Genomic DNA, 57671 nt, shown 5'->3' on the forward strand with positions numbered 1-57671 from the left:
CATAGAGATGGGGGCGGGATCAAGTGCGGATTCCACCCGGCCCAGTTTACCGACCGTGAGGGCCACTTCAGGAATATTGGTGAGTAGCATATCCAGTTGCCCCACCACCTTGCGGTTATACGCCATGCCGGAATGAGGCATGGACGTGGGCATCAGTAAAAAGCTTCCTTCGTCTAAAGAGGGCATAAACTCCTTACCAATACCCGGAAAGGCATGGGCCAGACCTGACCAGACGCGGGTGGTTTGTATTTCTATACCGGTCTTATCAAAACCTTTGGCCACAAATCCAAACACGGTGTTAAAGCCTAGCCAGATGTTAAGGCCGAATAGGATAAGCATAGCCGGAATGATCAGGAAAGTTGTTTTATGCCGTAGACACCAGGATAAAATAGGGCGGTAGTAATAGGCTAACAGACTAAAGCCCGTCAAGATGATCCCAACCAAAAAACCAACAAAGAGGATATTGATCCCCAAACTCTCACCGGCCCCGAGGGGAAGCCAATATTCTGCCAGTAGCCAGATTACCCCCAGTACCACCACAATAAGTTCCGCTTTGGTGATGATCCAGGAATACAAATGCTGTGACCTGTTAGACTTTTCGTACCAGCTCTTCAGGAAGAATACGCTTCCAAACAGGATGAGCATGATGCCCGCCCACCATTGCGTAAAGAATAGCGCAATCGCACCCATTACCATCAGTCCAATATTGACCAGGGTAAGAAGTCTCTGATTCTTTATTCTAAAGCCGAAAAACCAGTGCGCCAGGGTGGGTAAAATAAACAGCGATACCAGCAGGGCGGCGACCAAAGCAAAGGTCTTGGTAAAGGCCAGGGGGCCAAAAAGCTTTCCTTCAGCGGCCTGCATGGTAAAGACTGGTACAAAACTGACAATGGTGGTAGATACCGCCGTAAGGATAGCGGAAGAGACTTCGGCTGAACCCTGATAGATTGTTTGAATGAGCTTTTGCTCCGGGGGGGCTTCGTCTAGATGTTTAATGATGTTTTCCGAGAGGATAATCCCCAAGTCTATCATCGTCCCGATAGCAATGGCGATCCCGGACAGAGCTACAATATTGGCATCTACGCCAAAGTAGCGCATGGCAATAAAGACCATCAGGACGGTAATAGGCAGGATGCTCGCGATAAGCAAAGAAGCGCGCAGGTTGAAAACCATAATCACCACTACCAATATTGAGATGAGAATTTGCAATGAAATGGCTTCTTCCAAGGTGCCCAGTGTCTCGTAGATCAATTGGGATCGGTCGTAGAACGGGACGATGGTCAGTTGGCTAACCGTACCGTTAGCGAGTGTTTTCTTGGGAAGGCCGGGGGCAATTTCTGCGATTTTATCTTTGACGTTGTTAATAACCTGTAAGGGGTTGGCGCCGTAGCGGGCTACCACGACACCGCCAACGACTTCCGCTCCGTCTTTATCCAACAGCCCTCTTCGGGTAGCCGGCCCGAGCGTAACGATGCCAATATCCTGGATACGGACGGGTACATTGGCATTGACCGCCACTACGGCCTTTTCAATATCCTCTATGGTCTTGATGTAGCCCAGTCCCCGCACCAGATATTCCGCCTGATTAATTTCAATGGTTTTAGCCCCCACATCTTTGTTAGACTGCCTTACTGCCGTCATTACGCGGTGCAAGGGGATGTCGTAAGCTTTGAGCGCGTCAGGATTCACATCAATTTGGTATTCCTGGACAAAACCGCCAATGGAAGCCACTTCGGAAACGCCTTCCGTGGCGTTCAGGCCGTACTTTACGTAGAAATCCTGCACGGTGCGGATCTCGTGCAAATCCCATCCCCCGGTGGGGTTACCGTTTTCATCCCGCCCTTCCAGGGTGTACCAAAAAACTTGTCCCAGCGCGGTAGCATCCGGGCCCAGGGTCGGCTGAACACCATCAGGCAGTAGCCCGGCTGGGATAGAATTGAGTTTCTCCAGGATGCGAGAACGGCTCCAGTAAAATTCAATGTCTTCGTTAAAGATGATGTAGATGCTGGAAAAGCCAAAAATAGACGAGCTGCGGATAGACTTAACCCCGGGAATACCGAGTAGATAGGTGGTTAAGGGATAGGATATTTGATCTTCAATGTCTTGCGGAGACCGGCCTTGCCAATTCGTAAAGACAATCTGCTGGTTTTCGCCAATATCGGGAATAGCATCCACCGGCACGGGGTCAGAGGGTAAAACGCCTGTCTCCCATCCAAAGGGGGCGGTCACCACACCCCAAGCAATAAACCCTAGCAGGATAAGAACAGTGATGAGCTTATTTTCTAAAAAGAATTTAATGGTACGGTTCAACATGCATTCAACGTTTGATGATAAATCACGAAGGGTGGTGGCATGGCTCGGTAAAGCACACACGGGTTCAATCCAGTCACGACAGCGTGACCAGATTTAACGTATCATCAAATTATCAAATGCGAAATACCTGATACAGGACAGAAATATCCTGCTCAATCAGCGGGGGGGAATAGTCGGCGTACCGAGAGGTTAAGGTTTTCGTGGGAAAAGCGATCTCAAGGAAAGAGACAGCGAAAGCGGCAACAAACGCCAGGTTAAGACTCGGTTGAACAACCGTGGGTTCGTAATCGCCGTCTACATCCAGGGACTGGTATTCGTTTTCACAGCACGGTGTTTTCGTGAGCTGTAGCTCGTGGGTCAGTTCAGACGGGCAGAATTGCTTGTCCACAGTAGCCGTATCCACGTTGTCCATTTCAGCCATATCCATGGTGGCCATCCCACAATCCAATGGATCATGACCGTACATGAGTTTAGATTCCACCGCCATTCCACCACAATAATGTATGGCGATAGCAAAGCCCATATTGCTAAAAAGCATCAATAGGGCAAGCGATATGGCGATGATTTTTCTCACTAATATGAAATAACGAAAATTCTTGAGATTTGTTAGTACTACTTCAGAAAAGACAAGAGTGCAGCGTTGTGCTGCACTCTTTCAAACAGTAGATTTACTTTATCAATTCGGCCTGAAAACCAGCTTTACTAACGGCTTTTTCAACATCATCAGCCTGTAGTTTATCGGTTTTTACGGTTAAAATGCGATCATCATGTTCGAGATCAACCTCCCATGTTTGAATGTCTTTTTCCTCGTTCAAAATAGGGGTTACTTTAGATAAGCATCCAGTGCAATTGATATTTGATTTGAATTTTAACGTACTCATTTTTCTAGTATTTACTTGGTTGAACATGGTTTAAAGTTTTGCCGCCTTTAGTCTTAGGCTATTGGCTACCACCGAGACCGAACTAAACGCCATCGCGGCTCCGGCAATCATGGGATCAAGGAGAAAGCCATTCATAAAATACAAGGCTCCGGCAGCGATAGGAATACCGATCACATTGTAGATAAAGGCCCAAAACAGGTTTTGCTTGATGCCTCTGACCGTTTTCCTGGATAGTTGTAACGCTTTCGGAATGGCTTGTAAGTCCGAGGTGATGAGAGTCATTTTTGCCACATCCATCGTAATGTCTGAGCCTTTACCCATCGCGATGCTAACATCGGCCTGGGCTAAGGCATGGGAGTCATTAATCCCATCACCGACCATCGCCACGACTTTGCCTTGCGACTGCAAGTCTTCCACAAACGCGGCTTTGTCAGATGGCATCACTTCGGCTTGGAAATGTGCTATGCCAACCTGATCGGCAACCGCTTTTGCCGTTTGCTCATTATCTCCGGTGAGCATGTAGACTTCAATACCTCGGCTTTGCAGGGTTTTGATAGCCTCTGCCGAGCTTTCCTTAATCTCATCGGCAATGGCCAATAGAGCCAGAACGTGGGTATCGTTGGCAAAAAAGATCACGGTCTTGCCCTGGCTTCTCCATTCGCTGGATTGCTTTTCTAAAGAGGCAGAGAAGATAATCCCTTTGCTATGCAGCAAGCGTTGATTTCCAATATAAAAATATTCGCCATCACGAGATTGAGCCTCAGCCCCCATACCGGTGATACTCTGGAAACCGGTAACGGCCTCTGCCTGTAATCCTTCCTCTTTCAACCGGGCTACGACCGCTTCCGCCAACGGATGTTCGGATTGGGATTCAATGGCTAACAGCACCTGTTTGTAATAGTTATTCCCATCTTCCCAATACCAATCGGTCACCGTAGGTTTTCCTTTGGTGATGGTGCCGGTTTTGTCCAGGACAATAGCGTTGGTTTTGTGGCCCAGCTCCAGACTTTCCGCATCTTTGATCAGAATATTGTTCTCGGCCCCTTTGCCGATGCCAACCATTATCGCCGTGGGAGTTGCTAGTCCCAGCGCGCAAGGACAGGCGATAACCAAGACCGCCACTGAGGTAAGTAAAGCATGAGTAAAGGCATCATCACCGCCTACCAGCATCCAGGTAATGAATGTTGTGATGGCGATAACCATGACGATAGGCACAAAAACGCCAGCAATCTTATCCACCAGCTTTTGCACCGGGGCTTTGCTCCCCTGCGCTTCCTGTACCATCTTAATAATTTGGGATAGTAAGGTTTCGCCACCGACTTTCTTGGCAACGAACTGAAAACTTCCTTTTTGATTGACCGTTCCGGCAAAGACCTGATCGCCTTTGGTTTTTTCTACCGGCACCGGTTCGCCGGTAATCATGCTTTCGTCTACAAACGAACTCCCTTCGGATACTTCCCCATCCACCGGTATTTTCTCGCCTGGTCTAACAACAATCGTAAACCCTTTTTGCACCGAAGCGATTGGCATTTCCATCTCTTGACCGTTTTGGATGACCTTAAGCGTCTTGGTCTGCAATCCCATTAGCTTTTTGATAGCCGATGAGGTATTGGACTTAGCGCGTTCTTCCAGTAGTTTGCCCAGCGATATAAACGTGATAATCACGGTAGCCGCTTCGTAGTAGACATGAGGATGAATGCCTCTGGCGTGCCAAAAATCAGGAAAGAGTGTGTTAAAAACACTGAAGATAAAAGCGATTCCGGTACTGAGGGCAACCAACGTATCCATACTGGCTTTGCCGTGTCGGGCTTGCTTGAAGGCATTGATGTAAAAGCTTCGTCCAAACCAGAACAGGATCGGTACGCTCAGCACCATTGAAATCCATCTTCCCGGAATCCAGTCCATGTAAAACATGCCCAGTATAAAAACTGGGAGTGTTAGGACGGCTGCCCAGATGGTTCGCTGCTTGATGCTTTGGTAATGTTGTCTTTGCAGGTTTTCTTGCGCTTCTGCCGGGTCTTCGGCATCTACAATCAAATCGTAGCCAACAGCCTGCAAGGCATTTTGCAAATCAGTCGGGGCGAGGGCTTGATCATATTCCACCAACACGGATGAAGAAGCAAAATTCACACTGGCATTGGATACGCCCTCAGTATGGGTCAAAATAGACTCCACACTGGATGCACAAGCGGCACACGTCATTCCGGTGACTGGAAATGACTGCTTTGCGATCTTCGTTTTTTTCTTGGGAATTAATATATCGGTAGTCTCCATTGTTTTTCTATTTTTAGGATACTACAAAGCTCGGAAATCCGCTATGTAAAACTGTTACACAATTTTGGGTAAGAGTTATATGATTCTGGCTAGATGGAATCTAGGGGCTTACGGTCGCTTCTAAGTTTTTTAAAGTGGCTGGGAGACATGCCGGTTTCTTTTTTGAATTGCACGGAAAGATGGGCTACACTGCTGTAGCCGAGCTGGTAAGCAATCTGGGAGAGGGCCATTTCGTTGTAAAAGAGCAGCTCTTTTACTTTCTCAATTTTTTGCTTGAGGATAAATTTTTCAATGGTAATCCCTTCCACCGATGAAAAGAGCTTGCTGAGCGAGCTGTATTCCTGATGAAGATGATCACTTATCAGGGTAGAAAAGTTCACTTCTAAGGGGGCTTCACGATGGTGGATTTGCTGAATGATGAGCGATTTGATCTGGCTGATCTGTTTTGATTTTTTATCCTCTAAAAGCTCAAAGCCTCTATCCTCAAGCATAGTGGCCAATTGGGCTTGTTGCTCTTGGGTAAGATCGACTTTCAGTGTGGCCTCTCCCAACTCAATACTGGTTAATGGCAATTCAAGCTGCTCAAATACCTGGCTGACCGCCTCAACGCAGCGGGGGCAGACCATGTTTTTTATATTAAATGTTTTGTTCATTGATCTTAAAACTCAACTTCTTGCACAAAAGTAGTAAATGATTCATGTGACCAATTATTGATAGGTTTCATACCTTTTGCCGCTATGAAACGATAATATAATTAGTATCTGGTCAAATTTCTACTATGCAAATTTAACATCATGTGTTAAATTTGCATAGTTATGATTCAGCGCCGATTAGAAGATAAGATAAGAAGTGCCCTCAAACGAAGTCCCTCGGTCGCTTTAATGGGGCCTCGGCAGGTAGGGAAAACGACCCTGGCATTCAGTATTTCGGAAGCTATGCCATCGGTCTACCTTGATCTGGAAGACCGCCTTGATTTGGAAAAGGTGAGGGATATAGCCCTGTTTCATGCTGAAAACAGCGATAAGCTCATCATCCTGGATGAGATTCAGCGATTGCCGGAAGTGTTTGCTCCTCTGCGGGGTATTATCGATAAAGAACGGCGCAAAGGGAATAAAGCGGGACAGTTTCTGTTTCTGGGATCGGCTTCTATCGATTTACTTCAACAGTCCAGTGAATCACTGGCTGGCCGAATAGCTTATATCGAACTCTATCCCGTTGACTTGCACGAATACACAAAAGCTGAAGGCGGCGGACAGGATGCCTTGAATAGGCTATGGCTACGCGGCGGCTTCCCGGAAAGTCTACTCGCCGAAACAGAACAAGATAGTCTGGATTGGCGAAAAGATTTTATCCGTACCTATCTGGAACGCGACATACCACAACTAGGGCCGAGAATTCCGGCAGAAACGCTGGAACGGTTCTGGACGATGCTCGCCCACAACCAGGGCACCGTACTGAATGCTTCGCATCTGGGGCGTAATCTGGATGTTGCCAGTGTCACCATTGGCCGTTACTTAGACCTGATGGTGGATTTACTGTTAGTTCGCCGTCTGAAACCCTGGACACGTAATGTAGGGAAACGTCTGGTTCGCTCTCCCAAAATTTATGTCCGTGATAGTGGCTTGACCCATGCCCTGCTCAACATCATTACCATGAATGATCTGCTGGGTCATCCGGTAGTCGGGGGCAGTTGGGAAGGGTTCGTGATTGAAAACCTGATGGCGGTTGCCCCATCCAGTATGAATCCTTTTTACTATCGTACTTCCGGTGGTACTGAAATAGATTTGGTATTGGAATTTGGGGTGAATGAACGATGGGCAGTAGAGATCAAGCGCAGCTCCTCTCCTTCGGTATCCAAAGGGTTTCACATAGCGTGTGGGGATATACAAGCCACTAAAAAATACGTGGTCTATTCCGGCCAGGACACGTTTTCAATGACCGGGGATGTAAAAGCCATATCCTTGTTTGGTTTAATGGAAGAAGTGAAAAAACAGGGATAATGCTATTCGCTTTGAGAACCTGTTAGAGCCTTGCGTTACTCAAGGCGTCTGCCAAATGCTGAACGAGGAGCTAAACATGGCTTTTCTCTTTTTGATCAAGATAGGAGAGTGAGGCTTTTTCACCAAATTTCCAAAACACCAAAGGCGTGACGATAAGGTTTAAAAGGGTGGAACTAAATAGCCCTGAGAATATAACGGTTGCTACAGGACTGAGGATTTCTTTTCCTGTCTCTCCAGAGGCTAGCACAAGTGGCGTAAGGGCCAGCAAAGCTGTTAAGGCAGTCATCAATACGGGCACAAGCCGTTCCTGCGTTCCGCGTTTCAGCATGGTAAGATCAAAGCCCTCATTTTCATATTTCATAAGGTGGAGATAATGCGAGATCATCATGATACCGTTACGTGATGCGATACCAGTCAGCGTGATAAAGCCGACCATTGTTGCAATCGAAAACACACCACCTGTCAGATAAATCCCGATGACTGCCCCAATAAAAGATAAAGGAATAGCGAGCATCACCTGTAGGGTTAGACTTATAGATCGGAAATGTGTATAAAGCGCGAGAAACATGCCAAGCAGCGAGAAGATACTTAATATTAGAATGTTACGCTGAGCCGAGGCTTGGCTTTCAAACTGTCCGCCATAGCTGATGTAATAACCGGGCGCGAGTTCCAGCTCTTTATCTAAAACATTCTGTATGTCTTCTACCACACTCACTACATCGCGGCCTTGCGTATTGGCCTGTACGACCATGCGGCGATTAACGCTTTCACGGTTAATCAGATTTGGCCCTTTAGCTTCTTCAATATCGGCGACTAGCTGTAAAGGAACGATATTACCGCGCAGTGTTTCAAAGGGGATTTTACCAATGGCTTCTTTATCATCCCTTGCTTCATCATTTAGACGCAACATTACATCAAACAGACGGTTGCCATCAATAATATTGGTGACGGTTTGCCCTTGCATGGCAAGTTCCGCATGCTGCGCGGCCTTACCAATCATCACGCCATGTTGGCGTGCTTTATCACGATCAAAATTAACGTGGATTTGCGGGATCAAAAGCTGTTGCTCCATTTGCAGGTCGGCAATGCCTTCAATGTCTTTGACTAGGTTTTGCACTTCGGCAGCTTTGGCTCTCAATATGGTCAGATCATCGCCAAAGATTTTAATTGCAATCTGCGCCCGAATACCGGAGGTGATAAAATCGATACGATGCGAAATCGGCTGACCAATATTGATAATTACGCCAGGGATTGAACCAAGCTTATCGCGAATATCGGCAACGATTTCTTCCTTATGCCTTTCTGAAGGTTTGAGTGTCACTTCTAACTCTGTTGAGTTCACCCCAAGCGCGTGTTCATCCTCTTCGGCACGTCCTGTTCTGCGGCCTGTATGGGCTACTTCGGGAATATTGTGCATGAGATTTTCTGCTAAAATACCAAGGCGGTTACTCTCTTCTAAAGATGTTCCCGGCGGCAAGGTGACATTGATTGTAAAGCTTCCTTCGTTAAATTCAGGCAGGAACTCGCGCCCAAAGGTCGGTACCAACATAAGCGCCCCTAAAAACATCACGCCGACAAGGATAAAGACAGTTTTGGGACGTGGTAGAGCCAGATTTAAAATTTTGGCATGGCCCGTCTTTAATTGCCGTATCAGCCAGCCGTCCTTTTCGTCCGCCATGCGTTTCATGGTCGGCAAGAGATAAGAGCACAAAGCTGTCGTTACTGTTAGCGATACAATCATAGAGGCAATAATGGCCGTAATGTAAGAAACGCCTAAAGGTAAAAATACACGTCCTTCTAGCCCTGACATTGCAAACAAGGGCATAAAGACCATAATCACAATGATTGTTGAAAAGATGATAGAGTTTCTAACTTCTTTGGAAGCATTGAATATAACTTGGGTACTCGATAGAGGAGAGCCTTTTTTTCTATTTTCCCTTAATCTTCTGAAAGAGTTTTCTACATCAACAATTGCATCATCAACCAACTCACCGATTGCTACGGCAAGGCCACCAAGTGTCATCGTGTTGATGCTCATGCCGAACCATTTGAAGATGATTAGAGCTACGACAACAGATAAAGGAATTGCGACGAGTGTGATCGCGGTTGTCCTGAAATTCAATAAAAACAGGAACAGGATAATAGCCACTAAAATAGAGCCATCACGCAAAGCCTCTATAATATTGTGAATGGCATTTTCGATGAAGTCAGCCTGCTTGAAAATTTCAGGATTAAGAACAATACCCTTTGGTAGCGTCTTTTCAATCGAGGCAAGCTCTTGCTCAATACTCTTGGTTAAACCAATCGTATCGGTCCCTGGCTGTTTTGAAACAGCCAACAATACACCGGGCTTGCCATTAATTGAAGCATCCCCGCGTTTGGATATTGGCCCGGCCAGTTTAACTTCGGCAATATCAGCCAGTGTTAGAGCAGGTTTATCTGGCGAAACCTCCTTCGCGATAACGGTTTTTTCAAGATCATCAAGTGATTGGATGCGTCCTAAATTCCGGATAGAGTGTTCTTTATATGATTCTAATAAAAACCCGCCTGTTGTATTTACATTGGCATTTTCCAATGCCTCTCGCACCTGATGCAGGGTAACATTGTGGTTAAGCATCTTTTGTGGATCAACCAGCACATGATATTGTTTTAGGTCACCACCGATCGCCGTAATCTTGGATACACCACTAATGCCTAAAAGCCTTTGCTTTACGTCCCACTCTGCAATCGTGCGAAGGTCAAGCGAGTTTATATCGGGGTTTTCGGATGTGATGCCGATAAACATCACTTCGCCCATAATTGAAGATACCGGGCCCATAATAGACTGCACATCTTCGGGTAGGCTCCCCGCAACCTGGTTTAGTTTTTCTGCGACAATTTGACGGGCGAGATAAATCTCCATATCCCAATCAAACTCGACATAAACAATCGAGAACCCGATAGAAGAGGAAGAACGCACTCGTACTACACCGCTGGCTCCATTCATAGCGGCCTCTATCGGGAAGGTCACTAATGTTTCTACCTCTTCAGGCGCGAGACCTTCGGCTTCACTGATTATCGTTACGGTGGGGCGGTTCAGATCTGGAAATACGTCCACTGGCAGGGAGCGCATGACCTGAAAACCGTATACCAGCATCAGCCCAGCCACAGTAATCACCAGAAGGCGGTAATTCAGGGCAAAACGAATAATCTTATCAAACATATCTCATTTCTCCCCTAATGGTCGTGGCTGCTATGATCATCATGGCTTTCATGATCGTGCGCTTCGTTTTCATGATCATGGCCTGCATGACTATCCCCTTCATGATTTTGGCCATCGTGATGATCATGACCGTCATCGTGAGAATGCTCCTTTTGCTCATCATGCGGTGTTTCTTCGTGACCATTATCATCATGGTCTTGAATGCTGCCGACTGAGATATATTGAAGTTGGTAATTGCCGTTTGTTACTACTCGTTCGTTTGGAAACAGGCCGCTTTTAATTTCGATATGATGGCCTGTCTTTGCACCAAGCGTTACATCACGCTTTTCAACTTCCTGCCCTTTGATTACATAGACGAAATACGAGCCCAGTTCACCCAGAACAGAGCGTTTTGACACAGCTAGAACAGGTTTGTCATTACCAGTAAAAATTTCCATGGTCCCTTGCAGACCGGACTGAATATCACTGCTTGGCGTATCAACTAAAGCGTAGACAGAAAATGTACGGCTTTCGGGGTCGATGACGCGGTTAATCCGCTGTATTTTTCCCTCTATATGACGGTCAGGATTTACATCAAGGTGCACTTCAACCTTTTGGTCAACGGCGATAGAAGCAATATCAGGTGTTTCATAAGCCACACCACGCACCAACATTTGTGTCGCATCGCCGATTTCAAGAATATCGCCGCCTGCTTCTACGATTTCACCAACGCCTGCATAAAGATTGAGAATAAACCCATCCATAGGCGCAGATAAAACAACATTGCTATTACCAACGCTAACCGGCTCAAGTGTGACAAGTCTTTGTCCCGTTTTGACCTCCTGTCCCACTTTCACGGCGATATCCAAAATTTTACCGCCAAAACGCGGCGAGATGCGGGTTCGTTTTTCAGGTAATAATTCAGTAAAAGCCAGCATATCAACGGTCTGTGTAATTGGCAGAAACTCTACCTTTGCCGATTCTATGCCCAGATTACTCATTTGCTGATCGCTCAACTCAAAATAAGGGACCGGGCCTACACTGCCTGCAAAGGCGCTTTCACCGTGATCATGCCCTGGGCCAGCATTCGCAGGACTGATAAGCATTAAAAAAGAGAGGGTCAGTATAAGTCTTTTCATGGTCTTAATTCCTTTATATCGGTAAGGCTCTGTCCAATCAGGCTTTCCAGCTCGATTTGCGCCTCAATAGAGTTCAGATATGTTTGTAGAGCTTCATTCTGCACGCCAACGATCCGTTCACGCATTTGGAACAAATCGAGAATAGACGCTTGCCCGTTTTCAAATTTTTTATCCGTAATGGATTGCACTTCGTCCCATGAGGGAACAATTTGAGTACGATAGGTCGAAGCCGATATTTGCGTGGCTTTGGCCTGTTTAAAAGATGCGGCTAGTACACTGGCAAAGTTTTGTTCATTCAATGCATTGAGGTTGCTTTGCGCTAACCGGCGTTCTGCCCTCGCCCGTGAAAGTTCGGCATTATTGCGGTCCCAAATCGGAATGGCGATAGTCACACCAAACAAAATTGCTGTACTGTCTTCGTCAAAATCCCGTTCAATAACGGCGCGAGGAGCAAATTCAGGAAGCGCATCCTGCCTTGCCACGTTATATCGTCTTTCTGCCAGAGCTTTGCGACTTTCCAAAAGACGACGGGTACTGCCTTCTTTACCTGCTAATTCTGTTAAAGATAACAGATCGGGAATTTCCGGGCTTTTAGGGCGACTGACCTCAAAGTTGCGTTGATCCATTCCGGCCATACGGAGTAGGTTTGCCGCACCGTTTGTTTTTCTGGCCTGAACACCACGAAGCTGCTCTTCCAGTCTCAAGGCTTCGGCTTTAAACACTTTTGCATCAGCGGCATCAACACGCCCATCCTGCGCAGCACGTTCAATCAATTTTTGTTTTTTGCGGGCATAGTTTGCATTTTCAGAAAGAATCTTTTCCTGCTCTTGCAATGCCCAATAGGAGGCGTACCCACGCGTGATCGAATGGATGAGCTCCAGCATTTGTGCTTTTTGCTCAATGTTGGCTGTGCGCCTCAACGCATCGGCATATGATCTGCGTGATCCAAAGTTTGAGGGTCGTAACGGTTGTTCAATTTCAATCCCGATTGAGCGTGAGGCACTATCTTCAATCGCTGTTGTATTAATTTCAGCCGAAGGGTTGGAGGGTGTTTCTATAGTAAAAGCTTCGGCCTTCGCATCAGCTAAATTATTTAATATGCGAGCCGTTTCGGGACTGTTTTGAAGGGCCTGCTCAATCACTGTTTCCAGTGATAGTATTTCTGCTTTTACCGCTTGAACAGGTGCAAAAAGGGTAAATAGCAAAAGAACAAATGTGTATTTCATTGTCAATTTCCGTCTTTAAATGTTCATAGAAAAACGCAGCCCTTATTAAGGGCTTACATAAAATGCAGACGCAACTCGTCTGCGAACATTAAAGACGGGGTGGGCGTTTTAAACCGTAAGGCTCGGTAGAATAATAGTTGTCTGTCGATGCGATGAAATTTTGTTTAGTCACACGAAGTGGTACTTTCGTCTGTATCTCTGGGGTTGCCATCGAATGCGAGTGAATACAGCAACAATCATCACAATGATTTTGATCCTGCTCTGAATGACAAGGTTTATCATCTGTATGATCATCTTGTTGTAGTTGAAGATGGGCATATGCCTGGTTCGGCGTGGTGGCATGAGCCATATCAATAAAGCCCCCCGCCGTAAGAGCAAATAACAGTACGATTAAGGTCAAAACACGCATAATATTAGCATAGGCTCATATTGCTTATCTGTAAATGACGAATTTTGTACGAAGTCTGCTCTTGAAACAGTTTAGGTTGGGTAAGCAGTGACTATATACCTTAAAACTTAATACATTCTTTTTGCTAAAACCTAAGTGCTATATACCGGGGCGAAGTGTTGCTGAGAGAAGATATACAGGATATTGAGGGGAAGGGGATCTTTAAACAGGCAATTTCAAAAAACGGAAACTAAGCAAGCGCTTCTATCGTTGAGCAGTGGTAGATAAACACTTTACATCTTTGCGCGTCTTTTCTCTCGTATGGTCTTTTTATGTACTGCTGCTAGCCTCAGTCCCTTGCAGCGATGAACCCGTATCCGACGTGGCTACCGACCAGACTGTTGTAGCAGCTAGCCAATCCGATGCGCATCCGCACGGACACGATAGCGAAGATTTTTGTACTCCGTTTTGTCAGTGTCATTGCTGCCATTCCCACGTAGTATTCTTTGCCGCCTTTGGGTCGCTGGATCGTCCTGAGCCAGTAACTCCATCATTTATAAACTATACTCCTCAGGCCGAACAGTCCTACGCCTTCTCTCTATTTCAGCCTCCACAAGGGTAGATTAGCTCACTGTTTTTTGCCTCTTTTCCCCTTTATCCGGGAGAGGTATGTCATTTTTTATTGGCTGATCTAATCCATTTATATGATTAATAAAATCATTGCCTTCTCGATACACAACAAGTTTATCGTAGGGCTGCTGGTGCTCGCTTTGATCGGTACCGGCCTCTATTCCATGTACACGGTTAACCTGGGGTCGGTACCGGACATTACCAACAACCAAGTGCAGGTGATTACTGTCTCCCAGAACCTATCGACCGAAGATATGGAGCAATTTGTGACCTACCCGGTCGAGCTGGCAATGGGCAACTTGCCGGGCGTCGAAGAAATTCGCTCTATTTCCCGTTTTGGCTTGTCAGTGGTCACCATCGTTTTTGCTGACGATATGGGTACCTACCTGCCTCGCCAACTGGTGCAGGAACAGCTCAACGAGTTACGAGAAACTATTCCCGAGGCATTTGGCATCCCCTCTCTGGGGCCGATCTCTACCGGTTTAGGGCAAATCTACGAGTATACTCTTCAGCCTAAAGCGGGCTACGATACGGTCTATTCACCTATGGAGCTACGCACTATTCAGGACTGGATCGTCAAGCGACAGCTTACGCTGCTGGACGGGGTGGTAGAAGTCAACTCCTTCGGGGGTTACATTAAGCAGTACGAGGTAGCGATCATCCCCGAACGGCTCAACGCGATGGACATCAGTATTTCAGAGGTGTACGAAGCCTTAGAGCGCAACAACGTCAATACGGGCGGAGCTTATCTGGAGAACGACCGGATGGCTACCTTCATCCGGGGCGAAGGGCTTATTCGCTCACTAGACGACATTCGGAAGATTGTGATTAAAAACGAACAAGGCCTTCCAATCACCATTGGCGATATTGCCGAGCGGGTGGACTTCGGCCATCAGATACGCTACGGGGCCTTTACCCAAGATGGCGAGGAAGCGGTCGGCGGGATCATCATGATGCTGAAGGGGGCTAATCCCAACGCGGTGATTCAGGACGTAAAGGAACGAATGGCCGAGGTAGAAAAATCGCTGCCTAAAGGACTGGAAATTACTTCCTTCATTGACCGTAGTGCCTTGATCGGCCGCACCACCGATACGGTACAGCAAAACCTGCTAGAAGGAGCACTGATCGTCATCTTTGCCCTGGTCATCCTGCTAGGTAGTTTGCGGGGCGGCATCATCACGGCTACCACCATTCCATTGTCGCTGCTGTTTGCCTTTATCCTGATGAAGCAGTTCGGCGTGTGGGCCAACCTGATGAGCTTAGGGGCTATTGACTTCGGTATCATCATCGACGGGGCGGTTATCATCATCGAGGGTACGGTATACGAAATTCAGAAACGCATCCGAGCCGGACAAGCAAAGTTTACCCAAGCCCAAATGGACGAGGTGGCCTACGAGGCAGGTAGCACCATGATGAACTCGGCCTTCTTCGGGCAAATCATCATCCTGATTGTGTTTGCCCCTATTCTGTTTTTGACCGGCGTAGAGGGTAAGATGTTCCGCCCGATGGCCTTTACCTTCGGCTTTGCTATGCTAGGAGCCATTGTGTTGTGTCTGACCTACGTTCCTATGATGTCGGCTCTACTGATGCGCCCGATCACCAATCAGAAGAACTGGTTTGGGCGATTAGAACGCGGGTTGGAACGGTTCAGTGATCGGCTCATCGGCGGACTGCAACGCGCTTACCAACCTCTGCTACAAGGGGCCTTACGGTTCAAAATGGTAGTACTGGGCGTAGCCCTATTATTGTTGGTCGGAGCCGGGTTCCTCTTTTCACGGATGGGCGGTGAGTTTGTGCCCCAGCTCGACGAGGGTGACCTGGCAATGCAAGCCTTGATCCGACCGGGTAGTTCGCTCACTCAATCACTAGAAGTTTCCAAAGCGATTGAGACCCTTTTGCTGGATAACTTTCCAGAAGTGAAGACAGTAACTGCTCGCATTGGGGTGGCCGATATTCCGACTGATCCTATGCCGATGGACATTGCCGATATGTATATCATTCTAGAAAAGGATCGCGATCAGTGGGTAAGCGCCGACACTAAAGAAGAACTGATTGACCAGATTAAGGATACACTTAATAAGGAGCTGACCGGGGTCAATCTAGTCTTTACCCAACCGGTAGAGCTGCGCTTCAACGAATTGCTGGAAGGGGTTCGCGAAGACATAGCTGTCAAGCTTTACGGCGAAGACCTGGAGGTCTTATCCAGCAAAGTAGAAGAAATGGCTGAGATCATCCGCACTGTTCCCGGTGCCGGGGATGTCAGCCCGGAACGTATTACGGGACTGCCCCAGATGACAGTGCTCTACAACCGCGATAAGCTCGCCCAGTATGGCTTGGATATTCAAAAGCTCAACGAGTACATCAGCTCAGCCTTCGCGGGGGGCGTGGCCGGAGTGGTGTTCGAGGGCGAAAAGCGCTTCGATCTGGTCGTGCGGCTTGACGAATCCCACCGCCAGGATATTGATGACCTACGCACCTTGTACGTTGACCTCTCGGATGGCACCCAGATTCCGATTAAAGAAGTAGCGGATATCCTCTACGTACCCGGGCCCATGCAGATTTCGCGTGATGACACCTACCGTCGTACCTACGTAGGCGTGAACGCTCGAGGGCGTGATGTGGAGTCAGTGGTAAATGACATCCAGCAACGGCTGGATGAAGAACTAGATCTGCCGCCGGGCTACTACATTACCTACGGCGGTGAGTTTGAGAACCTGCGGCGAGCCAAACAGCGACTTTCGTTGGTAGTCCCTATCGCTTTGTTTCTAATCTTCGTGCTGCTCTACTTTGCCCTGGAGTCCTTCTGGCAGTCACTGATGATCTACGTAGCCATTCCACTTGCCACCATCGGAGGTGTGCTGGCCCTATGGCTGCGCGACATGCCGTTCAGCATCTCGGCGGGCGTGGGCTTTATCGTGCTGTTCGGCGTGGCAGTGCTTAACGGCTTGGTTTTGATCAACCGCTTCAATTCTCTCAAGGAAGAAGGAGTAACCAGCATCCGTGAGCGCATCATGACGGGCACTAAGGAGAGAATCCGGCCCATTATGCTTACGGCTACAACCGATATCTTTGGTTTCCTACCAATGGCCTTTTCTTCGTCGGCTGGAGCCGAAGTGCAGCGTCCCCTGGCTACCGTGGTGATTGGCGGGATGCTCAGTGCGACCCTGCTGACGCTGGTGGTTCTACCTGCACTCTATTCTCTACTGGAACACTGGCGGGCTAACCGTATGGATAAAAGCCCCGAGGAACCTAAAAAACTGGCCTCAACACATTTTATCGTACTGCTTATTCTGAGCGGAGGACTTTTAAGCTTTTCTAGCCCAGCATGCGCGCAGTCAGACAGTTTGCCTACGATTAATCTGGAACAGGCGCAAGCACGGGCGGTGACAAACTATCCCCGGCTACAAGCAGATCGGCTGGAAATTGAAAATCAGCAGATGCTCAAAAAGACCGCCTGGAACTTGGGCAACACTCAGGTATTTACCGGGCGGGAAGAAGTCGATGCGAACTTGGATATAGGCAATGGGGTGCAAACAGTAGTGGGGGTACAGCAGCAACAAGTTGCTATCTTCGGGATTGCTCCCCGATTGCGGCTCCAACAGCAACGGGTCACCTTGGCCGAAGAATCGCTCGAGTTGTCTACCGCCGAAGTGGTGCGAGCAGTAAGCCAGGCGTGGGGCCAAGCCTACACTACGCAGCGGATTTACCGGGTATACGACAGCTTGGAAGCGGTCTTCGATGACATCGTGCGGGCGGCTAAAATCCGATTGGAAGTAGAAGAAACTTCTCGGCTCGCCTACCTGGCTACTGCCAATCAGGCCAACGAAGTGCAGATTCAACGAGAACAGGCCTATCGCGATTACCGGGCAGCCCTGCAACGGCTCAACCGCTGGTTGGTCAGCGATACATTATTTACCGTAGCCGACGTATCAGTCGACATACTGGATGAGCCACTACGTCAACGAACCGATTCACTCACTGACCACCCTTTGCTGGATGTTTACCAACAACAGCTTCGGGTAGCTGACGCTACGGTTCACGAGCGACGGGCGCAGTTCTATCCGCAACTCCAGGGACAGTACGGCTGGCAGCGCGTCGATGGACAGAGCGGATTTTATACGTACCAACTTGGCGTGCGGGTACCGCTGTTCTTCGGTCCCGAGCTGGGCCGCACCCAGTCTGCCCAAGTGGAGCGCGCCATCGCTGAGCAACATTTGCGGCAAACCCTACAGGACATTCACGCCGCCTACCACGAAGCACAGCAGCAGTATCTGAAGTGGCGCAACTCCTGGAACTACTATCAGGAAAACGCCCTGCCGCTAGCGCAAGAGCAACGCACTGGGTCGGTGCTAGCCTACCGGGAAGGGGCTATCGACTACGTGACCTTTCTACAAAATATCCGGGACGCCATTCGTATTGAAGTAGATGCCTGGCAGGCCTTCGGTAACTATCTGAACCGCCGCTACCAACTCACCTATTATCTGAACTCATCCAATTAACGCAATACAATCATGAATAAGCATCGTATATTCGTAGCAATTCTCGGGCTGATCGGCTTATTGTTCGTAGGCTGTGACAGTGAATCTGCCGAGCATCAGGAAGGTCAAGGGCTCCATTCTGAGACCAAAGAGACCGAGCATGACGAAGGGGAAATTTCCAGAGTCGTTCATTTATCTGATCGTAAGTTTCGTAGTCTGGCTATCAAGATAGATACAATTCCTATCCGTCCGCTGACCGGTGTAGTGAAAGCTAACGGACGATTGGAAGTACCGCCCCAGCACGAAGCCACCGTGACAGCCATCCTGGGAGCCAATATCTCATCCATCCGGGTGATTGAGGGTGATAAAGTGAGTAAGGGGCAGGTGCTGGCATATATCGCTCATCCAGACCTCGTTCAGCTTCAAACCAACTATCTGAAGGCTTACCGACAAGCGCAGTTTCTAGAGAAAGAATACCAGCGGCAAAAGCGGCTCTATGAAGCAGAAGTCGGAGCTGGCAAAACCTTTCAGCAGACCGAGGCCGACTACCTATCTATACGGGATGAGGTGAAGGGTTACGAAGCTCAGTTGCGGCAGCTTTCGCTCAACGTTAGAAAGATTCAGAACGGCGATATCTACGACTACGTACCAGTGGTCAGCTCGATCAAAGGCTATGTAGAAAAGGTGAAAGTCCAGGTAGGGCAGTACGTTGACCCCCAGACCGAAATGTTTGCGATTGTAAACACCGAGCACGTCCATGCCGACCTGATGGTCTTTGAAGAGGATGTGTACAAAGTGAAAGAGGGCCAGCAAGTGTTTTTTACCGTAGCTTCGGTGCCGGGCAATACGCTGCGGGCAGAAATCTATTCGGTAGGTAAACAGTTTGAGCAGAACCCGCGGGCGGTGCACGTGCATGCTGAGATCAAACAGAAAGAAGACTACCTTATTCCGGGTATGTATATTATGGGTAAGATTCATACGGAAAGCAAGGCAGTGCTGGCCCTGCCGCAGGAAGCCATCGTCGAAGAAGCGGGTAACCCTTACCTCTTTTTAGCGAAAGCGCATCAGGAAGATGGGCAAACAGAATGGGAGTTTACTCCCGTGGAAATCCGTACCGGAACTGTTGACGAAGACTGGGTAGAGGTGAATTTGTTGGAGCCACTGCCCTCCGGGGCGCAGGTAGCCTGGAACAACGCCTATTACCTGGTTGCCGAAATGAACAAAGGCGAAACTTCGCATGGTCACTAAACAACACTAGGCACAACATGAACAAATCGACCTTTAGAATTACGAAGATGGACTGCCCTTCTGAGGAGCAGATGATCCGGATGAAGCTAGCCCCCTACGAGCAGGTCAAGCAGCTTTCGTTTGATATTCCCAACCGAATCTTGGCAGTATACCATACGGGGGATATAAAAAGCATTCACCGGGCCATTGGTGAACTCCAGCTCAACGACCGCTTGGAAAGTACCGAAGAAGCGGAACTACCGGTGGCAACAGATGACTCCCGCCAGCGAAAGATACTCTGGTGGGTGCTCGGGATTAATTTCGGATTCTTTGCGGTGGAAATGACTACCGGTTGGATTTCACGCTCTATGGGCTTGATAGCTGATTCGCTGGATATGCTGGCAGATTCTATTGTCTACGGATTAAGCCTCTTTGCGGTTGGAGCGGCCATTTCCCGAAAGAAGAAAGTAGCACGTATCAGCGGCTATTTTCAAATGGGATTAGCTCTGTTAGGCTTTTTAGAGGTCTTACGAAGGTTTTTTAGCGATAGTGAAACGCCTCTGTTTGAATGGATGATCATTATTTCGGCGTTGGCACTCATCGGCAATTTGGTTTCACTTTGGCTCATCAATAAAGCCAAAAGTGAGGAAGCTCACATGCAGGCTAGTGCTATCTTTACCTCTAATGATATCGTTGTTAACGGGGGAGTGATTGTCGCTGGGGTATTGGTCTATCTGTTAAACAACAAATGGCCTGATCTGGTGATCGGCGGAATTGTCTTCACCTTTGTGGCGCGAGGGGCTATCAGAATACTAAAACTTTCCCAATAAAAACAAAACTAAATTTATGGCACACAATCATTCACACGCACACAATCAATCAAGTAAGAACCTGAAAATTGCTTTTTTCCTCAATCTAGGCTTCACTATTCTGGAGTTCATCGGCGGTTTGTACGTCAATAGCATCGCTATTGTATCGGACGCAGTGCATGACTTGGGTGACAGCCTGTCGCTGGGTACTTCCTGGTACCTAAACCACAAATCCAAGCAGGGAGCCACCGATAAGTTCTCTTTCGGCTACACTCGCTTTTCGCTCTTGGGTGCTTTGATCAATAGCTTGGTACTGATTGGCGGATCGGTCTACGTTATCTACGAAGCAGTAGGCAGGATTTTGGAGCCGGAGCACTCAGATGCCCAGGGCATGATTATCTTTGCGATTGTTGGCGTGCTGATTAATGGCTACGCCGCCTGGAAAATGAGCGGTGGAAAATCACTCAACGAGAAGGTTGTCTCTTGGCATCTGTTAGAAGATGTATTGGGCTGGGTAGCCGTGTTGGTGGTCGCCATTGTGCTAAGCTTTCAGGATAATCACTACTTAGACCCAGCCCTGTCGCTGTTCATTACAGCATACATCCTGTGGAACGTGATAAAGCGATTGCGCGAAACGTTGTTCATCTTTTTGCAGGGCGTGCCGGATGACGTGAGCTTGTCGGAAATAGAAAACAAGTTGCGGGCTATTGATCACGTGGACTCCATTCATCATACCCACGTATGGTCGCTGGATGGGGAACATCACGTGCTTACCTCGCATTTAAAATTGAAGAACATTGACAACTTCAAACAGATACTGGCAGTAAAGCAGCAAGCTAAAGAACTGCTGAAGGAATATCCGTTTTCTCATCACACGCTGGAAACGGAACTGGATCAAGAGACTTGCCGACTTGCTCAGTCTAATGAGTAAGGAAATAACCTCAAGTAGTCAGAACGTGCAGTTGCCCTAGTAGGGTGTTGTTGTTCTATACCAGAACGATTCGTACATCTTTATGGTATCAGCATCGGGTTCGCTGGTGGATCGGCTTCAACTAGAGCAGTTGTAACCGGAAACCGGCCCTGGTCCCGGATACCCCGTACGTTATCATTGATTTGGTGACGGATCAGATAGCGGAAGGCCAGACGCTTGACTAAAGACATTTTCTGCTGGTGCTTACTGTAGAACGAGTCCGGCTCGCTAAACAGACCAAAATCCTGATTGATCCCCAAACGTTGAATAAACGTATCGTTGTTCTGCCAATCAATCGCTGGGTTTTGTAAGTCTTCCGTATAAGCACCAAATCCGCAAAAAGTAGTACACCCTTCAAACTTACTTTGTAACTGCGTTAAATACGCTCGGTCCAGAATGACCCCTTCCAGATAAAACCATCGTTCATCGTGCCAGACTTCTACCCAACTGTGCAAAATATTCTGTGGTGCCAGTTTGTACCACAGACCACTGATGGCCCCCTTTTGTAACGCTTTATTAATGGTAAAGCCATGAAAGCGGCAAGGAACATCCACCGCCCGCAGTAAAGCCATCAGTAGCGTAGACTTGGTATTACACTGACCGTACCCGTCGGCTAGTATCCGGGTAGCTGAAATGTCATCGGCTGCATTGTAGCCAAACAGTATTTCATCACGTACAAAAAGATAGATACTGCGGATTTTATCTTCGGTAGAAAGATATCGCCACCCTCTTTGATCCACTAATTGTTGAATCTGCGGGTGAGGGTAGTTCAATAAAGCCGTTTCTTTCAGATATTGTTTCATGTCTACTACAGGTTTAATACTTAGTTAGCAAAGATAGCTAGGGTAGCAGCCTCAATCTTGAATAAAACGGCTATTGTTAAAAAGCTGGGTAGGCGACAAGCCAAAGGTTTCTTTAAATGTTCGGCTCAAGTGAGCACTATCTGAGAAGCCATGCTCATGCGCTAGCTCGGTCAGCGACTTTGCTGGTGAATAGGTCTGAAAAACTTGTACGAGTTTGTTCCATAACTGAAGCCGCCGAAATGTGATGCCGGTTTCCGCTTGGAATAGGTGCCGGAATCGTTCGGGTGATAGAAAGACGTGCGAGGCCGCTTCAGCGAGCGGCACCACTTTATCGGCATTGGCTTCCAGAAAGTCTAACGCATCGAGGATTCTCGAATCGGTGTGATGAGAAGCAGTCAAACAGGTCTGGACAAACGATTGGATAAGCTGGGTATAGGCCAAATAAAACGCCTCTGCCGGTAATTGTCCGGTGAACCACTGCTGACCGAGGGACTGTAGGAGACTTGTCAATTCTTCAGGTAAACGGTCAATGTCACTCGATAAAAAGTGATGGTGAAAAAAGTGGCCGGTGCGGCTGGCAGGGTTGAGCAGGATAATCAACATAGGTGACCGGCTAACCAATCGATGCTCTATCATAGGTTTAATGGCAATGCCGCTGGTTAGTAACAGCAAACCGTTTTGGCCGTATAGCGTCAGCGGTTCCTGTAGCGAAACAGAGCATTGTAGGGCGTAGTGCCGATGGGCAAGGTTATCAGAAAGGTATCCAACGAAGAACCCAGCTCTGTCTTTCAGTAAAATCTTATTGAAAGATGTGCTACTCATTATTAATTTCTTACAATGGGATTTAAATGAAGAGCCGGAAGATTATCACTTACCCCCATACAACAGTAGACCACTTCACAAGTATGGCTCGACATCTAAATTTGGGCTCATACAATTTTCTATTATAAGTATTTTTCTAGGCAGACTTTACACTAATCTATAAGCAAAATTTTTATCACCATGAAACGTAGGTTCAATTCCTGTTTTACTATAAAAATATTAAGAGTATAGTTTGTGCAAGTGTTTTTAATGGTTACATCTTTTATTTGGTTACTACCTTCACTAATGCGATGTTCACGGATTTTTCACAGAAAATGTCTTTTAGAAGATTGAAACCCGTGAATTATTAGGAAAATATGCTTATATCAAGAAGTGATAACTATTTATAATCAAAGATATAGGTTGTAGTCATTCCTATTGTTTCCTACCTGGCAGCGAAGAGGTCAGCGGTTCGATCCCGCTAGGGTCCACCATTAAAATCAATCACTTAGCAGATTTTGGAAAAGCATTCATCAGCCAGGTTCACGGATTTTTCACAGTAGCACCCGGTAACAGATCTGCTTTCTGTCCTTCTTCACTGGCAACTGTATGAGTATAGCGAATAACGGACTTGATATCTTGCCATCGTCCAGTACCTAACATTTGACGTGGATTAAGCCCGGCATAGCGCATCATCCAGGTAGCATAGGTGTGAGAGCCAAGTTTATGAGTAGAAAGGTACTCTAGCTCTTCTTTAGGCTGATCGGGATGATTATGATTATGGTGCTGTATATCGCGGTTGATGCGCTCTACTGTTCGTCGTATGGCTCTGTTGACAGCATCTTTGGCACGATACATAGAAAAAACCCGACCTTGCCGATGAGGTAATTCTAGCAAAGCGTTCATCACAATATCAGGTAAATGTACACTGCGGCTTACCCCTGTTTTTGTGGTCTTGATAAAGGCTGTCTTTTTCTCAAGATCAATATCTTTCCAGTTCAAGCTTAGCACTTCGGTAATCCGGCAGCCAGTATAGGGTAAGAAGGTTGTGATAATCCGAAGATTGTCATTGCAGTATGGCCAGAAGGTTTCAAAATACGCCGGGGTTGCCCATTTCGGCGGAACCGGTTTGATTTTCAGTTTCTTAAAGCGTTTGTATTCACAAAGACCATGCTCGGCAGCCTTATGCATGACTGCCGAAATAGGGTCATACCATAGCCGGTTGATAGATGAGTTCTTGTGGTTTTTAAATGTAGCTCTTGCTCCCTTATCAACGGCAGTCTGGTCAATGTCTCGTAGCTTCCATCGCCCGAAATAGTCAAAGGCAGCTTTCAGAAACTTCTTTTCTCCGTCATGGGTCAAATAGACTTCAATGGCATCGGCGAATGTAGATACCTGCTTTCTTCCGTGAAGAAAACAGTCCCAGATTTCCGTTTCCCGTTTGTGAGCGACGTGTTCGGCTACTTTTCGTTCAGAAGTTCCCGTACTTTCATAAACGTCTTGTCCACGGACGGTACCGCGCATGTACCAGTTCGTTGATTTTTTGATTTTGATAAGTTTGAGGGACATTTCATCATCTCCACTAAGGTTTCTATATCGTTACGAGTGAGAAGAATGGTCGCGCCATCCTTCCGGTGAGGTGCGCCAAGCTGGTGAATGAGCTTGCGTACTTTAAGCTCCGGGTGTTTAAGCTTGACCCATTTGGGGTTGATCATTTTGGCGGCTTGCACTTCGTCATAAAGCATTGGGTCGGGCATTCTTGGTTTTCCTCGAAGCAGTATCAATCCCTGATCACAGTATGATTCTACCGGATAATATTCAGATAGTCGACTGATATTCGATGAAAAAATAGTTATGACCAGAGCGTGGTAATAAAAATGGAACGAGCGGCTTTAGAGCTCAATTATGGTCTTCATAGCCTAGTGCTTGCCTGAGTTCCATGAAGGTCACGCCGGTGGCATCTAGTAACTGCCGTAGGCTGTTATGGCAGTCTTTGGTGAATAGATAGGTTTGATAAGCCGTTTGGCGGTCGGATATGCGATATCGCTCCATCATGAAGCTACTGGGGCTTGCACAACTGAACCTAGCATCCAGGTAGATTCTGGTCTTCTGATAGAGGAACATCAACAGTTCTTCAATGGATGGCGTATGATCGTAGCGACAGGGATATTCGGGAATAACGGTTGAGTTTCCAGTGCTATGTTCACGTATAGTGACTTTCAGGTATTTCAGCGGCTGCGTAGGCTGGGCAATTGACAATCTTTCGGTACGAATGCTAAAAATAAGTTCATTCCAATTCGGGGTGTGGGCAGTATACACATTGCTCTCCTTCGGATAGGTTTGTTTCTCACAAAGAACCCCGCATTCGTTTGTCGCTAAACTTTCCGAATGTGGGGTTTATAGTTCCTCTATCAAGTATGGGATGATATTCCTATTTTGTCAATATATTCCTTTTTTCATTATTGCCGCTGGGCTTATTGTTAGGCTGGTTTAGTTCATCGTAAGGCCAACTTCTTCTATCTTTATCGTCTAAATTATTTGCGGCGGCGTATTGACGATAACGCTCTGTCCAGAGATCAATAATCTCTTGCTCCTCTGGGGTATGTTGATGATCTTTGGGAAAGCGTTCAATTTGCATGTAGATTTGCTCTTCTATATTAGGCATTGTTCCTTCCTCTGCATGTAATAGGCCGTAAATCCAAGTCCATATATCATGGTACTTGTACTGCCTATCGTGGTATTCACATCCTTTATCATGGTGTTCCCAGCGCTTATAGTAATAGCGTTTTTGCTTTGATTGACACATGAGGGTATTTCTGGTTTAGATTGATGTTCTATTTACAGGCTACTGAGACTATGATGACCCTAATCCATATCATAGCTAGGACCTTTCTCTTTGGGATTTTCAGGCTTCTTCTCAGCATCCGGTCGTCGGGATTGATCTTGCATGTTTTTATGCTTTTCCGACCAACGGGCAATTTCTTTATCAAGCTCCTGTTCGTACTGTTGTTTGCCGTCCTTAAGACCCTGTACATAATCTTGAGAACTATCCAGTTTATCAATGACTGTATCGGCTAGTTCGTTGGCGTAACGGCTAAACAGATAGCCATTATTGAAGCCTTTAATATAATCCTTCGTTGCTTCCATCGTTAAAAAGTGTTTTGTGCGTTTCTATCTAAGTGAGCAAGAATAGAATCTCGGTCGTAGAGAATGATTTTCTTTTGGGGCTGGCTGTAGCGGATTTTTCCTTCGTCTCTGAGTTTTTGCAGGGTCGTTTTGGACTTAACCTTAAGCAAGTCCATCGCATCTTCGGTACTGAGCCACTTATCTTGTTGGATTTGCTCGTTGTCCTGTATCCGCTTGACGACTTCTTCCACCAGCGCATAAAACGCCTTTGTTTCCAGACAAATGACTTCCATAAGGTATAGGTTTCAGCCCAAAAATGTGAAATCCAATAGAGAATTGAAAGTCTGGGAAGCAATCAACGGGTAGAAATTCCAACTTCTTTGAACTGTTGTCTTATAGAACGAACGAGGCCTATCTTTTCTTTTCCCACAGAGCAAAGAAAAGATAATGCAATAACTTTTCTTTGATGGCTACTTTTGTCATCTACTAACAACCTTTGAAATCAAAACCCCTTATTCAGAAGTACGATTTCAGTGAATTCTTTGCTGAAAATTTGTTCGTATGTAAACCATCATCTACCCCTAAACAGAAACCCTCATTTTTTGGAAGGCAGAGAGTTTGTAACCATCTCTTATCCAACAACTTGCTATTCTTCACTAAGCAAATTTTAAGCTCATCCTGTCCAAATATAAACGATCCTTAACATCTGAACATAACAGGGGTGCCACATGAAGCAGGCTATTGCCTATTATCGGGTATCCACTACGCGGCAGGGTCGTAGTGGCTTAGGACTGGAAGCACAGCAAAGCGCGGTGAGAAATTACTGTGCACTCCATGAATACGCTTTGATAACGGAAGTCAAAGAAGTCAAATCTACTCGTAAACATCGGATAGGTTTGTTTGAAGCCTTAGACCTCTGCCGACAGCATCGGGCTACTTTAATCGTTGCTCGGCTGGATAGGTTAGGGCGGGATGTAGAACAAATTGCAGGGATTGTTAAATCCAAAGTGGATATTATCGTAACCGATAACCCCCATGCAAACCGCTTTACAATTCACATTCTAGCAGCAGTAGCCGAAGAGCAACGGCAACGCATTAGTGAGGCTACGAAGGCTGCTTTACAAGCGGCTAAAGAGCGCGGTGTTGAGTTGGGTAAAAACGGCAAACTCCTTTCTGTTACCAACCGGAAGGCGGCTCAGGATTTTGCTCATCAGCTCTCGCCGGTGCTGAGGCGATTGCAACGCCGTGGCATTACCTCGGTGCGAGCTATCTCAAAAGAGCTAAATAGGAAAGGGATACCAACCTTTCATGAGGGGGGCAAGTGGCATCCCAGCACGGTGCATACACTAATGAACCGACTAAAGTAAACGAATACGAAGTCTACATAATTTATAACTAATCCATACGACGATGACTGATTTTAATCACGACCTCCAGTTTGATGATACCGCTATCCTGGAAGATACATTAGGCGAAGGCTCGTTAAGTCTTACGGCTGTGACCGGTAATTGCGACTGCTCAGGCTATACCTCTATTCAAGAAGATGAAGAGATTGATACCCCAGAAAGCACCAGAACTCCTGCTTAAGCAAATTGATGAGAAGTACGGGTATGCAGTCAACTGTTCATATCCGAATTCATTTCGGCTTCTGAACCGCTCCCAATATGAAATACTCCACGCGATTAACAACCGCGACGATCTGGAAACTCTATCTCGCCGGTTCGGCATTTCTTCGGAAGAACTAAAAAAGTTTTTGGTGCTGCTGGGTAAGACTGATCTTGTAAGGTTCGATGATGAATTCAGTGTACCACAGCGACCAGAAGAGCCTAAATCGCTGAACTTTTGGATTCACACGACCGATGCCTGTAATCTCGGATGTAGCTATTGTTATATCTCTACACTGAACACCCGTAAGGGCATGTCGGATGAAGTACGGCGGCAACTTCTGTTGAAGCTTACTGAGACCGTAAGAAAGAGGGGTATCAAGCATATCAAACTTCGCCTGGCTGGTGGCGAACCTCTCAGTCAGTTCAAGGTTTGGAAGTCTTTTATTCCTGAAGCAAAAGTCAGTTTGACGGACTTAGGATGCAAGCTGGATGTAGCGTTTATTACCAATCTCACTATCCTTAGTGATGATATTCTGAAATTCTCAAAAGAGTATAGCATTGGCTATGGCATCTCGTTGGATGGTGTGGAAGATACGCATGATGCCACCCGATCCTTCCGCTCAGGAAGAGGCTCATTTCAAGTAGTTGACGCGAATCTGCGAAAGCTCTTGGCAGAAAACATTCCGGTTTCAGTCAATACCGTTATTAGCAACCATATTCTGGCCGGACTGCCGGAACTCACCCGATATCTTATCGCCTTGGATGTTCCTTTTCGCTACTCCATTGTCAAGGGCGAATCTATCCAGGCGGACTTACTGGAACAGTATCTGTTGGAATCCTACACCATCATGGAAAAGGCGATAGCCTCTGGTTGGCAATTTGCCAAGCGATACCAGTTTTGTGACTTAAAACCCAATGAACTAGGGTTTCAAACTTGCACTTCCGGCTTTTCCGGTGGGGCTATCTACGTAGATGGTTCGTTAAAGTATTGCCACGTGCATTTTGGACAAGACGATCATCCAGGCTCCTCAATATTCAATGACGAACTGGATTTGGTGGATATGATTGAGCAAGGTGAGCATCATGAAGAGGCTAAGTCCGAGGATTGCCGGACTTGCCGTTACCGCTCGGTTTGCACGAGTGGATGCCCCGTCTATCGGGTGGATGGGAAAGATCCACAATGCAGCCTGTATTACCGGGTGATCCCAATGTACTATGAACTCCAGGCAAAAGAGCGATTGCACCTCTTGCAAAAACATGGGATGGTATAGCTTATACACATCAATTTCTTTTGTTAGGATGGGAACGCTTTGGCACTCGCAATCTCCCTGATGGCTTTGCTTGCCACTGTTTATCAGTTGCACCTTCAACGGCGGCATAACGAAAATTCGCTCAAACCCTTAGCCCAGATTACCCTTACGGATAGAGGCAAACTATTAGCTGTCCACATTGAAAACAACGGGGTTGGACCTTTGATCGTGGAGAAGCTGACCTTTACGAGGGATGGTAAGCATTACACCAACATAGAGGACTGCTTGAACCTCGACCCTCGCTCCTATCAGCACATACCGGTTACAGAAGATGTAAAGCAGGTTATTTTGCCTGGCTCTCACGAAGAAGTCTTCTCCATGCAATTCGGGGAAGATACTACAGACAAAGAAATGAATAGTGTACGCAAACAGCTTGCGGCTCTCAAGCTAAAAGTAGATGGCCGAGATATCTACGATAATAAGATCTCCGTTGAGCGTGATTTGCAATGGTTTGTCCGACACAATATCGCCTAACTATTAGAAGATACTGAAAAATTCAATGCGTTGGTTTCTACCATTTTGCAATCATAACCATAGCCTCACCGATTAGATTGACCTCTTTTCCTCCCAGTTTATTGTACTCAATAACATCACACTTGTTCTCGTTAAACTTTGGATAACAACTGTGTCCATCACACTTTATAATATCTGTGAGAAACTGGCCTAGTCCTCTAAAGACAGAAGACTTTATTTTATTTTTTCTCTCGTCATTGACGGGGTTATTAATGTCGGAAACTTCTTCTTCTGACATATAATCCAAATGGTATGTTGATTCATCCACGAAATTAATTTCAAGAGAATCAAGTAATAAAGGAGTATCAAATAAGTACCCTCTCTGGTCATAATTTAAGGACATGTTAGATATATCATAGCTATCATCATAAAAGAATATTTTGAAACTATTTTTAGGGTTGCTGAAAAACAGGTTATATTTCATTCTCAAAACTCCAAATAAACTAGTCAAAAGACTTGTACATTTTTTTCATAATATTGTCAAGGGGATGTTTACTAGATTTCTGGAATCAATTGAGTCAACATGCTTTCTGCTTATCTGTGAAACCATCATTCATTGAGATGCAGCCAAGGGCCACTCCATAATGCTTTGCCAAAGCAACGTCATGTTTACAATCTTCAAATTGCTTTCTACCGCTTGCGCTTAGTTGGAAGTTATATGCCTCCAATATATGTGCCTTAATAATCAATAATGCTATGTAGTGAGTAAGGAAATGGCAGGCAAAAGTACTTGATCAGCTTTACAGTTTGACTTTTTAGAAATTTCTAAAATATCTATATGGCATTTCTAAAAAAAAATATGACTATTTTAGAGGTCTCAGAATGGCCATCAACCTTTATTTCAAATGAGCACCCATTCACAAATGCATATTCCTTTAAAGGCTTACCGAGTATTATACGATAAGCTAATAAAGAAATTCACTAAAGACGAACTAACTGACGAAGAACGTAAACGATATGCCAATTGCGCACCTTACAATGTATGGTCGGCAGTGGATAATGAAGGAAAAAGCAAATTCAAAAAGGTTTTCGGTCACGATAGATACGAGAACTACTTGTATGGCAAGCTTAGCTCAGATGAAGAAAAAAGGCCTTATGTGTCTTTTAAAGTTGAGACCTTAATTAAAGCACTGGAATATCTTGGTCTAAGAATCCCCAGTGACCTCAAAGGGGCTGACATATCACTACCCAAAATGAAAGCTGAAGCCCTTTTTCAACTATTTCTAGAGAAATACTACCCTAATTTCTTAGAAGAAAAATCTTATAAGAATACCAGTGCCACTAAATCAATGGCAGATGTTGTATCTTCAAAAACAGAAATAGTTGCAATAAAGCGGCTCATTAATGAATTCTATGGTTCTATCTCACAAGGAGAATATAAAGATGCTTGGGATTTGCTAGCTCCAAGCTATCAGAAGCGAAAATGGAGGGAAGATTTTGAAAGATTTGAAATCGGCTATACCAATACGGTTTCCATATACAATATTCATGTGTTTGATGTCACAAATAAAGTAGATGATTTGTCATGTAAAGTTTACTATAAAGATGAAATTATGACTCATACATCATATGATCTAACTAGGCTTAATAAGATTACAATTTCACAGATAGATGACTTCGTAAAGCAGATCAAACATTTACAAGATGTGGCCGTAACAAAAGAATGGAAGGAATTTGAGAGAATTGAGTTATATAAATTCTTTGAACCTGCGGTGAGTGAATATATATGGTATAAATGTGGTATAGAGCCAGAGCAAATAAAAGAGCTGTTAGATCGTGATGAAAACATAACCGTATCTCGCCTTTGCCGTGTTTCCTGCACAAGTATCGATGGCAATTGGTTGATTAAAGGAATTGAACCGCTCAGGAACTATGCAATTAGATAAATAAATTTCATAACTACTCTTACTGGGGCAGCTCCCTTTCAGAGCTATACTCATAACTATGAAGGCAACTATTTCTAAACACTCAGTCACTCATAATTAGCTCATCGTACTCATCAATTACGCTGTTCTCAAAAGAGTCCAGATAGGTTTGCGTAATCTCTTCGGTAGCATGACCCATACTTTCCTGAATAACGGCCGTTGGTACGCCTTTGCGCTTTCCGGTTGTGGCGTAAGTGTGGCGAGCAGTATAAATGGTAAACGGGCTAATATCACATAGTGCTGCTATTTTTTTCAGCCGTCCGTTAAGCCGCTTACGCCGGTCTCGTATAATGTCGGTATAGCGTTCAGGAGCATCTGTTGGCTTTAGAATGGGAAAGATGAAATCATTTGGATTGAGGGTTTCACTAAGATAAGAGAGTAGTAATTCTTTTAAGGCTGGACTGATTTTGATACTGAAAGGTTTGCCGGTTTTCTGGCGCACGTAGTGTATGCGCTCAAAGTCTCCGCGAATGTTAGCAACTTTCAGTAAGGCCATATCCATCCAGTTCATGCCACGCATAAAGAAGCTAGCCATGAACATATTGCGGGCATGAAACAGAGGGGAACCCTGCTCCAGGGCAATATCACGTAAGGCTTTGAATTCTGCCTCAGTTAGTGAGATACGAACCGGCGTTTGGCCTTTAATCTTATACTGGGCAAAAGGATACGCCTCCTTTGAGACGATTCCGGATTTGATGGCCTTATTATAAGCACTGCGAAGCGTGCGTAGGTATACGCTGAGCGATCCTGCACTTGAGCCATTGGCGAAATGCCAGTTTTCAAAACGGGTCAGGAATGCATAGTTGACGGCCTCAAAGGGTAAGTCTTTTCCCTTTCTGAATGATTGCAGGCGATTGAGGGCCTGGGCGTAGACATTAGCATTACCTGTCCTACGGGCTTTTTTAAGGTCGGCTATCAGATGCTCCAAAAAGACAAAAACAGTTTGCTTCTCTGTCTTTTTGCCGCCTGTAAGAGTTACTTTCAGATCAGCCATACTCATATATAAGAGCTTACCTTCATCATCCAGTCGGGCAATGACATCATAGGCGGTTGTCCTCTTTTTATGCAGAGCGTTATTGAAACGAGTAGTATTCTCGACCACTTGCGACGATTTCTTGAGCTTCTCGTTTTTACTGTCCCAGTCCTTTTCAAGTAGGCTATAGCCGAGACTGACATTGATACTTTTACGGTTATGGAGGACACGCATAACCAATGGATAGGTTCCGTCTTTACGGGCACGACGGGTATCCAGCAGAAGTTTGATGTTTGTTGCCATAAGAAAATTTGCAAGCTATTTGCAAGCAAATATAGGTATTTTCTGGCTTAATCTGAAATCATCGAAAACATAAATTGCTGATAATCAGATATATAAAACCATATTAGATCATATGAATACAGGAATTTACCTGCTTTGGGAGCAGGGGGTCGCAGGTTCGAATCCTGCCGCCCCGACTCTTTACTAATCAAAAGTCATCGAAACCCTCTAAATTGTATGTTTAGGGGTTTTTCTTTCCCCCCCTTTAAATCGCACATTATTTTCCAATTCTTAGTGGACACCACGCGAGTGAACCATTCGGCGACCTTTTTTCTACTTTTAGGAAGATCGCCGAATTGCTTGTAAATTACTGCAAAACAGCATTTTACAAGCAACTCGTTTTGTTAGTTTTTGTGAAAGAACAAGACCGTGTTTGTAATCAAAATCATCTAAAAACCAACAAAATGCAAAACAAGGATACCTTCAGTACTGCTTTCCTGTTGAGAGCGGCTAAAATGAAAAATGATTTGGAGTCGGGTACACTGAAGAGTTACTTTACTACCCAAAGCTACGGCGAGCAGTTTTTAGCCGAGTGGCTTCGGAAAAAGGATATTTACCTGCCTTAGCTTTCTCATCAGTTCATGACCGAACTGAAAATGTATCTGCAGACGTACTAGCCGAAAGACCATCGGAAACCGATGGGCGACAATCCGGTGATGAAGCATCTGGAACGACTGTGAAAAATGGTAAGCTTAGCTTGACTTTAGCCTTTTTACTCTCGAATGGTCAAAGATGTCTACTTTAGATAAATTTATAATATTCTGAATTACAGCGATTTGTAATATTTTACCTAGCGTGTTGTCTACCACCCGCATAAGTCGGATTAATTTTCAACCTCCCTTCTGCACATTGAGGTTGAAAAATAACCTGAGAAGAGCATAGCCCATGAACGCAAGCCCTCTCTGTACCCGCATAGAGCTATAGTCCATAGTAAGAATTATTCCCAAAAGGCTAAAGTCGAGCTTAGAGGCTGTTTTAAAACACCTCTTAAAAACGCGCCTGCGTGATATAGTACAAGAATCTTTCATTAGCACAAGAATATCCCAGACCGAAGTAAGCTTACCAACGACCTTTATAGTACGAAAAAGCAAGTACCACCGAAAACCTCTGACCTACTCAACCAAGTGGCCTATGAATCACCCACAGCTTATCTCTGTGATTAAGCAGTTTAGCCAGGCACTACGCCACGAGCTGCCACCCGATTTTGGTGAGGAGTTACCCTCTGATACCGACTTACATACTCCCGAAGCCTTTGCCCGAACACTGTCAGAAAATGGCACTCCGTTGCGTTTGGTTTTTACTACCAACACAGCAGGTAGCTATCAAGCGCTTGTCGACAGGCTTAGTTTTCCGGTGCTGGTGTTTTTTGCTGAAGAGGCAACTGTAACTCCGGCGATTATCCAGCCTGGTAAGGATTTACAGCCAAAGGCTGATCTAGTACGCCCCGACGGAACCCAGCAGCCCGTGGCGATTGATACCTTGGCCGAAAACATTTATACCACTGCCAAAGAGCAAGTGTTGTTTGTGGCAGCTTTTCCGTTTCGAAGTATGGTGGGGGAAGCGACCGATGATCCAGCCTTATCCCCGGTCAAACGCCTACTTAACCTGCTGCGGGGCGAACGGCGCGATATTAGCTACCTGTACGTCTACGCGGTGGCGGTAGGTATCATCAACCTTACCCTGCCACTGGGAACTCAAGCCATCGTGGGATTCATCTCCGGAGGAATGTGGCTTAATTCTATCGTTATTCTCATTGGCTTAGTCGTGATCGGAGTGATTGTGGGCGGAGGCTTACAGATTATGCAGTTGTCAATGGTAGAGATCATGCAACGCCGTCTTTTCGCCAAAACGGCTCTTGAGCTGGCCTACCGCATCCCTCGCGTCGAAACGGAAGCCGTACTTCGGTATTATACTCCCGAACTCGTCAATCGCTTTTTTGATGTCCTCACCATACAAAAAGGGCTCCCCACACTATTGATCAGTTTACTTACGGCCATCATTCAAATTAATTTCTGCTTGATCTTGCTGTCGTTCTATCACCCGTTCTTTGTGTTCTTTGGCTTATTACTGGTATCGCTGCTGGTGCTCATGTTTTATCTGACGGGGAAACGAGGGCTTGACTCGTCGCTTACCGAATCGAAATACAAGTATAAAGTGGCTTATTGGTTGGAGGAATTAGGGCGCGCCTTGCCTACGTTTAAAATGGCAGGTACCAGCCAACTACCCACTCAGCGGGTAAACCACGAAGTAGGCAATTACCTGATGCATCGCAAAGCCCACTTTGGGGTACTCATTCGCCAATATTCCTACGTGATTGCCTTTAAAACATTAGTCACCGCTGGACTGCTCATCATCGGGGCTGTTTTAGTGATTGACCGTCAGATTACGCTGGGGCAATTTGTGGCTTCGGAATTAATCATTGTCCTGGTCATTGGTTCCGTAGAAACCATCATCCTCAACCTGGATACGGTATACGATATGCTGACGGCAGTGGACAAGATCGGGCAAGTTACTGACTTACCGCTGGAACCCGAAGGCAAGGCTACGCTCACCACCGAACAAGGCATTCGGATTCAAACCCGAAATCTGCGCTACCGCTACCCCGGTGAGTCCGAATACGTACTCAACAATATTAATCTGGATATTGCCCCCGGCGAACGAGTATGCATCACGGGCTACAACGATAGCGGCAAGTCAACGTTGGTGAACATCCTGGACGGAAGCTACCGTTCCTACGAAGGAGTAGTCGCCGTAAATGACATACCACTCTCCAATCTCAACGTAGCGCAATGGCGCAACCATATCGCTAAAAACGTGTCTGTCGAAGATATTTTCAACGGCTCAGTGCTGGACAATGTGACACTCCGCAAACCTACCACCTCCTACCAAACCGCCGTGGAGGCACTTCAGGCGGTCGGGGCAATGGAGGCCATTCAACGATTGCCCCAAGGGTTGGATACCACCTTAGTTAGTGGGGGCACGAGTGTCTCAACCAGTCTGGCTCGTAAGATTATACTAGCTCGTTGTATCGCTAAACGACCAAAAGTACTCATGCTCAACGATTTCTTTTCGTTTTTTACCAGTGCCGAACAGCAGAAGTTTATACGCTACCTCACCGACGATCAGCATGCCTGGAGTCTGATTGTGACATCTACCGACCCGCTGATCTTGAGCCAATGCACTAAAATCGTTGTATTGCAGGCCGGCGAAAAAGTAGCCGAAGGCACCTACGAAACACTGAAAGAGCATGCGTTTTTTCAGGAGTTGACGGTCTCCACACTAGTAGCCGATGCTCCCTGTTAGTCTTCATTTTTAAAGCCTATTTTTCTATGAAATCTGATAAAGAAACCATTCCCCCCGTCAATGTTGAGTTAGAACCCCTGGAGGTGCTGGAGTCACCTTGGGCAGGAAAGATAGTAGCCCGCTGGCTCGTCGGCATCGGAGTCTTTCTACTTATGGTGCTTCTCTTACCCTGGCAGCAGAACATTCGGGCCACGGGTGAAGTGACCGCCCTTTCGCCAGAGAACCGTCCTCAGACCGTTCAGTCGGCCATTCCGGGGCGCATTGATCGCTGGTACGTGCAAGAGGGTGATTTTGTTCTACGGGGAGATACTATCCTCAATATTCAGGAGATTCAAGACGATTATTTCAATCCCGAACTGCTGGTACGGCTTGAGGAGCAACTGGTAGCTCAGCAGGCAGCGATTCAGTCGCGAGAGGCCAACGCCGAAGCCCTGCGCCGCCAGATCAAAGCCCTGCAACGAGGGCTTCAGTTAGCGTTGCAGCAAGCCGAAAATGTAGTTCGGCAAACCGAGTTGCAAATTGTGGGCGAGAGCTTAGCCTACGTGGCTTCCCGCAGAAACTTTGCTATCGTAGAAAACCAACTGGAACGGGAGCAGTCGCTCTACGACGACGGCCTCAAATCCCTTACCGACTTGCAAGAACGGGAGCAGGAGCAACAACTGTCGCGAGCAGACCTCGGAGTAGCCGAAAATCAGTTCCTCACTACTCAGAACCAGCTTATCAACGCCCGCATTGAGCTACAGGCCGTAGAAGCTAGTTACCTAGAAAATATCAGCAGTGCTGAGTCGAGCCTGAACACGACCCTAGCGGGGATCTACGATGCCCAGCGTAGCCTGGCCGAGCTGCAAAACGAGTACGCCAACATGCAGATCCGGAACGAGCAATACTACATGATTGCCCCCCAAGATGGCTACGTAGTACGTGCTTTACGCACCGGCATTGGTGAAACGATTAGTGCCGGGGAGGGCGTGGTAACGGTCATGCCCGAAAATCCGGACAAAGCAGTGGCCATGTACGTGCAGCCGATGGATGTTCCCCTGCTATCGGTGGGCCGTCAGGTGCGGCTGGAATTTGATGGCTGGCCCGCCTTACAGTTTTCGGGCTGGCCCATTGTGGCCGTGGGCACATTCGGAGGCATTGTGCAGGTGATCGACTACGTGGAGACCGAAGAGCAGGACGGACGCTACCGGGTGCTGGTGATCCCTGATCCGAACGATGATGGCGATTGGCCCGAGTTACTGCGCTTGGGTTCCGAAGTGCAAGGCTTCGCCATGCTGGATGAGGTGCCGCTGTGGTACGAGCTGTGGCGATTGTATAACGGCTTCCCCCCTAGCCTACAAGCCGCGCCCGAAGCTACTGCCGCTAATTATTAAACTCAGCAACCATGTTCCGGTACCTATTTTGTCTCATTATTTTTTGGGGAATTGCACTTGCCACCCTTGCCCAGTCTGATACGACGGTTCAGGTACGTAGCACTTTGTCCTTGGAGGATTTTTTTCAGACCGTATTGGTCAATCATCCGGTAGCTCGGCAGGCTTACTTGTTGCAGCCTTTGGCCCAGCAAGAGCTTCGCCTGGCTCGGGGTAGTTTTGACCCTACCCTGTCCTCCAATTTCTCTACCAAGGAGTACGGCGGTTCTCCCTACTACGAAATCTGGAACACCCAACTGGATATACCAATGTGGTTTCCGGCGGATCTCAGTATTGGCTACGAACAGAATCGCGGTCAGTTTATCAATAACGAAGAATCCAATACGGAAGATGGGCTAATTTCAGCCGGAGTTTCTATGCCTATTGGCCGGGGCTTGTTTATTGACGAGCGACGGGCGGCGGTCAGAATCGCGCAGCAAATGCAGGAGATGGCCGAAGCCGATCAGGTCAACGCCATCAATCAGGTGTTGCTCGATGCAGGGGAGGCTTACTGGGATTGGTACTACGCCCACCAAGCCTACGAAGTGACCAACGAAGTAGCCCAACTGGCCGAAGTCCGCCTCCGGGGAGTAGTGCAGCAGGTGAAAAAAGGCGATGCCGCTCCTTTCGACTCACTCACAGCCTACATCAACTACCAGGAGCGCGAAGTGCAACGCGATCAGGCCCGGCTAGCCGACGAAAATGCCCGGCTAACTGCTTCGGTGTTTGTGTGGCAGCACCAGCAAGATGGATTTATTCCACAGGATATTAGGGAAAGCACCCAGCCCATTCGCCCGGATAGCTTATTCATGCTATCGCTGAACCAACTGGCCGAACTACAGCAACAGGCTCGCACCCAACATCCTGACCTGATTGTGCTTGCCGGAGAGAATCAACAATTACGCATTACTGAGCGGCTCAACAAAGAATACCTCAAACCGACCGTGGACCTCACCTACAACTTCCTGGCGCAGTCGGTCTGGGGCAATGCGCCCTCCCTACTAAGCAACGGACGATTTAGCGAACCAGCTTGGTGGCGAAATAACTACACCGCCGAAATTGCGTTTGCTTTTCCACTATTCCTTCGGCAGGAGCGAGCTGCACTGGCGCAAACTCGCTTGCAGCTTAAGCAGAATACGTTTGAGCAGGGTTGGGTGCAACGAACCATTGAGAACGAGGTTACAATGGCTTACAATACGCTCTTCAACCTGCGCGGGGTGATCGGCCGGCAGCAAAAGATGGTAGCCAACTACGAGCAGCTACTAGCCGGTGAGCAGCGGCGGTTTCGTTTTGGCGAAAGCTCGCTATTCTTGATCAACACCCGGGAGACCGAACTACTGGATGCCCGCATTGAGCTGCTCGACTTGCAAACGCAGTACGAGAAAGCCCGATTGAACCTCCAATACGCCGCTGGCGTACCTAATTTGGCCTACGAAACAAGCACTAGCGACCAAGATGTGCCATGAACTGAGACTTTTAGAGTGGTTTTCTTACTTCTCGGCTCAGAGTAATATAGTCTTCTACCGCTTCCTCAAGGTAAAACCTGCCATTCGTATTTTCGTATTGAACAATACACCGAACCCGAACTAATGCCAGTGAATCTTGCTGGTAGTGTACTCGACGTAAGGATGGCTTTTTTGCCAATCTCTCAAGATTGTAGCATACCAGAAAATACTTGATTGCTAGATAATGGTTTTCCCAAGTCTTAGAGAAAGGTAACGCTTTCCGAACTAGACGAGCGCATCGTTGGCGACCGGCGTCCCAGCGAAGCGTATTATTGAACCGCTCTATCAGCGTGGTTTGCTGTTTACCTTCTACCTGATGCTGTCCCTTGGCGAATACAGTAGCGTAGGCATCCCAATCGTCAGTAAAGACCAACGCCTTTTGCTAGTGTTGCTGGTATACTATTGATAGTTTTGTTGTTCTTGTTGCAATGTGCGTTTTAGCTGTTGTACAAGGTGGTTGTGCGTTTGATCTACGGCTAGATTATTAAGCTCGTACGGGTCTTCTTGTAGATCGTAGAGTTCCTGAAATACTACCTGAGTGGTATCTGCCTCATCATACGTTTCAATGTATTTGTAGCGATCGGTACGGATAGCTGCTAGTGGTTGGCTACCCAATTGAGGAGTAGGTGCTTCATAATAAATATGCGCTCTTTTTTCCGGCCATTCTTCCTCGGTTAGGGCCGGTAGCAAACTTACACCATGCAACTGAGGCGGACTATCTTCGCCTAGCATGGCCAGCAGCGTAGGAAAGATGTCAATATTGAGCACTAAATCTTGATTTGTTCCCGGCTCAATGCCCGGGCCACTGATGATCAGAGGCACCCGGATGGATTCTTCGTAGGCCAGCACTTTACTAGTAAATAAATGATCACCGATGAACCAGCCATTATCGCTCATAAAAATAATGTAAGTATTATCCGCGTTGGGCAATTGACTCACTTTGTTCAGCATTCGCCCCATAGCTGCATCCATTTCGGTGATGGCGGCATAGTAGCGCTGAGTCTGGTACAGAAGCGTATCAGGGTTTTGATAGCCGTAACTCAATGCTTTTTGACGATGCCTTTCGGTAAGCAAATATTCGGGTTTACCTTCTAGCTTTTCATCCGGCCAGTTTTGGGGCAACTTAATTGTCCTCTCTTCGTACCGAGCGAGTGTTTCTTCTGTCACATCCCAATTGAAGTGGTTATCAAGGTGGGGAAGCTGAGGACAGTAAAACAATAGGTAGGGATCTTGTTGGTCAACAGTACTTTCCAGGAATTTAATTGCTTGGCGAGCATTATAATCCTCGATGAAGCCTTCGGCTACTTTTTCCTCACCTTCTTCTATCACAGTACGATTGTACCAGGAGCCGTTCGAGAAAAAATAGCGAGCGTAATTAAATCCGAGTGAGGTAGGACTATCCGCTAAATGCCACTTACCGACGAGTCCGGTTTGGTACCCCTGGTCTCTTAGTAGCTGAGCAAAGGTGCGCTCCCCTTCGTTCAAGCGAGCCTTTCCGAAGGTGGTTACTCCGTTGGCACTTCCGTACCTACCCGTGAGTAAAGCCGCCCGACTGGGACTACAAATGGACAACGTAACAAAAGCGTTTTCAAAGTACATGCCTGACGCACAGAGGCTATCTAGTGTAGGGGTAATGGCGGTATCAGACGTACGACATCCCAGGGCATCATAGCGCTGATCGTCTGAATAGATGATGACGAAGTTGGGAGGAGCATCGCTAATGGACTGGGCTTCTGCACTGAGAAGACTGGCTATAGTCAGCCAGCATAAGATAAAACCACAACGTAGCATAAGTTATATGATTCAGTTTATCGGTACTCTAACCAGGCTGTAGCGGTACAGTCAGCGTTGCTGCGAAAACGAACCCAACGACTCTGGAAATGATCCGGAAAAGTATGCTCGTAGATCTCGCCCGGAGCTACGGTGACTTCCTGGTAGACCATCCAGGGACCGTGGCCTACTGGCTCTACCTCTATGGTGAACGTAATAGGCTGGTCAGACTGATGAGAAAGCTGAAGGCTTCGTTGATCGTAAAAACCAATCAGGTACGGATCGGAAGGTTCGTTGGTTTTCACCGCAGTGTCTTTCCAGGGGCCACCCCGACCGGTAGGTTTACCCAGCTTCCACAGATCATCAATTACCCCTACCCAAACAGCAGCTTTTTTATCATCGGAGATGACTACATGTTCGTTCTCAGGACTAGCATTCGGATCAATACCAGTCATCACGAGCAAGCCTCGGTAACTGGCGTAGTCGTGGATACGGAAGTTGTGGGAGCTAATCGGACGAATTTTGGCAAAACCATCGGCATTCTCCGCGGGAAGCTCGTAGAAGGTGCCATGACAGTTCATCAGGTCTCGTTCCGTAGCCACTTCCCGGTCAATCCGCAATGCAGCCTGATTGGTTAGTGGGGTAAATTCCTCGGCTCCTAGTGGCAACCGCCAGCGTCGTTCCTGATCGTCTACAATCAATACCGAAGAGGCTTCAACGGTAACGACCTGCTCAGGAATCGTAAACTTCTCGTTGATGAAGGTTTGGGTAGCCCCATCGTCTTTGGATTGCAACCGCAAGGCGGAATCTAATTCATAGTAGCCCTCAGTTCGTTTACCGTTCTCATCAAAGTGTACGGCACTAATGCCCAGTGTCCGGCGGTTGTCACCCAGTCCGTACAGCAAACCTCCTATTGCCCCAGATTGATCTACTGTAGCCAATCCCGAAAACATAGCATTCGGTTGAGCAGGCCGTTGATCTTCATCGGTATAGAAAAAGTGGGCGGTCGCCTGGGTAGATTCACTGCTTACTACGCGTACCCACTCGCCAGGAGTGTCCGGCGAAAACTCTACCAATTGACTGCTTTGGCTATCTATATTTATTTCCTGCAACGTTTCCCATTCTCCTTGTCCCGAAGCATCAACTTCTAGCGTGAAAGTAGTGGGCTGTTCACCGGCATTGTGCAACCAGGCTGCCCGTTGCGGCCATCCAGCTAATAGGAAAGGCTCCGAAGGCGTATTAGCCGCTACCGCTTCATTCAGCCAGACGGCTCCCTCGGCGGTGTTAGGCCCCAGTTCATCGGGCATATTCATATCCGTAAACCACAGATTAGAGTTGGATTGGCCGGGACCTTCAATACCTCCCTTTATTTTCCTTTTATTCAAGAATTCTCGTTGCGCTGAATCATCACAACCAAACACTAACCGATCATTCCAGCGAGTGAAATCACCAATAACCTTCAGGTAGGCTGAGCGGGGGCGGATACCCGCTGATTGACTGGCGGTAAAGTTGCCAGGAAATTGCCAGAACATACCGTGCATGGTCATCAGGTAATCTGGTTCTTCAGACGTGCCCACATCCCGAATACGCGGCCACTCGGTGTTCCAGCCGTGGGCACCATCGTAGCTATGGCTAGCCTTGGGTAAGCGGAAAAATGACCAACCGTTCTCAGCATCCCGCACTCCCAACAGGACTGACTTATGATCCCAGCCAGTAGCCCAGATGGGATCAGTATCAGGGTTCTTATTTCCATAGATGCCACCCGGCCCAGTGACCTCTACAAACTGATTTCGACGGACCACCTGCCAGTCATTGCCATCCCATTCAGCAAGGACTCCGGCTTCAATATCAAACTGGGTACGAGCCTCCGGTACATCCTCCCCATTGTTGGAGTAGACTAAAACCCCCTGTCCGGAATACAGTCCTTTGCCGTGTGCCCCCGGTAGAAGCGCACTATACTCGGCTAAGTTCCCCGCTCGCCGGGCAATATTCCCGTCCTGGTGAAGCATTTTAGCTTGCAGTGTACGTACATCTACTTCGTAGAATCCTTCTTCCATCGTGCCGTGATAAACGAAATTAGCTGGGTCAGTCAGGTGACGGGCGGTACCCGTATGACGACCCGGAGCTTCCGTGTAAGGAAGGACGCGTACCTGCCGATTGGTATCGATAGCGTAGGGGCCGATGAATAACTGCTGGCTCTCCGGATGAATTAATCGGTTAGCCGGGGTGCCGCCTATACTCTCGGGCCGGACGATCTGCTGGAGATCGGGAGTAATCTCATAGAGCTTGTCCGATGAACCGGTAGGAAAGTGAGGGCCATAGGTGATGACCCACAAACGTCCCGCCCAGGGGACTACGGCGCCCGTACCGCATTCCCCTTCGTTATTGTAGTACGCCAAATGCGGATAGATACCGCTGATAGACGGATAGGAATTAGCAGTGCTGTTCTGCGCAAATCCGCTGATGCTACACAACAAGATAAATACGACCGCTACAACTCGTCTGACTGGAAGTTTATGCATTGGGAGAGACCCGGTTAATATCCGGGATTTTGGGTTAAGTTATCGTTAAGCAAAATATCATCGGCCGGAATAGGCCAGAGATACATTCGTTCTTCAAAATCGTAATCTTCCAGCAAACGAGCGTAGCCATTATCTATCAGCTGCTGAGCCTTGAGATCAACCAAGCCATTTTCGTCAATTTCGGGCAAAATTTGATTATTGAACGGCCACTGGCTTCGGTCTTGATCTTGCGGCTCGGGTAATCCTACTACTAGCTGATCTAGCGCTTGCTCAGCTAACCGCCATCTCCGCAGGTCTTGAAACCGTAGGCTTCCTTCAAACATGAGTTCTACCCGGCGCTCCCGGCGTAAACGTGCGCGCAGTCCCGCCTGATCGGTTTCTGTAATCGCCGGATAGCCCGCCAGGTTATCCGCCGTGGTTCCGTAGGCACGGGCTCGAAGTTGATTTAGTAGTCCCTGGGCCTCTTCCAAATTTTCTCCTAGTTCAATCAGTGCTTCGGCGTACATTAGCAAAATATCACCGTAGCGCAATATAATGACGTTGCGATCGGCGGTGCGGTTGTCAGACCAGGATTGCTCCACTCCTTTCTTCCAGACTAGGCCAGTAAACGAGGCAAAGATAGCGACCGAACGGGTATCATTATTATTAACAATGGTATTGCTGGTTGTATTGAGGGTCGTTAGTGAATCGGGATGGGGCTGATAAATATACCCTAGCCACTCCGAGCCAAATTCTACAATCGTCTGCGCCAACCGAGGATCACGGTTAGAAAAAGGATCAAAAGGGTCATACAAAGGTGATTCATCAATGGTGAGTCCGTCGGTGCAGTCAAAAATACTGATGGCCTCCCAAGTAGGCATATTGGCCCCGAAGCCCCCGGCGTTACGGGTAATAATGCCTCGCGCTCCACCCTCAAAACTCCAAGTAATCCCCAACTCGAAGGAATACGGAATAAAATAAATATGTTCAGGGCTACTAGCTCCTGATTTTAAAAACATCCCCTGAAAGTCAGGATCCAGGCTATACGTGTCAGCATCAATTACTGCCTTCGCCGCATCGCGCGCAATAGCGTAGTCGCCCATGTAAAGGGCAAAACGGGCTTTAATGCCTAAAGCAAAACCTTGGGTGGCTCTATTATCATTTCCATCGGGCAGAACAGCAGCAGCAGCATCCAACTCGTCGTAAACAAACTGCTTTACCTCTTCCTGAGAGGTTCGCACTACTTCCAGTGACTCCTGGATGGTAAGCGGTTCCGTAATCAATGGTACCGCTCCAAACCTAAAGGTAAGCTTGCTGTAAAAGTAAGCACGAATAGCCCGGGCTTCAGCTTCTACCTGATCTACAATAGCACTCTCCACCCGCTCTCGTGCCTGAAGAAGCTGAGCCAATAGCACATTCGCCCGCTTAATAGCTTCATAAGACAAATCCCAAGCTGGTTCAATTACTCCCGAGGTAGGGTTGAGTGTAGCACGGGAAATGGCATTGTTTCGCTGCCCCCCTCTGTGGTGCCCATCATCGTCCCAGTAAGATTCATCCAGTTTCCATAAGCGTTGCTGATAAAGGCCATTGAGGGCAATTTGTAACTCATCCGCATTATTGAAAAAGTTAGTGGTAGATACCGCCGTTTGAGGTTCTAGATCGAGGGTTTCACAGCTGGTGAAGAATAGCCAGGTTGCGGTGATAATTACTATATATCTTTTCATCATTTTAAAACTTAACGTTAATACCAAACAGGACTGATTTCATGATAGGGTGGCCCGTGAAGTCTACTTCAGGGTCCCAGCCTTCTAGTAGGTCACCTCCTCGAAGGGTAGCGAAGTTTCTCAGAGCCACGTATACCCTGACTTTCTGAAGTGACGCTCGCTGGGATAAGCTAGTAGGAAGCGAATAGCCTAGCGTAATATTTTGGATGCGTAAGTAGGCCGCGTTGTATAGCCAAAAATCCGATACTGCGTAGTTCAATCTTGAGGCCCCGGAAAACCTAGGAAAGTTGGCCGCCTGATTCTGAGCTTCGGTATTACCAGGTCGCCAGGATTCCTCCGCCACGTAAGTAGGAATATTGCCAAAAGCCTGGGTGAGTGGCTGCACTTGAACATCATTGTACCGTTGATTGTGGTTGCCCACCCCGTTGAGAACCAATGAAAAATCTAGGTTCCGGTAGTTCAACGTGATATTTCCTCCGTAGGTAAATGTTGGTAACGAGGTGCCAAGGGGTACCCGGTCTTGCCCATTGATCACATTATCGCGCTCGTCAGGAACGCCATCGTTGTCGGTATCTACGGTCAGCTGATCAATAATCCGTACATCTCCGGGACGAGTAGGGTTGGTTATCCCATATTCATCAATTTGCTCTTGCGTCTGATACAGCCCGTCGGTTTGGTAGCCAAACCATTCCCCAAATGCCGCACCTTCCGTATGAATTTGTGTTCCTCTATTAACCAAGAATGTCTCTATACCTCCCACATCCAGTATCTCGCTACGCAATACGGAAGCATTGGCATTTACAGCGTACCTCAGATTGCCTATCTGATTCCGATAACCTACTTCAAAGTCCAATCCTTCTACTTCAATGCTCCCAACGTTAGTTTTTGTATTGTTCGGATATCCCAAGTAGTTGGGTAAATCTTGGGTGATAATAATATCGTCGGTTGTTTTTCGGTACGCATCTACCACCACAGTAATACGGTCATCCAAAAATCCCAGGTCTATCCCGGCATCTATGGTGCGGGTAGTTTCCCATACTAAAAATTGATCTGCTAAGAAATCCTGCGTTACTCCAATGCCAGACACGAAGCTATTACCATCGTAAAAAACCGTATTGACTAGCTCAAACAGTCCTTGATACGGGTAGAAATTAAAGAATTCGTCTCCCTCAATTCGCCTATTCCCGATCTGTTCGTTACCTACCTCGCCATAAGAACCTCGTACCTTGAGAAACGAGATAAAAGTAGGAAGATCAAAGCTCTCTTCCGACACAACCCAACCCAGGGATAACGAAGGGAAGAAGCCCCACCGTTCGTCAGGCGCAAAGCGGGAAGAGCCATCGGCACGAAAGTTAGACTGGAGTAAGTACTTCCCTTTGTAGTTATAACCAATTCGTCCGAAGAAGGAACGGATATTGTTTTCAGAAGTGTTTTGTTCGTTTTGCGTAAGCAGTGGATCACCAAATGCCAATGCATCCAACTCTATTCCTAGATCGCGACTGGTGGTGGAAATACGATCCCAATCAGTGTTTACTTCCTCATAGCCTCCCAGCAGATTAAGTTGATGATCCCCGATAGTCTTGTCGTACGAAACAATCGCTTGGGAAGTAAGGGTTGTTACGTTGGTCTGCCTTTTTTCTAAGCTGGAGACAGACTGAGGCCAAAATTCAGTGGTACTGCCTAGCCGTGGTATATCGGGTGGGGTGAAGAAACGGTCGTATCGGTCAAAGTCAAAGGTTGGAGAAAAGTTTAGCCGCAGCGATAGTGAACTAGTCGGCTTAATGGTTACCCCGATGATACCATTGAGTTGGTTGAGGGTTTGCGTTCGTGATCCACCTTCAATAGTTTGGGCTAAGGGGTTCTCCCCGTCTTTTCCTTCCCCCCATTCGCCATCGGTTCTGATGGCCGAAAAAATACCAGGGTACCGACGAGATAGCGCAATCGGATTCTCCGCTGCACTTTGTATTTGGCGTGCAGGATCGGTAGTATTCGTCCGTTTATAGTAAAGGTCAATGTTAGCCTCTATGATGCTCCCTAAGGTGAGCCCGTTGTTAACCCGGAAAGTAAACCGCTGGAAATCGTTATTGGCGTACATGCCATCTTCGGTCACGTAGCTCATAGAAGCGCGGGTATTCACATTTTGTGAGCCTACCGTCAGTGCTAGGTTGTGGCGATGTCTGGCCGTTGGTACATCACTAAGGATCGCGTCCTGCCAATCGGTATCGGGGTACAGATCCGGGTCTTGGGCGTGTAGCTCATCGTACTGCTCGGTAATTTCCGGATCAAAGGTTTCCCCCCCACCGTCATTGGTAGAGTATTCGGTAGCAATTTCTCGGTAGGTCTTCGCATTTACGTACTCCGGAAGCTCCGTAGGGTAGTTTGACCCAAATTCGTAATCATATTCAATCCTGAGCTGCCCTTCCGTACCTCTCTTCGTTGTTACCAATACTACTCCCGCAGCGGCTCTCGCTCCGTATATTGCCTGAGAAGCAGCATCTTTCAGTACCGTAACCGACTCTACGTCGTTGGGGTTAATGTCGTCTAAGGTCAAACCTTGGATACCATCTACAATTACTAGTGGATCATTTACATTGAGTGAAGTAACGCCTCTAACACGGATGCTGCTACCCTCCCCAGAGCCACCTCCGTCTCGAGTAACAGTAACCCCAGCCACACTTCCTTGCAAAGCATCCGACAATTGAACCGCTTGCCGATTTTCTATGGTCTCAGATGACACTTCGGCCACGGCTCCCGTCAGGTCTTTCTTTTGGGTAGTACCGTAGCCCACTACCACGACTTCCGAGAGCGACTGAATATCCGGTGCCAAGGAAATATTGATTTCAGCACGACCACTGATTTCTTCCTCAATGGTCTCAAAACCAATAGAAGAAAACACCAGCGTCGTTACTTCATCAGCTACCGTTAGCCGATAATTACCATCTATATCGGTAACTGTTCCAATACTAGTCCCTTTAACCAGAATATTAACCCCCGGTAGTGGTTCGTTGGTAGATAGATCGACTACTTGTCCACTAATAGTTTGTTCCACTTGTTTTTTAACTATCCTTAGCAAATTCTTAGCGGGCAACACCACCGAGTTTAACATCGGCTTCTTTGCCCTTTGCTCTTCAGGAGCCAACCGAATCACTCTACTAATATCGTCACGAGGTTGGATAACGTAGTAGCCTTCTTCCAGCTTGCGATAGTTAAGTTGATGTGGGGCTAGTAATTCTGTCAAATTAGCATCTAAATTTTGCTCTAGTGAAAGAGCTTTTTTTACCAGTTTTTCTTTCAGCAGAGCGGGGTCATACGAAATACTTACTTGGTAGTGATCTGCTAACTTGTTTAAAGCCACTGATAAAGATTGCCCTTGATCCTGGTCAACCGCATTACCTGCTCCTGCTACCGGATACTGGTAATCGAGCACTGAATTGCTTGCTAACTTCAGCTGCTGGGTATGACCCGGACTGAACCACAGCAAAAAAGTGAGGTTAGCTACGATAAAAATGTAACATTTGCTCATAGTTTAAGTATATTGGAAGTGAACACTATATATAGTCCGTCGGAATGTTTGCCGCATCCGGCGGATTTTTTATTCTTCTTTTTCTGCAATGTTTATCGACTGTCCGGTTCTGGTGAGCCGTACTGATAAGGTAACCTCTATAGCCGTTAGCATAAGGTCCAATCGGTCAGCAGGAAACTGCCCGCTAAAGGTTCGCTGACTTAACGCCGCACTTGATATATTGACTTCTAATCCGTAGTAGTCTTCAATCATCATCGCTATATCCGAGAGGGAGTGGTTATCAAACCAAAAGCGTTGATTCCGCCAGGCGGTGTAGCTGGCGGGTATTAGATGGTCTTTAGTAAGTTGCTGCCCTTCTTTAGAGAAAGTAACCCAGTCACCAGGCTGCATCTCCACCTCTGATACATCCTCATCCAAGGAAAGTTTTACTTTACCACTGTGCAGCCCCACTTGCGTCTCTCCTCGGCGGGAGAGCACATTAAACTCCGTACCGACTACACGAACAGCTAACTCACTAGTATGTACAATAAAAGGAATACGCTGTCCGGATGTACCTTCGTGGTGATGAATATCAAAAAAGGCTTCTCCTTCCAGCCACACCTCTCGCTTTTCATTCCAGTGGTGGCTAACCCGAAGCGTAGAGTTGGCGTTTAGCTCTACCGTACTTTGGTCGGACAGTAAAATGGTCCGGGTTGTTCCGTACTCCACAGTGTAGACGGTTTCGGCCGATCTTTCCCACCATAAGTAGGCGACCACTATTAGTGCCAGCGAGGCAGCAATACCCGTTGTCCATCTCCAAGCTCTACCAATAGAAGAACTCTGTGAGGTAGTAGCCGGAATAGGAAGCGAGCGTTGCTGGCGAATCTGATGCCAGATTTGATCTTTTTCTTCAGTACTGACGGAGTACTCTTTAAACTGAATTGCTAAAAGTACAGAGCGCGCTTCTGCTACCTCCGTTTGTTTTTCTGGATGTTCAGCTAACCAGTTTTTCCAAAAACGGTCACTGACTTGATCCGGTTGATAAACCCACCTGCGAAAGTAGTCGTCTTCAATAAACGCTTGAACCGAAAAATCTTGATAGCGCATGAACATAGGTTGATACTAGCCTCTACTTATACAAAGGAAGCCAATATCAAATCCGCCCTACTTACCCGAAAAAATAATCAAATTTTTACAATTCGATCATAAATAAGCGGTTATCATTATTACTATTACAAAGAGATGAGTATAATACTATAAATATAGTACCTCAGTAGTGGAGCTGTTTATAGTGAGTTGTGTTAAGTTGATCCGAATAACCAATCTAACAAAACAACCATCCCCAGAAAAAAGGGAAAAGTGATGCTTTTGCGAAGAGTTTGTAGTGCTTTACCTACCAAGTTCCGGGCGGTCTTAACCTCTATTGTGAGCAAATCAGCAATTTGCGGATAAGTCAAGCTCTCGTAAAATAATAAAAAAATCACCTCTCGTTGGCGAGGAGATAAAGCATTAACGGCTTGTTGTATTTTTTCTTTACTTTCAGTTGCCCTTTGAGAAGAAATGATATTCTCTTCGATAGATGAAACAATCTCAAATGGGGGAGTTTGTGCTACTAGTTGTTGGCGTTTACGTAATTTTTTTTCCGAGCGGGCAATACTCCGCTTTAGCGACTTAAAAAGATAGTATTTAATAGAACTGGTATCACTTAACTCTTTTTTAGATTGCCATAGCGTTATAAATACTTCCTGAACGCAGTCCTTGACTTGTTCCCGGTTTGGACAAAACTGCCGGCCGTAATTATATAGCACCGGAAAGTAGGTAGTATATATATAGTGGTAGGCTTCTTCATTGCCCTGCTTAAAGTTAGTCCAAATCTGAGTATCAGAAAGCGTTTGTGAAGTTTGAAGGGATTCTGTGTTAGGTTGAGTAAATGGTAAAGCCGACATATGGCTGATTTTTATAATGCACAGCTTGAAGCTTTTAAAATATAGTCTCTTACAAAGTAGCTATTTTTTTTAAATTCTCAACTATTGCCCATAAATACCATTGAAATGAGAGATTTTCATCTATCTTCTCTCCCTTTTACTTTACTATTACCACTGCTTTAAGAGCTTGTAGGGCACGTACTGGTACACGCTCAGATAGCTCACGTAAGCTTCCACGCTCTCTCCGTATTAGATAGGCGCGTTCACCCCTTCGGGATACCCCATTGCTCATGTGAGCCGTAAGGGCACTGGCTATTGTACTGATTGTATTGTGTGGAGATGGGCATAAATGGCGGAATATCTACCACCTGACGCTTAGAGACAAGATGGACGGGCTGACTTTGAAGCCCATGGCCACATCGCCGGCAGTAATGCGGAATTTATCGTTCATTATCCACAATTAGGGATTTTTCCCGTAACTTTAAACTCTCTCTATGGGTTCCTGAGTAGTTACTAAAATCTAACCGCGCTCTAAGCGATTGATTTTTGATCAGGCTTCTTTCCCAATCACCATTTGCTTGGTGATGCCCGCGCGCCGCATACGGTACTCGAGGGTAGAGGGGGGCACTCCTAGCACCTCGGCCGCTCCGTGTTTTCCACTGATTTTGCCCTGGCATCGCTTCAAGGTTTCAAAGATAAGTTCGGTCTCCGCTTCCTGTAGGGTTTTAAACATAAAAGCGTGCTCCTGCTTAGCTGTCGTTTGCCGGGCACGATCCAATGCCAACTGCAGCGGCTTGCCCGATTCGGAAAGTAGCACTGAGCGCTCTATGACCTGCTCTAGCTCCCGTACATTGCCCGGCCAGGGATAACTGTTTAATAAATTTGCTGAGGCTTTCGTAATGCCCTTCAATCGCTTCCCGGTTTTATGCTCGTATTTCTTTAGAAAATAGTCGGCTAACGCTTCTATATCTTCGCCGCGTTCTCGCAGCGGCGGAAGCTCAATGGGAAAGATACTGAGGCGGAAGTAGAGATCCGACCGAAAATTTCCTTCCTTGACTTCCTCTTCCAGGTTACGGTTAGTAGCGGCAATAATTCGGGTGTCGATCCGAATGGTTTTATTTCCTCCCAATCGCTCGAACTCTTTCTCTTGAATCGCCCGTAGTAACTTGGGTTGTAGCTCTAACGGTAGCTCCCCAATTTCATCCAGAAACAAAGTACCTTGGTGGGCTAACTCAAACTTTCCGATACGCTGTGATATGGCACCCGTGAAGGCTCCTTTTTCGTGACCAAACAGCTCCGACTCAATCAACTCTCGGGGGAGTGCCGCGCAATTCACTTTGATCAGGGGCTTGGATTTTCTTTCGGAAGCATTGTGCAAGGCTCGAGCCACCAGTTCTTTTCCCGTACCAGTCTCACCCAGAATCAGTACGGTGGTGTCCGTATTGACCACAATTTTTACTTTTTCAAACACCTGCTGCATAACAGCACTGGTGCCCACCATTTCTTCAAAGTTGTATTGTTGTATTACCTCCTCTTCTAAATAGTTTTTCTCTTCTTTAAGTAGGCGGTTCAAGCGGATTACTTCTTCATACCCCAGTAGCTTTTCCATAGAAAGGACAAAAGACGATTGAATACGTTCGAGAAGTGAGATATGGCGTTCCTGATAAGCACTTGCTTCCTTATGATAAAAAGAAATATAAAACCGCTCATTATTCACAGTCAGTGGGGCTACCATAAAACTGTTCACCCCGAATGCTTCGTGGATTCCTTTTTTTACCGAATCAGTTTTTACGCTTTTTAAGTAGTCTTTAAAAGTACCGATGGTTATATCATCCAATAGCTTATTTTGTACCTGATGTTTAAACGCGTCCTTGTTCAACCCGGTCATCTTCAAAAAGGCAGGAATAGAAATAGAGCGGTATTCATCACTACCTATCCGCTCAAAACCGAAGTTAATATCGTCCATTCTCTTGCCCATCATACCAAAAGAGATTAAATGAAACGGGATAATATTTTGCAGGGCACGAGCCACTAATAGCAGCCGGTCTTCCCAGGTTTTTCCACCATTGAGAGCGTTGATTACGGCGATTTGCAGCACTTTTTCCCGTTCGCGCTGTTGGACTTCCTCACTGGCCAGTGATTTTTCCAGCGATTGCGCAAAAGAAGGGGCAATACGCTTGAACATCTCAACGTGTTTCTGATGATAGCTGTTTGATTTTTTACTGTTGATATAGATATAAAAAGGCGCATTGTCTACTTGCATGCGTACTGCCAGCACGCTTTTTAGACCCAGTAATTCCAATGACTTTTTACGAATGGGGTTGAGGTACTGTCCTGATTCAGCGTGCTCCTTTATTTCTAAAATAAAGGGCAGTTGGCCTTCCTCTTCCTTTAGTACTTTTTCAAAAGCTTTCAGGTTCAAATTAGTCTTGTTCAGAAAATCCATGAGGGTCACTTTCCGGTATTCACCAGGGTCTGTTTTTTCAAAACCAGTAGAGATCTCGTACATTCCTTCCTTCGCATAATGGAAACCGATGAAATCAGCCGGGAAAATTTGACTGAGTACGTGCGCAAATTTTTTCTGTCGGCTTTCCCAGTTCGTTTCTTTGTTCAGGCTGTCAATCAGGGCAATCTGCACGCTCTTTTCTAGGTGGCTTTGCTGTATCGCTTCATTGGCCAACACATTGCTTACGGCTATCGATAGTTGTTCAGAGATGGCTTGGAACAGCGGAAAGTCTTTTTCGGTGTAAAACCCTTTTTGCTTTGACCAGAAGCAGAGCATGCCGACGACCTCCCCACCTTGCTTCATAGGGCCACCCAATATTTGAGTAAGCCCCTCTTCTTTCAGCCTTTTGTAATGCGGATGACCTGGATATTCCTCCATCAGGGAGTCTAATGACTTCGTTAGTGGTCCGTGCTCCATAAAATGATCAATACCCGGATCGCGATCTAACCACCCCTCCACGTAATAGTCTAAAAATATCCCAAACTGCTCATCAACAGCCAAATCTCGCTGGTACTTTCGGGTTTCATCGTAGACAAATACGCCGAGGTCATCGAACGGAAAAATGGGTTTGATATTTTCTACGATGGTTCTGAACAGATCCTTACGGTCTTTAATAGCAGCAACCGCTTCGCTAATGTCCAGTAGCGTTTCTTTGAATTGCTTTTCTTCAACTAATTGTTCGTTGGCAATAATATTGTTCAACGCCACGCTTAACTGATCACAGATAGATTTGAATTGAGGCAGGGATTGATCAAAAAAATCTTCGGTTTTACTCCAGAAATAGAGTAAGCCGATAGTTTGACCCCCGTGATTGAGAGCCGCACCGATGACACTTTTAAAATTACGTATCTCAGGGTTTTGAAAATGGGGATGATCCAGTTTTTCATAAATATCGGCTCCCATTACAATAAGCTTGTGATCTATGACATGTTTACTTGCCCCAGTGATAGGCATCCAACCTCCAAGCCCGTCTTCCTTGAGTGCGGCATTAATGCCAATATCGTAACAGTAGTCTACCACCAAGTCACGCTCCATTTGCCGATCTAGGTCTAGGTGAAATAAGCCAGCATCATTAAAGGGAAAGACTTGTTGCAAACGGTCGAAGATAGCACGCACCAATTCCGGACCGGTATTGATATTGGCGATGGATTCAGTGATCTTGAGTAGGTTTTCCGTCTTTTGCTTTTCTTCTAAGACCTGCTCGTTGGCCAGAATATTCGCTACTGCAACGGAAATCTGCTCGGCGATTGACTTAAAAAACGTGGTGTGTTTTTCGGTATAGAAATTTTCTTCGGTAGAAGTAAAACAGAGCATACCAAAGATTTTTCCACCAGAAACGAGAGGTCCGCCGATGAGCGATTTCAGGCCCCCTTCTACCATGTACTGGTGTTGCGGATGCGGTGCATTTTTATCCAGTTGCTCTACGGAGATAGCCGTTGGTCCATTTTCCATCAGCCACGCTACTGAGGTGCCTTTGTGCGGGAATAACGTGTGCTTTCCTAGTACTTCTTCTATAAGTCTTTGTGATACTGGTTGGTCAAAAGCCGACGAATCAATAAGCTCATAGTGCATGTCACCGGTGTCATCCAGTGTAAACAATCCAAATTCATTAAAGGGGAATACAGGCTTAATGGTGTCAAAAATGGTTCTGTAGAGCTGTTGGGTGTTATTGACCGAGGCTACGGCTTCGGTAATTTGAAGCAGGGTATTGCTAAAGTTTTTTTCTTCGATCAACTGCTCATTGGCCAGTACATTGCTAACGGCCACAGCCAGTTGGTCGGCAATGGCCTGAAAGAGAAGAAAATGCTTTTCACTGTAAAAGTCTTTTTCCTTATACAGGAAACATAATAGTCCATTAAAATTTGATCCTGATGTAAGTGATCCGGCTATCATCTGTACCAAGCCTTCTGCTTTTATAGCTTCCCACTGGGGGTTAGGGTAGATTTTAGATTGTTCTTCGACATCAAACAGGGCGGGTTGCTTTATGTAGATCCAACTCTTTGGATTATGGCCTGCGTAGGGCCATGGTCCCAAAAGGTTAGAACGGGCAGCGCTATCCTGCAAAGTATCCAGTGTTCCCTCATCCAGTATTTCCCAAAAAATATCTTTTTCTTTATCGATGACAAAAAGACCAGCATGGTCGAAAGGAAAAATAGATCGTACGTGGTCGAAAATAACTTTCAATAACTCCGGGCGGCTGTATGTTTTAGCCACTTCTCGCGTGATGCGGAAAAGCATATCCTTAAACTGCTTTTCTTCCAGCAGTTGTTCATTAGCCAATATATTACTCACCACTATGGCAAGTTGATCACTAATACTTTTAAAAAGCGGGAAATCGCTTGTTCTAAAATTTCCACTATTGAGTGAGTTCAGACAAAATATACCAAGGGTTTTCCCTTGTACCCGAAGAGGGGCAACTAAGCTTTCTTCAAAACCAATTTTTTTGAGTACAGGTACCTGGGGATAATTGGGAAACTTCTCAAATAAATCCCTAAAGTTCAAAACTTGAACATCATTGGTTTCAACCAGCTGCTCCAGCATCCATCCTACTGCACTCTCCTGATGAGGTATTTTATCGGGCTGGTTTTCAAAATGATGAATATTCGCTTCGGAAGGGCTTATCTCGGGCATGGTTGCGGCCCAATCTATATGGTAGTTTTCTTCCTCGTTGATAACAAACAGTCCTACGTCATAGAATTGAAATGCAGGCTGGAGCTTCTCCACGATTGTTTTAAGCAGTTGCTTTTTATCAGCTACTGAGGCAATAGCCATATTAACATCCAGTAGCAATTGATAATCCTTCTTATCCATAGACTTAATGTACATTTATTTAGGTGCGTATTGGACACCCCCATTATTGGGTATAAAAATTTGAGAACTCTCAACTATTGGGGAGTATTGTAAGAACCCCCGAGCAGGCAATTGGTTATATGATTGTATTTAAATAGCTTAATATCAACAATTTACTTATGATTGTTGATCTTTCGTATTCATCGGCACCGCAGTTGATTTAGCACGAGTAAATCAACTGCTGTTTGCTATGGATAAGCTAGGAACAATATCATTGGTAGAAGAAATCTATAAACACCCCTCGCAGGTGCCTATTCACCGAAACCCGGTGCTGTTGGTAATTACGTACTTCGACATAAATCAGAGTACCCAACAGAACTTTTTCTTTCGCTTTCGTCACGATCACCACTCGCGAAGCAGTCCGCTGCTCTTGGGCACCGAAAACGGAAGTTGTGGGGAGTACCTTTGTCAACCTGGCCCGTCATTAGTATTCAAGGAGCTTGGGTGCCTCACCGATACCCTGAGTTGCCTGATCTCCATTCATTTGGTGAAAGAGCTCCGAGCCAACGGACACGCCGATGTCAACCACGTACATCATATGGCCATCTCGCTGATGAGCTATCTGATGAAAAAATATCAGGATTTCAAACTCCGGGAGCAGCAAAATAATACGGGGGGCATTGCACCCTTTCGCCTTCGCAAGATCGAGGAGTACGTCCTCAACCATATCTCTTCGCCCATTGCAATTGCCGAACTGGCCGAGATTGCGGGCACCAGTGTTTACTATTTCGTTCGCATGTTTAAGCAGTCAACTGGAGAAACGCCTCACCAGTACATTGCCCGTCACAAAATTAATCGGGCTAAGGAGCTACTCACCCAAACGGATATGAAGATTATTCAAATTGGTTTGGAGGTGGGCTTTGACGATCCGGGACACTTTACCCGGGTGTTCAAGCGGCTCTTGGGGGTAACCCCATCAGGTTTTCGTAAGGTGCTACGAACGTGAGAGTGCCAATATCAACGGAGTAGGCTAACGCTGAAGATATAGTGCAATAAATACCCATCTCAACAAAATAGTCTCAGAACATCGCTGGGAAGATCGCTTCTTTTGCTTAAGTAACCTGCTTACGGGTACCATGAACCTAAGGGATCATTTACAACCCAACAGCACTATTAAAAAATTTAACAAAAGAAATTCAATTGTAACATTTAAAACAATTCACGCTATGAAAATGGTAGTTCAAAAATTCTCGAAGGAGCAACTCGTCAGAAACTGGACAGTAATAGGCACTGTGTTACTGGTAGCGTCAGTAGCTCAACCCATTGTATCATCTTTTCTGAGCGACATTCCGCCTGAGGAGCTTCTGTCGCCTATGACCACCATGATGAACGGTCGCCCTATGCCCGAAGAGGTCACCTCACTATTTGCCGGGGTGTTTTCTAACATTGAGTTTTCTTTGGCGTTCGCCGCGCTGAAATTGCTATTGGGATCATCCATTCTTTTAGCCGTTCGCTCGCTGGAAAAATCATCCTGGGCTAAGAAAATCCTTGAAGGGGCTTCTATTTTTGGGATAGCCGCTTTTGTTGGCATTGGCCTTTTCTTCGTTTATTCTTCATTTGTAATTGCCAGTGTTATGGAAATTCCGGTGGTAATGACAATAGCCATGAGTTTGATGGGCCTCGTGGTAGCCTACTTTCCCGCCCGGTGGCTCTGGGGAAATTACGTTAGCCTTCGGCAGCAACCACTGGTGGCCGTCTCTTAACGCCAATAACACCTTGGTTCATATTATTGATACATAGCACAACCCTATTATTATGGA

Annotated in this window: 42 protein-coding genes and 3 pseudogenes (2 of these 45 running past the window's edge); 18 read left to right on the forward strand and 27 right to left on the reverse strand. The window is 46.5% G+C overall.

Annotated features, from left to right (window positions below; translation table 11 throughout):
- From P0M28_RS10540 to P0M28_RS10560, 5 genes are all read right to left on the reverse strand, one after another.
- Positions 1–2313, reverse strand: partial view of an efflux RND transporter permease subunit gene (locus P0M28_RS10540; protein WP_302209862.1) — the 5' portion only. Its footprint begins 1506 nt before the window's first position; the window shows 2313 of its 3819 coding nt (coding positions 1–2313); it begins with the start codon at positions 2311–2313; the stop codon falls past the left edge of the window.
- Positions 2314–2425: 112 nt separating this feature from the next.
- Positions 2426–2887, reverse strand: coding sequence for an HYC_CC_PP family protein (locus P0M28_RS10545; RefSeq protein WP_302209863.1), 462 nt, complete (start codon positions 2885–2887; stop codon positions 2426–2428).
- Positions 2888–2981: 94 nt separating this feature from the next.
- Positions 2982–3221 carry a heavy-metal-associated domain-containing protein gene (locus P0M28_RS10550; protein ID WP_302209864.1) on the reverse strand — a complete coding sequence of 80 codons (240 nt, stop codon included), beginning with the start codon at positions 3219–3221 and terminating at the stop codon, positions 2982–2984.
- Positions 3222–3224: 3 nt separating this feature from the next.
- Positions 3225–5468 carry a heavy metal translocating P-type ATPase gene (locus P0M28_RS10555; RefSeq protein ID WP_302209865.1) on the reverse strand — a complete coding sequence of 748 codons (2244 nt, stop codon included), beginning with the start codon at positions 5466–5468 and terminating at the stop codon, positions 3225–3227.
- A gap of 89 nt (positions 5469–5557) precedes the next feature.
- The gene (locus P0M28_RS10560; RefSeq protein ID WP_302209866.1) at positions 5558–6121 is read right to left on the reverse strand and encodes an AraC family transcriptional regulator; all 564 of its coding nucleotides are present in this window, start codon (positions 6119–6121) and stop codon (positions 5558–5560) included.
- Positions 6122–6283: 162 nt separating this feature from the next.
- On the opposite strand from P0M28_RS10560, the gene P0M28_RS10565 reads away from it, so the two are divergent.
- Positions 6284–7468, forward strand: a complete 1185-nt coding sequence (locus P0M28_RS10565) for an ATP-binding protein (protein WP_302209867.1) — start codon at positions 6284–6286, stop codon at positions 7466–7468.
- Positions 7469–7538: 70 nt separating this feature from the next.
- On the opposite strand, the gene P0M28_RS10570 is transcribed toward P0M28_RS10565, so the two are convergent.
- From P0M28_RS10570 to P0M28_RS10580, 3 genes are read right to left on the reverse strand one after another with little or no spacing between them, the layout of a single operon-like run.
- Positions 7539–10670: an efflux RND transporter permease subunit gene (locus P0M28_RS10570; RefSeq protein WP_302209868.1), complete on the reverse strand. Its 3132-nt coding sequence runs from the start codon at positions 10668–10670 to the stop codon at positions 7539–7541.
- A gap of 14 nt (positions 10671–10684) precedes the next feature.
- Positions 10685–11788, reverse strand: a complete 1104-nt coding sequence (locus P0M28_RS10575; RefSeq protein ID WP_302209869.1) for an efflux RND transporter periplasmic adaptor subunit — start codon at positions 11786–11788, stop codon at positions 10685–10687.
- Positions 11785–13014, reverse strand: a complete 1230-nt coding sequence (locus tag P0M28_RS10580; protein WP_302209870.1) for a TolC family protein — start codon at positions 13012–13014, stop codon at positions 11785–11787. The genes P0M28_RS10575 and P0M28_RS10580 overlap by 4 nt, the downstream gene beginning before the upstream one ends.
- A gap of 689 nt (positions 13015–13703) precedes the next feature.
- Here P0M28_RS10580 and P0M28_RS10585 point away from each other — a divergent pair.
- From P0M28_RS10585 to P0M28_RS10605, 5 genes are all read left to right on the forward strand, one after another.
- Complete coding sequence (locus P0M28_RS10585; RefSeq protein ID WP_302209871.1) at positions 13704–14024, forward strand: DUF6660 family protein; 321 nt, start codon at positions 13704–13706, stop codon at positions 14022–14024.
- Positions 14025–14106: 82 nt separating this feature from the next.
- Positions 14107–18531, forward strand: a complete 4425-nt coding sequence (locus P0M28_RS10590) for a CusA/CzcA family heavy metal efflux RND transporter (protein ID WP_302209872.1) — start codon at positions 14107–14109, stop codon at positions 18529–18531.
- A gap of 12 nt (positions 18532–18543) precedes the next feature.
- Positions 18544–19758 (forward strand): efflux RND transporter periplasmic adaptor subunit, encoded by a 1215-nt coding sequence (locus tag P0M28_RS10595; protein ID WP_302209873.1) that lies wholly within the window; start codon positions 18544–18546, stop codon positions 19756–19758.
- Between the two features lie 17 nt (positions 19759–19775).
- Positions 19776–20567, forward strand: a complete 792-nt coding sequence (locus tag P0M28_RS10600) for a cation efflux transmembrane domain-containing protein (RefSeq protein ID WP_302209874.1) — start codon at positions 19776–19778, stop codon at positions 20565–20567.
- 16 nt (positions 20568–20583) lie between these two features.
- Positions 20584–21477: a cation diffusion facilitator family transporter gene (locus P0M28_RS10605; RefSeq protein ID WP_302209875.1), complete on the forward strand. Its 894-nt coding sequence runs from the start codon at positions 20584–20586 to the stop codon at positions 21475–21477.
- Positions 21478–21557: 80 nt separating this feature from the next.
- Here the strand turns inward: P0M28_RS10605 and P0M28_RS10610 are convergent, their stop codons facing one another.
- The 7 genes from P0M28_RS10610 to P0M28_RS10640 form a co-directional block, all read right to left on the reverse strand.
- The gene (locus tag P0M28_RS10610; RefSeq protein WP_302209876.1) at positions 21558–22319 is read right to left on the reverse strand and encodes a transglutaminase-like domain-containing protein; all 762 of its coding nucleotides are present in this window, start codon (positions 22317–22319) and stop codon (positions 21558–21560) included.
- 51 nt (positions 22320–22370) lie between these two features.
- Positions 22371–23141: an AraC family transcriptional regulator gene (locus P0M28_RS10615; RefSeq protein ID WP_302209877.1), complete on the reverse strand. Its 771-nt coding sequence runs from the start codon at positions 23139–23141 to the stop codon at positions 22371–22373.
- A gap of 522 nt (positions 23142–23663) precedes the next feature.
- Positions 23664–24644, reverse strand: coding sequence for a tyrosine-type recombinase/integrase (locus P0M28_RS10620; RefSeq protein WP_302209878.1), 981 nt, complete (start codon positions 24642–24644; stop codon positions 23664–23666).
- A gap of 375 nt (positions 24645–25019) precedes the next feature.
- On the reverse strand, positions 25020–25439 hold the full coding sequence (locus P0M28_RS10625; RefSeq protein WP_302209879.1) for a hypothetical protein: 420 nt from the start codon (positions 25437–25439) through the stop codon (positions 25020–25022).
- A gap of 112 nt (positions 25440–25551) precedes the next feature.
- Positions 25552–25926 (reverse strand): hypothetical protein, encoded by a 375-nt coding sequence (locus tag P0M28_RS10630; RefSeq protein WP_302209880.1) that lies wholly within the window; start codon positions 25924–25926, stop codon positions 25552–25554.
- A 59-nt stretch (positions 25927–25985) separates the two neighbouring features.
- Positions 25986–26267 (reverse strand): hypothetical protein, encoded by a 282-nt coding sequence (locus P0M28_RS10635; protein WP_302209881.1) that lies wholly within the window; start codon positions 26265–26267, stop codon positions 25986–25988.
- 2 nt (positions 26268–26269) lie between these two features.
- Positions 26270–26539 (reverse strand): helix-turn-helix domain-containing protein, encoded by a 270-nt coding sequence (locus tag P0M28_RS10640; RefSeq protein ID WP_302209882.1) that lies wholly within the window; start codon positions 26537–26539, stop codon positions 26270–26272.
- Between the two features lie 435 nt (positions 26540–26974).
- Between P0M28_RS10640 and P0M28_RS10645 the strand changes: the two genes are divergently transcribed.
- The 4 genes from P0M28_RS10645 to P0M28_RS10660 are packed head-to-tail and all read left to right on the forward strand — an operon-like array spanning position 26975 to position 29637.
- Positions 26975–27613: a recombinase family protein gene (locus P0M28_RS10645; protein WP_302209883.1), complete on the forward strand. Its 639-nt coding sequence runs from the start codon at positions 26975–26977 to the stop codon at positions 27611–27613.
- 43 nt (positions 27614–27656) lie between these two features.
- Positions 27657–27833: a hypothetical protein gene (locus P0M28_RS10650; RefSeq protein ID WP_302209884.1), complete on the forward strand. Its 177-nt coding sequence runs from the start codon at positions 27657–27659 to the stop codon at positions 27831–27833.
- Positions 27790–29124, forward strand: coding sequence for a radical SAM/SPASM domain-containing protein (locus tag P0M28_RS10655; RefSeq protein WP_302209885.1), 1335 nt, complete (start codon positions 27790–27792; stop codon positions 29122–29124). Before P0M28_RS10650 ends, P0M28_RS10655 begins: the two co-directional genes overlap by 44 nt.
- Positions 29125–29163: 39 nt before the next feature.
- Positions 29164–29637, forward strand: a complete 474-nt coding sequence (locus P0M28_RS10660) for a hypothetical protein (RefSeq protein ID WP_302209886.1) — start codon at positions 29164–29166, stop codon at positions 29635–29637.
- A 37-nt stretch (positions 29638–29674) separates the two neighbouring features.
- Here P0M28_RS10660 and P0M28_RS10665 read toward each other — a convergent pair whose 3' ends face one another.
- Positions 29675–30127 carry a hypothetical protein gene (locus P0M28_RS10665; protein WP_302209887.1) on the reverse strand — a complete coding sequence of 151 codons (453 nt, stop codon included), beginning with the start codon at positions 30125–30127 and terminating at the stop codon, positions 29675–29677.
- A 394-nt stretch (positions 30128–30521) separates the two neighbouring features.
- Here P0M28_RS10665 and P0M28_RS10670 point away from each other — a divergent pair, with 394 nt between their 5' ends.
- Positions 30522–31562: a hypothetical protein gene (locus P0M28_RS10670; protein WP_302209888.1), complete on the forward strand. Its 1041-nt coding sequence runs from the start codon at positions 30522–30524 to the stop codon at positions 31560–31562.
- Between the two features lie 82 nt (positions 31563–31644).
- On the opposite strand, the gene P0M28_RS31235 is transcribed toward P0M28_RS10670, so the two are convergent.
- The 3 genes and pseudogenes from P0M28_RS31235 to P0M28_RS31245 all read right to left on the reverse strand — a co-directional run.
- Positions 31645–32286, reverse strand: coding sequence for a tyrosine-type recombinase/integrase (locus P0M28_RS31235; RefSeq protein WP_496060943.1), 642 nt, complete (start codon positions 32284–32286; stop codon positions 31645–31647).
- Positions 32260–32601 (reverse strand): annotated as a pseudogene (locus tag P0M28_RS31240) (phage integrase SAM-like domain-containing protein); the annotation flags it as partial. The gene P0M28_RS31235 and the pseudogene P0M28_RS31240, both read right to left, overlap by 27 nt.
- Before the next feature lie 18 nt (positions 32602–32619).
- A pseudogene (locus P0M28_RS31245) lies at positions 32620–32877 on the reverse strand (Arm DNA-binding domain-containing protein); the annotation flags it as partial.
- A gap of 443 nt (positions 32878–33320) precedes the next feature.
- On the opposite strand from P0M28_RS31245, the gene P0M28_RS10680 reads away from it, so the two are divergent.
- The 4 genes from P0M28_RS10680 (at position 33321) to P0M28_RS10695 (ending at position 39094) form a co-directional block, all read left to right on the forward strand.
- Positions 33321–33482, forward strand: a complete 162-nt coding sequence (locus P0M28_RS10680; RefSeq protein WP_302209890.1) for a hypothetical protein — start codon at positions 33321–33323, stop codon at positions 33480–33482.
- Positions 33483–34047: 565 nt separating this feature from the next.
- Positions 34048–36219: a peptidase domain-containing ABC transporter gene (locus P0M28_RS10685; protein WP_302209891.1), complete on the forward strand. Its 2172-nt coding sequence runs from the start codon at positions 34048–34050 to the stop codon at positions 36217–36219.
- Positions 36220–36245: 26 nt separating this feature from the next.
- Positions 36246–37592, forward strand: a complete 1347-nt coding sequence (locus tag P0M28_RS10690; RefSeq protein WP_302209892.1) for an HlyD family secretion protein — start codon at positions 36246–36248, stop codon at positions 37590–37592.
- Positions 37593–37603: 11 nt separating this feature from the next.
- Positions 37604–39094 carry a TolC family protein gene (locus P0M28_RS10695; RefSeq protein WP_302209893.1) on the forward strand — a complete coding sequence of 497 codons (1491 nt, stop codon included), beginning with the start codon at positions 37604–37606 and terminating at the stop codon, positions 39092–39094.
- A gap of 187 nt (positions 39095–39281) precedes the next feature.
- Here the strand turns inward: P0M28_RS10695 and P0M28_RS31250 are convergent.
- The 8 genes and pseudogenes from P0M28_RS31250 to P0M28_RS10735 all read right to left on the reverse strand — a co-directional run.
- Positions 39282–39515: pseudogene (locus tag P0M28_RS31250) on the reverse strand (IS1 family transposase); the annotation flags it as partial.
- A 17-nt stretch (positions 39516–39532) separates the two neighbouring features.
- A complete protein-coding gene (locus P0M28_RS10705) occupies positions 39533–40924 on the reverse strand; it encodes a sulfatase-like hydrolase/transferase (RefSeq protein WP_302209895.1) in 1392 nt (463 codons plus the stop codon).
- Positions 40925–40941: 17 nt separating this feature from the next.
- On the reverse strand, positions 40942–43425 hold the full coding sequence (locus P0M28_RS10710) for a hypothetical protein (protein WP_302209896.1): 2484 nt from the start codon (positions 43423–43425) through the stop codon (positions 40942–40944).
- 14 nt (positions 43426–43439) lie between these two features.
- Positions 43440–45131 (reverse strand): RagB/SusD family nutrient uptake outer membrane protein, encoded by a 1692-nt coding sequence (locus tag P0M28_RS10715; RefSeq protein ID WP_302209897.1) that lies wholly within the window; start codon positions 45129–45131, stop codon positions 43440–43442.
- Position 45132: 1 nt separating this feature from the next.
- Complete coding sequence (locus tag P0M28_RS10720; protein ID WP_302209898.1) at positions 45133–48651, reverse strand: SusC/RagA family TonB-linked outer membrane protein; 3519 nt, start codon at positions 48649–48651, stop codon at positions 45133–45135.
- A gap of 69 nt (positions 48652–48720) precedes the next feature.
- A complete protein-coding gene (locus tag P0M28_RS10725) occupies positions 48721–49737 on the reverse strand; it encodes a FecR domain-containing protein (protein WP_302209899.1) in 1017 nt (338 codons plus the stop codon).
- Between the two features lie 194 nt (positions 49738–49931).
- Positions 49932–50576, reverse strand: coding sequence for an RNA polymerase sigma factor (locus P0M28_RS10730; RefSeq protein ID WP_302209900.1), 645 nt, complete (start codon positions 50574–50576; stop codon positions 49932–49934).
- 529 nt (positions 50577–51105) lie between these two features.
- On the reverse strand, positions 51106–55872 hold the full coding sequence (locus P0M28_RS10735) for a sigma-54-dependent Fis family transcriptional regulator (RefSeq protein WP_302209901.1): 4767 nt from the start codon (positions 55870–55872) through the stop codon (positions 51106–51108).
- 229 nt (positions 55873–56101) lie between these two features.
- Between P0M28_RS10735 and P0M28_RS10740 the strand changes: the two genes are divergently transcribed.
- The 3 genes from P0M28_RS10740 to P0M28_RS10750 form a co-directional block, all read left to right on the forward strand.
- Positions 56102–56857 (forward strand): AraC family transcriptional regulator, encoded by a 756-nt coding sequence (locus tag P0M28_RS10740; RefSeq protein WP_302209902.1) that lies wholly within the window; start codon positions 56102–56104, stop codon positions 56855–56857.
- Positions 56858–57077: 220 nt separating this feature from the next.
- On the forward strand, positions 57078–57614 hold the full coding sequence (locus P0M28_RS10745) for a hypothetical protein (protein ID WP_302209903.1): 537 nt from the start codon (positions 57078–57080) through the stop codon (positions 57612–57614).
- Between the two features lie 52 nt (positions 57615–57666).
- Positions 57667–57671: the start of a Dps family protein gene (locus P0M28_RS10750; protein WP_302209904.1), read on the forward strand. It continues 472 nt past the right edge of the window; only the first 5 of its 477 coding nucleotides appear in the window; its start codon is at positions 57667–57669; its stop codon lies off the right edge, out of view.

Origin of the sequence: Tunicatimonas pelagia, assembly GCF_030506325.1 — a bacterium.
Taxonomy (GTDB): Bacteria; Bacteroidota; Bacteroidia; order Cytophagales; family Cyclobacteriaceae; genus Tunicatimonas; species Tunicatimonas pelagia.

Excerpts from the sequence above, each read along its gene's own strand:
- P0M28_RS10550 (WP_302209864.1), bottom strand. The coding sequence starts at position 3,221 with ATGTTCAACCAAGTAAATACTAGAAAAATGAGTACGTTAAAATTCAAA.
- P0M28_RS10555 (WP_302209865.1), bottom strand. The coding sequence starts at position 5,468 with ATGGAGACTACCGATATATTAATTCCCAAGAAAAAAACGAAGATCGCA.
- P0M28_RS10560 (WP_302209866.1), bottom strand. The coding sequence starts at position 6,121 with ATGAACAAAACATTTAATATAAAAAACATGGTCTGCCCCCGCTGCGTT.
- P0M28_RS10565 (WP_302209867.1), top strand. The coding sequence starts at position 6,284 with ATGATTCAGCGCCGATTAGAAGATAAGATAAGAAGTGCCCTCAAACGA.
- P0M28_RS10570 (WP_302209868.1), bottom strand. The coding sequence starts at position 10,670 with ATGTTTGATAAGATTATTCGTTTTGCCCTGAATTACCGCCTTCTGGTG.
- P0M28_RS10575 (WP_302209869.1), bottom strand. The coding sequence starts at position 11,788 with ATGAAAAGACTTATACTGACCCTCTCTTTTTTAATGCTTATCAGTCCT.
- P0M28_RS10580 (WP_302209870.1), bottom strand. The coding sequence starts at position 13,014 with ATGAAATACACATTTGTTCTTTTGCTATTTACCCTTTTTGCACCTGTT.
- P0M28_RS10590 (WP_302209872.1), top strand. The coding sequence starts at position 14,107 with ATGATTAATAAAATCATTGCCTTCTCGATACACAACAAGTTTATCGTA.
- P0M28_RS10595 (WP_302209873.1), top strand. The coding sequence starts at position 18,544 with ATGAATAAGCATCGTATATTCGTAGCAATTCTCGGGCTGATCGGCTTA.
- P0M28_RS10600 (WP_302209874.1), top strand. The coding sequence starts at position 19,776 with ATGAACAAATCGACCTTTAGAATTACGAAGATGGACTGCCCTTCTGAG.
- P0M28_RS10605 (WP_302209875.1), top strand. The coding sequence starts at position 20,584 with ATGGCACACAATCATTCACACGCACACAATCAATCAAGTAAGAACCTG.
- P0M28_RS10610 (WP_302209876.1), bottom strand. The coding sequence starts at position 22,319 with ATGAAACAATATCTGAAAGAAACGGCTTTATTGAACTACCCTCACCCG.
- P0M28_RS10615 (WP_302209877.1), bottom strand. The coding sequence starts at position 23,141 with ATGAGTAGCACATCTTTCAATAAGATTTTACTGAAAGACAGAGCTGGG.
- P0M28_RS10620 (WP_302209878.1), bottom strand. The coding sequence starts at position 24,644 with ATGCGCGGTACCGTCCGTGGACAAGACGTTTATGAAAGTACGGGAACT.
- P0M28_RS10630 (WP_302209880.1), bottom strand. The coding sequence starts at position 25,926 with ATGTGTCAATCAAAGCAAAAACGCTATTACTATAAGCGCTGGGAACAC.
- P0M28_RS10635 (WP_302209881.1), bottom strand. The coding sequence starts at position 26,267 with ATGGAAGCAACGAAGGATTATATTAAAGGCTTCAATAATGGCTATCTG.
- P0M28_RS10640 (WP_302209882.1), bottom strand. The coding sequence starts at position 26,539 with ATGGAAGTCATTTGTCTGGAAACAAAGGCGTTTTATGCGCTGGTGGAA.
- P0M28_RS10645 (WP_302209883.1), top strand. The coding sequence starts at position 26,975 with ATGAAGCAGGCTATTGCCTATTATCGGGTATCCACTACGCGGCAGGGT.
- P0M28_RS10650 (WP_302209884.1), top strand. The coding sequence starts at position 27,657 with ATGACTGATTTTAATCACGACCTCCAGTTTGATGATACCGCTATCCTG.
- P0M28_RS10655 (WP_302209885.1), top strand. The coding sequence starts at position 27,790 with ATGAAGAGATTGATACCCCAGAAAGCACCAGAACTCCTGCTTAAGCAA.
- P0M28_RS10670 (WP_302209888.1), top strand. The coding sequence starts at position 30,522 with ATGAGCACCCATTCACAAATGCATATTCCTTTAAAGGCTTACCGAGTA.
- P0M28_RS10680 (WP_302209890.1), top strand. The coding sequence starts at position 33,321 with ATGCAAAACAAGGATACCTTCAGTACTGCTTTCCTGTTGAGAGCGGCT.
- P0M28_RS10685 (WP_302209891.1), top strand. The coding sequence starts at position 34,048 with ATGAATCACCCACAGCTTATCTCTGTGATTAAGCAGTTTAGCCAGGCA.
- P0M28_RS10690 (WP_302209892.1), top strand. The coding sequence starts at position 36,246 with ATGAAATCTGATAAAGAAACCATTCCCCCCGTCAATGTTGAGTTAGAA.
- P0M28_RS10695 (WP_302209893.1), top strand. The coding sequence starts at position 37,604 with ATGTTCCGGTACCTATTTTGTCTCATTATTTTTTGGGGAATTGCACTT.
- P0M28_RS10705 (WP_302209895.1), bottom strand. The coding sequence starts at position 40,924 with ATGCTACGTTGTGGTTTTATCTTATGCTGGCTGACTATAGCCAGTCTT.
- P0M28_RS10710 (WP_302209896.1), bottom strand. The coding sequence starts at position 43,425 with ATGCATAAACTTCCAGTCAGACGAGTTGTAGCGGTCGTATTTATCTTG.
- P0M28_RS10715 (WP_302209897.1), bottom strand. The coding sequence starts at position 45,131 with ATGATGAAAAGATATATAGTAATTATCACCGCAACCTGGCTATTCTTC.
- P0M28_RS10720 (WP_302209898.1), bottom strand. The coding sequence starts at position 48,651 with ATGAGCAAATGTTACATTTTTATCGTAGCTAACCTCACTTTTTTGCTG.
- P0M28_RS10725 (WP_302209899.1), bottom strand. The coding sequence starts at position 49,737 with ATGCGCTATCAAGATTTTTCGGTTCAAGCGTTTATTGAAGACGACTAC.
- P0M28_RS10730 (WP_302209900.1), bottom strand. The coding sequence starts at position 50,576 with ATGTCGGCTTTACCATTTACTCAACCTAACACAGAATCCCTTCAAACT.
- P0M28_RS10735 (WP_302209901.1), bottom strand. The coding sequence starts at position 55,872 with ATGGATAAGAAGGATTATCAATTGCTACTGGATGTTAATATGGCTATT.
- P0M28_RS10740 (WP_302209902.1), top strand. The coding sequence starts at position 56,102 with ATGGATAAGCTAGGAACAATATCATTGGTAGAAGAAATCTATAAACAC.
- P0M28_RS10745 (WP_302209903.1), top strand. The coding sequence starts at position 57,078 with ATGAAAATGGTAGTTCAAAAATTCTCGAAGGAGCAACTCGTCAGAAAC.